Here is a 57,671-nt window from a genome sequence, read left to right on the forward strand (position 1 = left end):
AACATACGTTCACGATTAGCTCCTCGCCTTTACTGGCGGAGGAGCTTTGTTGTTATAGGGTTCTTTTTCCTGCTCGCAAATGTGACAGAAACTTGACTCACCACTTCAATACAGCACCGAAATGTAGTATGATGAAAAAAGTGTATTCATTCGAGCCACACTTTACGTATACCACGTTAGAGCAACGCTACAGAAGATGATTGCACCGTGGCAATGAGGCCGGCCGGAAATCGGCAGCGCGCGGCGCGATCTGGAGGAGGAACAGTATGTCGGAACAGACTGCAACGAGCCCGACAGCGAATAAGGCAAGCACGAACCATCTGCTTCGCCGGGACGTTCGCTTCTTGGGGAACATTTTGGGAGAAGTGCTCGTCCATCAAGGCGGCGAAGAGCTGCTGGAAATCGTAGAGAAAATACGCGAAATGAGTAAATCGCTTCGCGCGGAATATTCTCCGGAGCTGTATGAAGAATTTAAGTCGACGGTCGCGGGCTTGAACCCAGAAATTCGTCACCAAGTCATTCGTGCCTTCGCGCTCTACTTCCAGCTCGTTAACATCGCGGAGCAGAATCACCGGATTCGCCGCAAGCGCGACTACGAGCGCTCGGCTGGCGAGAGCGTACAACCAGGCTCGATCGAGAGTGCGGTGCAAGTACTGAAAGAACGCAATATCGCGATCGAAGATGTGAAGGAGATGCTCCGCGGCATTTCGCTTGAGCTCGTCATGACGGCACATCCGACGGAAGCAACGCGCCGTGTCGTATTGGATATTCATAAGCGGATCGCAGGCGACGTTATGGAGCTCGACAACCCGACGCTGACGCACCGCGAACGCGAGAAGCTTCGCGAGAAGCTGCTCAACGAAGTGTTCACGCTGTGGCAGACGGACGAGCTGCGCGGCCGCAAGCCGACGGTTATCGACGAAGTGCGTAACGGCCTGTTCTTCTTCGACGAGACGCTGTTCGAGGCGCTGCCGAACGTATATGATGAACTGGAACGCTGCCTGACGAAGTACTACCCGGATGAGAAATGGCATGTGCCTTCGTATCTCCGGTTCGGTTCTTGGATCGGCGGCGACCGTGACGGTAACCCGTCGGTCAAAGCGAAAGTAACCTGGGAGACGTTGACGCTCCACCGTGCGCTGGCGCTAGACAAGTACAGCGAAGTGCTTCACGATCTGATGGAACTGCTGAGCTTCAGCACGAACATCGTCGAGATTACGACGGAACTGGCGGATTCACTCCGTTCCGACCGTGAGAATATCGAACTGAAATGCGTAGATATTTGGCGCAATGAGCAGGAGCCTTATCGTATTAAGGTCGGTTACATTTTGCAAAAGCTGGCCAATACGCGCGAAGGCGCTGCTAACCGCTACAACAGCCCGCAAGAGCTGATTGATGACTTAAAAATTATCGACCGCAGTCTGCGTCACCATTATGCGGACTATGCGGCGGATACGCATATTAGCAAGCTGATTCGCCAAGTGGAGCTGTTCGGCTTCCACATGTCGACGCTCGACATTCGCCAGCACAGTCAAGAGCATGAGAATGCGATGGCGGAAGTGCTGCGCAAAATGCATATCGTCGAAGATTACGCTGCCCTCTCCGAGGACGAGAAAGTGGAGCTGCTGGCGAAACTGCTGAACGATCCGCGTCCGCTTACGAGCGGCCATCTGGAATATTCCGAATCGACTCGCGAATGCCTCGACGTCTATGCGACGGTATATCGCGCACAGAAGGAATTCGGCGAGAACTGCATCTCGAGCTACCTGATCAGTATGACGGAAGCAGCAAGCGATATGCTGGAAGTCATGGTGTTCGCGAAGGAAGTCGGCTTGTTCCGCAAGGAAGCTGACGGTTCGGTCATTTGTACGCTGCAATCTGTGCCTCTGTTCGAGACGATTGACGATCTGCATGCTGCGCCTGGCATCATGAAACGTCTGCTGGAGCTGCCGATTTACCGCGATGCGGTTGCGGCAATGAACGATGTGCACGAGATTATGCTCGGCTATTCGGACAGCAACAAAGACGGCGGCGTCGTAACAGCGAACTGGGAACTGCGCGTAGCGCTGAACGATATCACGGCTTCCGCGAAGCAATTCGGCGTGAAGCTGAAGTTCTTCCACGGACGCGGAGGTGCACTTGGACGCGGAGGTATGCCGCTGAACCGTAGTATTCTTGCTCAACCGCCTCATACGATTGGCGGCGGCATCAAGATTACGGAGCAGGGCGAAGTGTTGTCCTCCCGCTACGGACTGCACGATATTGCTTACCGCAGTCTGGAGCAAGCAACTTGGGCGCTCATTACGGCAGCACGTCTGGCGAAATATCCAGAGCAAATGCCGCAGGTTGAGTCTGATTGGGACGATATCGGACGCGGCATCTCCGAGACGGCGCTTCATAAATATCAGGATCTTATTTTCCGCGATCCAGACTTTATGACGTTCTTCAAGGAATCGACGCCTCTTGCGGAAGTCGGCGAGCTGAACATCGGCTCCCGTCCGTCGAAGCGTAAGAATAGCGACCGCTTTGAAGACCTTCGTGCAATTCCATGGGTATTCGCATGGACGCAAAGCCGTTACCTGCTGCCGGCATGGTACGCGGCGGGCTTCGCGCTGGAGCAGTACGTACAAGGCGACAGCGGACGTATGCAGAAGCTGCGTGATATGTACACGGGTTTCCCGTTCTTCCGTACGCTGATCGACAATCTGCAGATGGCGCTCGCGAAAGCGGACCTGCTGATCGCACGCGAATATGCGGGCATGATCAAGGACGCAACGATCCGCGACCGCATTTTTGGCCAGATCGAAGAGGAGTATGCACGTTCGCTGCGTCTCATTCTGGAGATTACGGGACAAAGCGAGATTCTCGACAACGTACCGGTTATCCAAGAATCGATTCGTCTGCGTAATCCGTACGTCGATCCGCTCAGCTACTTGCAAGTGCAGCTGCTGTCCGAGCTTCGTTCGATTCCGGACGATTCCGGCGACGCAGAGCTGCTGCGTGAAGTGCTGCTGACGATCAACGGCATCGCGGCGGGCCTTCGGAATACGGGCTGATACCGCGTCATACGATAATGAATGGATCCGGCGGTTCCTCCGCCGGAATAATAATTGAAAGGCTGGGCGAATAAGCGGCTGTTGGCTGCTTCGTCCGGCCTTTTGCACATCTTAATGCGAGGTTATGGAATGAAGAAGCCGGGTTATGGTTTATCTGTGTTATTCGTTCTGCTAGGCGCCTCCAGCTACGGATTTCTGTCGCCGCTTGTGAAACGGACCTATGCAGCCGGCTTCACCTTCGAGGAAATTACGGTACATCAAGTCGGCATGGGCGCCTTGCTGCTGTGGCTGATCGTCATGTTCAGAAGAAGTGCGAGACGCAATCCGTTCAAGGGACCTTGGCTTAAGATGGTTTCGATCGGGTTGTTCGGGATGGCGCTGACGACGATTTTTTATAATCTGGCGTTGGAACGAATCGATGCATCGCTTGCGATTATCTTGCTTTTTCAGTTTACGTGGATTACGATTTTGATAGACAGCATTTGGAATCGGCGGATTCCCGGATTGTGGAGCTGGGTGTCGATCGGATTCGTGCTGGCGGGTACGGTGTTTGCCGTAGGGCTGACCGGCGCTGGCATGGAGCGCATGGATGCGCTTGGGGCGATGTGGGGACTGTTATCTGCGGTATCTTACAGCTTGTTCTTATGGTTGACTGGCCGGATAAAGTATGACGGTGATCCGGCGCTGCAATCGGCGATCGTAGCGACAACCGCTTTCACGCTCATCGCATCTTTGTATGGATGGCATGCGGGAGCAGGCGAGGACGAGTTGACGATGGCGGGAATCGGCCTTGTACTCGGTTTGCTGGGGCAAGTGCTGCCCACATTGCTGTTCACGATAGGCATTCCGACAATCGGAAGCAGTCTGGCATCCACGCTGGGAGCAGCAGAGCTTCCCGTGGCGGTGGTCGCTGCCTGGCTTATTGCAGGCGAGAGCATCGGCACTATGCAGGTGCTAGGAATCGTACTTATTTTATGCGGAATCGTATTGGCTGAGCGGCGTTCCGGCGGTAAACCGCGGAAGGCGCCACGTCTGGGGGAATAACTTTGATATCTGTGGAAGCGAGGCTGGCCAAGCTGGTGCTGAAGGGCGACCAGCAAGCGTTCGCCGACATTGTGGATATGTATCAAGACAAGCTGTATCATATGGCCTACCGGATGCTGTACAACCGTCAAGAAGCGGAAGACGTTGTGCAGGATACGTTCCTGCGCGTATACCGGAACTTGGACCGGTACGATGATTCGATGAAATTCTCGACTTGGATATATCGGATTGCAACGAATCTGTGTATTGATCGGCTTAGAAGAAGAAAGGCGACTTATTCGCTGGATGCGGAATCGTCCGAGCATGAAGGGCTCGACGGATATTCGATGCTGCCTAGTGACAACCGGACGCCTGAGAGCGAGACGCTGCTGTCGGAGACACAGCGGATTATCCATCAAGCAATTGCAACGCTGCCGGCGAAGTATAAGTCAGTGATGGTTCTCCGTTATTTGCAGGACATGTCGCTGCAGGAGATAAGCGATGTTCTCGACATGCCGGTCACGACAATCAAGACGCGCGTACACCGGGGCAGGGAATTTCTCCGCAAACGGCTGGAACACAAATTGTAACCAAACAAGCCGATCGCCGTATAGGTAATGAAACGTAAGATGGCGGTCGCGCGTATGTTGATAGTAACAACCTGATGTTTAAGCATGAAGGGGAAAGGAATGGCTGCTATGAATTGCAACGTCGCCATCATTTGGATGCACGATTATTTGGACGGCGAACTGCCGCAACAAGATACGGTAGAGCTGAAGGCTCATATGCTGGCCTGTCCGGAATGCCGGGCAAGATTCGAGCAATTGGAACGGACGGAATCGCTCGTCTCGTCATCACTTCATACACATGCTCCGCTTGAACCGGGGCAATCGGAGCAGCTGCGCCAGCGCATAATGGCCGTCCTGCCGAAGGATCGGAAGCAGCTGTCATGGTTCAGATGGGTAAGGAATCATCCGGCGGTATCGGTGGCGGCGGTATTTTTCTTCGTTATGCTGTCGAGCTTCCTCTCGATGTGGCATCAGGATGGAGAATTAATCGTGAAGGGCAATGACCTGCAGCAAGTTATCATACAAGGCGATACTGTTATTGTGCCTGAAGGTGCCCATGTGAACGGCGATCTGACGATCGAGAACGGCACAGCGGAAGTGCAAGGAGACGTGAACGGCAACGTCACCGTCATCGATGGCAAGCTGCAGCTTGCATCGACTGCACACATCGCAGGCTCCAGCCGAACGATCGACCGGGCGCTGGATTGGTTCTGGTATAAAGTGACGGAGACGGTAACCGACATGACCAAATGAGCTTAAGTGCCTTCCGTTTTTGAATGGAAGGTACTTTTTTTGTATTATAAGAAGGATTTACATTGTACTTTCTAGAAAATAATAAGGTTGACTACTGAATCATCAGTCAGTTGTACGAGTTGCACATCGAGATCAGTCAGTTTGGCAATCGACCACTAGAGATAGAAATGGTCATCCGCGGTGCAATTGTGCCGTAGAAACGTGTCAAATGGCTGCCGAATGGGTAATTGTCGCTTGGGGGCCTGTAAATCCATGAACTATTTCAATGATTTGAGCTGGCAGAATGGGATTAAAGATGTTATCGACATCGTCATTGTCAGTTACATTATATATAAGTTAATATTGCTCGTTCGCGGAACGCGCGCCGTTCAGTTGCTCAAGGGCATCTTCGTACTTGTCGCTACTTGGGCGCTTAGTACGTGGCTGGATCTCGGGACGCTGAAGTGGCTGATGAATCAAATGTTCACGTTCGGTGTCGTCAGTGTGCTCATTATTTTTCAACCGGAGCTGCGCCGCGCACTGGAGCAATTGGGCCGGGGCAAGCTGTTCGCGCGGACGAACGGGCTGGAGCGGGATCAAATCAACGAGCGGATCACCGCAATCATTAAGGCCGTCAACTACATGGCGAAGCGGAAAATCGGCGCCTTAATCGTATTCGAACGGAGCACCGGCGTTAATGAGTTCATCGAGTCCGGAATTGCGATGGAGTCTAGGATCAGTTCGGAGCTGCTCGTGAACATTTTTACGCCGAACACGCCGCTCCATGACGGAGCCGTCATTATTCGGGGCAATCAGATTATGGCTGCCGCCTGTTATTTGCCGCTGTCCGAGAATCCGTTCATTAGCAAAGAGTTGGGGACGAGGCATAGGGCGGCGATCGGGGTCGGTGAAGTATGCGACGCGGTATCGGTTGTCGTCTCGGAGGAGACCGGACAAGTATCGCTTTGTATGAACGGCATGATCGTTAGGGATATCAAGGAAGAGTCGTTGATCTCGAAGCTGTTCGAAGAGTTGCTCCCGCCAAGTTCGCAGAGCGAGAAGGTCAAAACTTCGTTCTGGCGCCGTAAGGGGGATCAACAGAATGGATAAATGGCTTGTGCATCCGACTGCACTTAAAGTGTTGTCCGTCGTTGTGGCGCTTCTGCTCTGGGCTGTTGTTCACTTCGATCCGGAGACGAACAAGAATAAGAATATAACAACGACGATTACACATGTCATCGATACGGTTCAGATTAAGACGATCGGTCTGGACGAGAAGACGCGCGCGCTGCGTTCGATCGAGCCGGGAGCGGTTAAACTCGTCGTAAGCGGCTCGAGAACGCGTCTGGCTGCGGCGGCGCCCGACGATTATGTCGTATCGGCGAATCTGTCGGCCGTACCGAACGGCAGGAGCGAGGTTACGCTATCCGTCGAGCTGCCGAAGGGCGTGGAATTGATCGAGATGACGCCGAACCGGGCGACGGTACAGATCGAACCGATGCAGACGAAGGAATTCCAGGTTCAAGTCATAACAGCAGGCGAGCCAGCTAACGGTTACAAGGTCGGAGAGCCGATTGTGAAGCCTAACAACCGGGTGCATGTGACGATGCCTGAGGATGAGCTGGAGCTCATCGGGGCGGTTGCCGTAAATGTGAACGTGGCGAATGAAGAAGAGACGGTTAGCGAGAAGCGGGCTCGCGTTGTCGTATACGATAACGATGGCAATGAGCTTAAGAATGCGGTCGTCAGCCCAAGTGTAGTCGAGGTTGAGGTGCCGATTACTAAGCCGTACAAGCAGCTGCCGCTGCAGATCGGCTATACCGGCAAGCTACCGGACGGACTAAGCATTGCGAAGCTGACATTGTCGACGGAACAGGTGACGGTGTACGGGCCGCAGAACGTGTTGGACAAGCTGGAGTTCTACGATGGTCTGAGCGTTGACTTGTCCAAAGTAACCGGGTCGGGCACCTATACGTATGATATTAATCCGATCGAAGGCGTTGCAGCGGTGGATCCGGCGAAAGTATCAGTAACGATTGAGATCGAACCGACGGCCAGCCGCACAGTTGAGCAAGTGCCGATCGTGATGAACGGTTTGGCGGAAGGGATGAAAGCTGCTCTCGTAAGTCCGGCAGAAGGACGGATGGACATTACGGTGCGAGGAGCGCCTTCCCTGATTGATAAGATGGGGCCGGACGACATTCAAGCGGTAGCCCGGCTAGAGTCTCTTGGCGTCGGCCAACATGAAATCGTATTAAATATTCATGTGCCGAATTATATTGGCGTCAATCCGCTCCCTTATAAGGTGACGGTCGACATTACAGATAGCAAAGCGGAAGGCGAGGTGCCGGCTTCCGGTACCGACGCCGGCCATTCAGCGGCGAATGAGGCTGGCAGCGGAGGCGCTTCACAGGGAGATGGAGAAGCAGCCGCAGGCGGCACGGAAGCGGGAACTGGATCGGAACCTGGCTCCAGCTCGGAGACTCATTCGAACCATGATGCGGTTGAAACGCCTGCCGCCGGAAGCGAGCATACGGAACCGGCGGCAGTTCAATAAATGGTCGGCCTTGCGGCTGGCGAACTTATTTCTTATTTTCAGACACAGAAGGGGATCAGGACAGTTATGGGTAAATATTTCGGAACAGACGGCGTACGTGGGGTAGCGAATCAGGAGCTGACGCCGGAGCTTGCATATAAAATCGGACGCTGCGGCGGCTATGTGTTGGCAGGCCAAGCGGACAAACCAAAGGTCGTCATCGGCCTTGATACACGTATTTCCGGACCGATGCTGGAGGCAGCGCTCATCGCAGGCCTTCTGTCGATCGGTGCGAGCGTCATTCGTCTTGGCGTCGTCTCGACGCCAGCCGTTGCGTATTTGACGCGGGAGCTGAAGGCGGATGCCGGCGTTATGATATCTGCATCGCACAATCCTGTGGCGGATAACGGCATTAAGTTTTTCGGCGGGGACGGCTTCAAGCTGTCCGACGATACGGAGCTCGAAATCGAGCGTCTGATGGACGCTGAGGTTGATGAGCTGCCGCGCCCTGTAGGCGGAGATATTGGCACGGTTACATCTGACGATACGGCGAAGTATCGGTACTTGGAGTTCCTGAAAACGACGATCAGCGCTTCGTTCGAAGGCTTGAAGGTCGTACTCGACTGCGCTCACGGCTCCGCGTATGAGCTGGCGCCGCGCGTGTTCCGCGAACTGGGCGCAGAAGTCATTACCGTCGGCGCAGAGCCGGACGGACGCAACATTAACGAAGGCGTCGGATCGACGCATCCGGAGTATCTGCGCGAGCAAGTGCTGAAGCACGGCGCACAGCTCGGGTTGTCGTTCGACGGTGATGCCGACCGTCTCATCGCAATCGATGAGAACGGCGATGAAGTAGACGGCGATTATATTTTATGCATTTGCGGCGATGCCATGCGCCGTGATGGACGTCTGAGCGGCGATACGATCGTGACGACGGTTATGGCGAACATCGGATTTTTCAAGGCAACGGATAAGCTGGGTCTGAAGACGGCACAGACGGCGGTCGGCGACCGTTATGTAATGGAAGAAATGCGCCGCGGCGGCTTCAATCTGGGCGGCGAGCAATCGGGCCATGTTATTTTCCTCGATTACAATACGACAGGCGACGGCATTCTAACCGCTATGCAGCTCGTGGATACGCTCGTCAAATCGGGCAAGAAGCTTAGCGAGCTTAAAGGTCTGATGCGCAAATATCCGCAGGTGCTCGTGAACGTTCGCGTTGCGGACAAAACGATGTACAAAGACAATGCAGCAATCGCTGCTGCAGTCAGCGAAGTTGAAGCGGAGCTCGGCGATAACGGCCGCGTCCTCGTACGCCCATCGGGCACGGAGTCTCTTATCCGCGTTATGGCGGAAGGTCCGGAGAAGGATCTGGTTGAAGCGTACGTACAGCGTATCGTTGACGTCGTGAAGACAGAGCTGGGTTAATACTCGGTTCGGTTCGGAGTTAAGAATCGATGATATAGAGGTGAGCAGGCGCATTGCATTGCGTTTGTTCACTTTTTTTGCTTGATAAGGGCATCTGCTTAGTTGAGACGGATGCCTATACAGTTGTTGAAGCATATAGTGTTATGTAGGGGCAAGACGGATGGCGCTGCGGTGGACGTAGAAGGATGTGTGTTGCGGTCCGGGGCTGGCTGAGATGGATGCCATAGGACGGTTGTTGAGTTATGTTGCTCTATGAGTAACTACTCAATTGCGTATAGGGTAACGTAATGTTAATGCACGCCACGGCCTAATCTGACCTGCTTAAAGGTGAATCGGCTGTTACGATTTAGAAACGAGCTTTGCGGGTAAGGAAATGGTAATGCAGCAACCTATTATGCCGTAACGAATCGAGAATGCCTTATTTCTTCGATATGTTCTGCTTTGGAAATTATAACGAACTCATCGAACGTTATTGGCGAGAATTAGACCGTAATGATGGTTATTGCACGAGATAGCGCCTCTGGAGTTTGTTAGCTTTTAGAAAGGCTCAAAACACAAGGAATAGCGCTTCTACGCTTCATTAGCGAACCGATTCTGACGCCAGTATGGATTTGGTGCAAGCTTGGGAAGAAAAATTGGTTGCGTAATTTATGAAAACTGAATATGATAGACTGTATGATTCCGGAATTGAAAGCGAGGGTTGAGGTTTTCATAAGCAACACAAGCGCCAGAGCTTGCGGATGGAAGGCTGCTGCAATGACCATTCCCACGGAGGGGAAGGGCGGCCATGCAAGCTGACGAGGTGGAGGCGTTCGGATTTTTCGGCGGGGACCTCCCGGTACACATTCATACCGAAAGCCGTTACTCAAAACGATGCGGGCAACCGGTCGGCCAAATGTACGGCGGAATGAAAGCAAGGGCTTTACAAGGAGCAGTCGACTCGAAGGGTGGACGGATGAAGGAGCATCCGGCTGCGGCTTTGGAGGAAGACTGACAGGCATTATTTGTGATGAAGATAAGCAAGCCAAGAAAGCCCTAGGGTCCACGATGCGGCTGTGCATCGGTGCGGGCAGGAGGGTAATAGCAACTGCATACCGCTTGCCGCGCAGCAGGCATTCGTGGATTCGAGGACAAAAATCGAATTTGACGGAGGTCTATATAATTATGTGTGGTATTGTGGGATATATCGGTAATCGCGATTCGCAGGAGATTCTTATCGAAGGTTTGAAAAAGTTGGAGTACCGTGGTTATGACTCGGCAGGCATTGCCGTGTTCACGACGAACGGACTCGAAGTTCGCAAGGCGAAAGGCCGCCTCGCCGTTCTGGAAGGCCAACTTCAAGAAGTGCCGCTCGCTGGCTCTGTAGGCATTGGCCATACGCGCTGGGCGACGCACGGCAAACCTTCGGATGTGAATTCGCATCCCCATACGGACAACTCGGCTAAGTTTTCGGTCGTACACAACGGCATTGTCGAAAACTACTTGGACTTGAAAGATGAACTGATCGCGAAAGGGCACAACTTCCTGTCGGAAACGGATACGGAAGTCATTGCACACCTTGTCGCAGATGAATATGACGGCGATATCGTGAAGGCGGTACAGCGCGCTGTGAAGCGGATGCGCGGCGCTTTTGCACTCGGCGTTCTGACGGAATACGAGCCTGAGAAGCTCGTTGCGGTACGTTTTGCGAGCCCGCTCGTCATTGGTGTCGGAGAAGGCGAGAACTTTATCGGTTCCGACATTCCGGCGATCTTGGAGCATACGCGGAATGTGTATATTCTCAACGACGGCGAGATGGCGGTTCTGACGCGCGGCGGTGTCGAACTGATGACGACGGAAGGCGAATTTATTTCCAAGGAAATATTTCATGTCGACTGGGATCTCGTCACGGCAGAGAAAGCCGGATTCGATCATTTTATGCTGAAAGAGATTTATGAGCAGCCGAAAGCTTACCGTGACACGATGCGCGGACGCGTGTCGGATGACGGCAAGTCGGTGTCGCTGACGGAAATCGGCATGACGGCAGAGCAAGTGAAGGGCATCCGTAAGGTGCATATCGTCGCTTGCGGTACGGCTTATCATGCGGGCTTGGTTGGCAAAACGGTTATCGAGCGACTGGCGCGCATTCCGGTTGAGACGGACGTTGCATCGGAATACCGTTACCGTTCCCCGATCATTACGCCGGATACGCTTGTTATCGTCGTCAGCCAATCGGGCGAAACGGCAGATACGCTTGCAGCACTGCGCGAAGCGAAGCGTAACGGTGCGCGTGTACTTGCGATTACGAACGTCGTAGGCAGCTCTGTCGCACGCGAAGCGGACGACGTGCTCATTACGTGGGCAGGTCCGGAAATCGCCGTAGCATCGACAAAAGCGTACACGTCGCAGTTGATCGCGTTCTACCTGTTCGGTATCTACCTGGCACAGACGCTTGGTACCGTTGAGCAAGCTGCGATCAGCGAGATTCTGGCTGCTATGCAGCAACTGCCGGAGCAAGTCGAAGCAGTACTGGATCAAGCTGCTGTGCTGAAGCAAGTGGCAGAGTCGATCGCTGTACACAAGAACCTGTTCTTCATCGGCCGCGGCGTCGACTATGCAGTCGCGCAAGAAGGCTCGCTGAAGCTGAAAGAAATTTCGTACATCCACTCCGAGGCTTATGCCGCAGGCGAACTGAAGCATGGCACGCTGGCGCTGATCGAGGACGGCATTCCAGTTATCGCGCTCGTGACGCAGGAAGAGCTGTATGAGAAAACGCTGAGCAACATCAAGGAAGTGAAAGCGCGCGGCGCGCATGTACTTGGTATTGCGAACGCAGGAAGCGAAAAGGAAGTCGGCAAATCGGTCGACGAACTGTTCGCGATTCCGAAGACGCTGCCGCTGCTGTCGCCAGCCGTATCGGTTATCCCGCTGCAGCTGATCTCGTACTACGCATCGCTCGCAGTAGGCAACGACGTGGATAAGCCGCGGAACTTGGCGAAGAGCGTTACGGTGGAGTAAGTTGTAGTAGGTAATGTCAGATATGTCTGATGATAAAAATCTATGGAACCAGTAATAAATGTATGGAACCAGTAATAAATCTGTGGAACTAGTAAAGAAATTGTGGCACCACATATATAACAAACATCATGGGCCGTCCTACAGGTGAGGACGGCCCAATTTTCGTTTCGAATGGTCAGTCATAAATTAGCATTTTTAATTAAGTAAGTAATTGCAAAAACCAAAATAATTCAACTTGCGAAGTCCCGATGATTTAATTTCGGGACTTTTTCATTTCTGAGCATATATATAAAATATGGATTGCGGAGGTATGTCAAGTGGAGTATGTATTGCGTGAGACTGATATTCTTGATCCAACACTCGCTGATAAATTCGATTCAGTCATTTTGAATGATCTACAATAAATCGATTTAAGAAAAGTATATTCGTTCACTGTTAGCTTTAATGTTGATCTGATAAATGATCTATCTATTCTTAATGGATTTGTACTACCGTCATTAGAAAAGACACCTATTAGAAAAAAGAGTGACGAGAAGGATAAGATGTGCGAAGTACTAGGGTATCAGCTAAAACAACTCGAAAGCATATTGTTAAAGAACAACATTGAATACTATTCATCAACAATTCAAGGAGTACCTTTAGAGTTTACACATATTATAAAGATAGATTTTGTAGAGGATAATTTAGACCGTAATTTTAACAAACGGGAAGAAGGGGAAATTAGGAAAGGTCATTTCAGTTTTTCCAAAATAAAAGGGTTATGGCAGAGATTTTAGAAATTGAAAAGACTGATGATGATAATTTATTATATCAAGCATTTGTCAAAGAGTATGGTGAATTATGGCTAACTACGACCAAAAGAGAGAAAGAGTTGTTTGATAAACTTATAAACAGGGCGACAGAAGTTCTGGAAAAATACAAGGATAATTAACCAGTCGTTACATTCCAATAACATGCGAGCAAAATGGTAGTAACCCTTGATGGCGATAAAGTACGATTAAAGATCCCTGCTAATTTAGAAGATTATGAACGTCAGGCAGATGAGCTAGATGATGATGATGTTTTATAAGCTAGTACCTTACACTGCTTTTAATAGAACAAAGTTAGCCCATTTCCTATAAAATTTGGTAATAAACAACATCAAAATTAGGGTGATGGGCTCATTTGAATTTTACTAAGCACTACACTACATTAGACTGCTGGGCGTGACAGCATTTACTCCGAATAACAGACATCATGATCTTGAATCCAGTAATTGTAACTAATTACGGGGTATTTTTGTTTTCTGGAGCTGATACAGATGAATCTAGGTGAGAAAGTCAGATTTATCCGAAAATCAGATGAGTTAAATCAGAAGGAATTGGCACAGACAGAGATAGAAGAATTTATATACTAACAGACATCAGGCGTAGCTTAGTATTCCTCACCCAGTTGGGCGTAACTTTTGATCCAACTTCTCCTGAATCATTGTGTAACATCATGCTTCTTCCAGCCGGAGACGTTCCTCTGTAAAAAAATACTTTTTGTTTCATAACATCGGAAATTTGACCAAAAAACCCCTATAATAGAATTGAAATAAATTGGATGAAGAGGTACAATTAATAAAGCTTGTATTGAGAAATTCGAATGTTTTTAGTCTATAGGAATTTGGAGAAATAAATCGAACACTACTTCATAAGTGAGGGTGATTCTTTAGTGTTTTCATTAACAGACCAACAGGTAGAGATATTTTTTGATAAAGGTTGGATCAAGATCGAATCGGCTATTCCTAAAGAACTAACTGAGAAAGCTGTAGAGTTGATATGGGAAGAGTTATATAAAAATTGGGGTCTTCTGCAGGATGACAAATCTACTTGGCAAAATGACTTCTATTTGTTGAAGGAAAACTACAGTGAGGGGATATTTCGTGAGTGTTCAACGACCCGATTGATTGATTCCATTCATTGTTTGCTAGGTAAAGATCGCTTAGAACTCGACTACAACAAGCTAGGAATACCATTTGGTTGGTGGCCGATCAATCTGGGTTTGGGTAGAGATCGAGAATGGACAGTACCTGCCGGTGGATGGCATTGGGATGGGATGCATTTTATAAACAGGGTGGACAGTAAGGAGCAAGGGTTGATTTTGATTGCTTATTTTACCAACGTTGAGACCAAAGGGGGGGCAACACTTGTTGCCGAAGGATCTCATAAACTTGTAACTAACTTTCTGTCTCAATATCCGGAAGGGCTTGAATACAAAGATGCAATACCATTATTCAACCGGAGTCATCCGTGGATTAGAGAGCTCACAAACAGTCAGACGGATATATCAGAATCAGATAAAAAGATTATCGTTACAACGGATCAGATCCTCTCTGAGAATGACCATACCCTAAGTAATGATCGTGTGAAGAGGTTTATGGAGGAAGAATATATAGATTCTAACGGGATCAACCTGAGAGTGGTCGAAGTGCTTGGCCAAGCGGGAGACGTGTTCTTATGCCACCCCTTTTTATACCATTGCGGTTCGCCAAACCATTCCGGAAATCCCCGAATCATGTGTAACTTAAATACACCACTTAAAGCTCCAATCAGTTTATCTCGTGACTCTACAACCAAACATACACTTCTAGAAATAAGCATCTTAAAAGCTTTAGAACAATTCCAAGTCCAATCGGGCAACTAAATAACCTAATTCTTGAAAAAAACATGTCGCATAAAATCCTCTAGGCCCTGCTCGAAAGTAAGCGTCAAGATTGGTCTGATCGCCATTGCAATTACATGCTATTCACAAAACCTCACTATTCGATTTTTTGCGGGACATAAATCTACCTGCGTAAATCGAAATATCAAATCACGCAACAGGTTATTCCAAATCAAGATTAATTGAGTGAAACTGCAACACTCAAATAACTAGTAACGCTAACCGCCGAGTAGTGAAATTTGCAGGAGTGAAGATTCTTGAGGATTAAACTGGAACACCCTAAAATAATTTCCTATTTGCATCATGCTTATCCGCTTTCGGTGATGGCAACCCATGAAAGTTTTCAACCTTGGTTTTACAGCAATTACATCCAGCTATTTTGTTATAAAAACATGGAAGGAGACGCTTGCCCGGTTAATTTTTACCGTTACCATGATTGGAGTTACTATCCACTTTTGGATCATCAACTGATTAGCAGGGATCTTGTCTCTAATAATGAAGTCAAAGAATGGATAAAGCTTGCCATTGATCTGGGAAACTGTATTTATACATACGTTAACGAATTCTATGTTCCCGGCCGGAACTCTTATCAAAAGTATGATAATGATCACGACCTTTTGCTGTCGGGATATGATGAAGAACGATCGGTCTATCATGCCGCAAGCTTCATAAAGGCGAACTATGTCGAATTCGAATTAAAGATGGAGGATTTTAATCAAGCTTATTCACATGTCAATATGACCTATGATTATATCCGGAATATTCGAATACTAAAGCCGGCCCACTCCTTTCAGTATCGTTTTAATGTAATATTGGTCGTTGAAATGTTGACTGAGTATCTGAACTCTACCAATAACTCAGATAAATTCTCATCCTTTTTTTATGACGAGAGATTGGTCTATGGGATAAACGTCTATCAAGAGATGATACGTTTTATTGAAAGAATAAAGAAAACCGGCATTCAGTGTGATGTGCGCCCTTTTCATGTTATATGGGAGCATAAAAAAATTATGATCGAGCGAATCCGATATATTCAAGGTTTGTATGAGAATCGAAAGAGGGGTAGCAATACAAGACTTGAAAAAGTTGCTGGAGATTATAAGTCGGTTGAACAAATGGCAGATAGTCTGCGTTTTCTGGTGCTGATGCATAAAAAAACAAACAAGGATAGCTATTTAGATTTGATCGAGGCCTCTCTTCATGAAATAAAGGAAAAAGATGCCGATGCCCTTTCTGATCTACGAGATATATTGTTGGAAATGAGCAGCGATTAAGTACGAGGTTCGATATATCGAACGCAAAGGAATACATAAAACACAAAATTCTACAGAATGTATATTTAATATATATCCTTATAAGTAAATATATAGTATATTTAACGGGGGAAACATTCTTCTGTTCTCACTAGAGGTGTTTTATGTCGGTGAAAATTACTTGTATAAGCGAAATAAATATTTTTCCAAATGGAAGAAAGAAAATAAACGAAGAAGATGGGTACTATTTGGTCCATCCAATAACGGATATCAAATTATTGTCGGATGGAAACGAGATTTTCAAAAGTAGAGGACAAACCATGGTGTGCAAGAGTCTCAGTATAGTAAATGACTGTAATGATACTTGGAAGATCAAACTGATTACGTTTTCTCTAATAGGAACTGGAGTGGAAATTCCAACCTTATTGTCCCTAGTGGAATTAAAGGAAATCCGTGAACTACTGGAGGAGGAGACGAGTCCTTCATTAGCTCCAAATGAAGGGTATGAAAAGCTTGAACGTCTAATCGAAAAAGTGGTTGCGCACCTTCCAATTAAAACGAACGAAAAAGGATCGAGCCAATCAGCTCGTATCTTATCCGGGTTCATTGACTCAAGGCTATTAATAGTTAACAGGTATATTCGAAAAGGTTACAAAGAGGCTATTACGCTCGATATACTAGGGAAGTTGATTCACTGTAATCCAGTTTATTTAAGCAATACCTACTCAAAAGTGTTTGGAATTCCTCCAATAAAATATCTCCAACTGGTGAGAATAGAAGCCACCAAAAACCTTCTTGTGCAAACTACGGATTCAATTAAAGAAATTTCTACTCAGGTCGGATATTTATCAACATGGCAGCTTAATCATTACTTTAAACGAACTGTAGGCATTACTCCTATTGAGTATCGCTTGAAACATAGTGCATACGCACGGAAGAACTTAGATTCCAATATTGAACCGATCCACTTTCATACCGGAAAGTGAGGCGAACATTCGCGTGAATATTATCTCCAACCTCAAGATTGAAGTTGCCGATGTAATTAGACAAATTCTCGGCAATCAAATCAGTTATACCACAATTTATCAAGAGAATTTGGTGGACATTGGCCTGGATTCATTATTCGTCGTGAGGTTAATTGCCGCTCTGGAGGAGAAATTCAACATCGTCTATTCCGATGAGGAACTGATATATGAACGTTTTTCTTCCTTCCGCTCGCTTTTAACAGAGTTGACAGAAAAACTGCGAGAGCATTGATATTGAGAGGTAACATTGGGAATTTACTTGAATTGGAGAAGTGAAATGTTATGTTGAAGAAAGAATATGATCTCATTTTGACAGCCTGTTTGAGAAATCGGACAGACTCCGAGGAAGAAAAGCTAAATGGACTGGTTAGCGAGGAAATGGATTGGGGGCTCGTGGGAGGCGAACTTGTTCATCATCGCCTTGGTGGTTATTTTTATTCTGGACTGTCCCAAGACCAGCGGCAATATCTTTTTCCTGAGTTTTTGAAAGCGCTAGATCTACTTGTAAGAGCCCAAAGACAGCAAACGCTGGAGGTTAATCAGGCACTCCTGCCGATATTGAACAGGCTGGAAGAAGAAGGAATTCGTTACGCTGCCTTGAAAGGGGCGGTATTCAATGCTTCCATATATGCTCTGGGGGAAAGACGGTCCAATGATAGCGACATTCTCGTTCTCGAGGACGACTTGGACAAGCTGGATATCATTCTGCGTGAAGCTGGCTATATTCAAAGTATGATGCATAATGGTCAATTAGTGGAAGCTACCCGGAGGGAAAAGATGATTCAGCGGATGAATCACCACGATCTGGTTCCCTATGTCCGCGCTTTGGACGGAGCCTTCCTAGATAAGCATGAGATCGATATCAATTTCCATTTTGACAATAAAGAGAACGACATTACAAGGAAAGTGTTTGACCAAGGAACATTTGTTTATGAAGGAGTTCACTACACAATTAGAGGTCTGCCTTGGGAGACGCATCTTGCGCACCTTTGTGTACACTTCCACCGTGAGGGATCAAGCAGTATTTGGAGCAGCGGGAGGAGGGATGTTGTTCTTTATAAGATCATCGATATCGCCAATACAATCCGCTTAAGTTACACAGATCCTGCTAAAAATATGGACGAGTGGGCAGATACGATGATCCAGTTGAATTTGACCAAAGAAGCTTATTATACGCTCCATCATATCCAAAGCTTCTATAAGGATTTAGTTCCGGCTGATCTTGTTGCTACGTTGATGCCGGAAGATACACGATATGTGCAGGAGATCGAGATTTCAGGTGAAAGACGATATGAGCAAAGGAAAACTTCTTTTTATGATGACGCATTCAATTTATTCTTCCAAACAAAACCCAATAAAGGATAGACAATATGCTCACGATCCATGTTGAACACTCTTCATAAAAGATTTGGTTCCAACACTGAAGAGGAACACCTTTCATTCTTAGCTCCACCTGGAAGAGTATTGTCTCCTGCACTGTTATAACGAGTTAGAATACTCTGTTTTATCATCCCAAACGACTATCACACACTTACAAAATGTATTTCGGCATGAAGGTAGTGTCCACTGGATTAATTTGTCCAAGAAACAATAACTTTAATGAGGGAAATGATTAGGAAAAGAAGGAAACAGTTGTTAGCACAGTTTAAATATTATAATCTTTAAGGGTGGGGTCTCGTGAAAACGATTGAAAACGAGTTAACAGAAAAGTTTGAATATTTCAAAAAAGGAGATGGACGTGTTCGGATCTCCTTGACCAGTAATTGTAATGCCAGGTGTTGGTTTTGTCACAATGAAGGCGCTACGCCTCCAGTCAAGTTTAACGGGAAGGACATGGTTCCGAAAAAACAATTGTTCAATACTCAAGATTATATAAACTTGGTAGACAATTTAATTCAATTAGGTGTCAAGGTCATTTATTTTACTGGCGGAGAGGCCTTGTTGTCACCACATCTGGAGCCAATCCTGGACTCTATTCCTCCTCACAGTACAGACGATTATAACATCGTCCTAGCAACGAATGGAGTTTTTTTTGAAGAAAAGTACGAGATGCTCTCCAGAATGCATATCGATAAACTGAAAGTTTCTTTACACGCCTTCACAAATGAAACACTTTATAAAATCGAAAAACTGAAATGTATCGATAAAATAAAGAATGCCATTAAGTTGGCCAAAAGCATCATCCCGCATGTCGAAATCAATACATTGCTGATGCCAGAGAACCAGCACGAAATTTTCGATATTATCGGGTTTGCGGAAGAAGTCGGTGTACCCATAAAAATACTCGAACTGGTTTGGACGGATCACAACAACAGTGAATCCCGGAAGATGTTGAGCACAAAGGATGTAGCTGATGCGCTTATTGCACGGGGGGGCAAAGCTAGAATAGAGTCCAGGGGCATTGGGGTCAATTTACGCGTAATCGATATGAATGAGCATACATCCATTCGTATGATGGATGAAACGATCGGTCGTACGCATGTCGGCAAATGCGAGACATGTGATGTAAGGCCATTTTGCGTAGAAGGCTTCTACGCAATTAGAGTGGATCCGGAAGGATTTGCGCTTCCGTGTCTACTTAGGAACGACCTCAAGCTCGATCTTAAAGAATTAGAGAAGGAATCGCTAAAGGAGGTACTCCCTAGGTGGATTGGTTCTTTCATGAATGGCACGGACATGCCAGAGACGAATATAAAGATTCTGAAGTAGGGAATTATCCCATCATTGTCATAGAGGGACCAGACGGAGCAGGTAAATCTACGGTCGGAGAAATGCTTGCAGAACATCTTGGAGGTGAGTATCTGACTGTTATACCTGACGTTATGAAATTTGATAGCAAATTTATTCAAGAAGAGTTGTCTCCTCTTCCTCAATTACTATTTCATATTGTCGGGCTTCTGCATGTCTCTGACCAAGCCAGAAGAATCAGTCGGGGGAAGCCCGTCGTAATCCACCGGTACTTGAGTTCATTGTTAATAAAGCACCACTTGCGCCACCAGATTTCCGTTAAACAGGCCTTTTCCATTATTAAACCTTTAATCCAACATGTTGTATTTCCAACTGTGAGCATTTATTTATATGCGGATACGAAGGAATTGAGCAGAAGGTTGAGCTCTCGGCCAACATTAACCTATGATGATGCGCGCGTAAAGCTGGAAGAAAAATATGCTGATCAGATGACGCAGTTGTTCTTGCAGTTCTCCGAATTTGACCCTCGTGGTAGGTCTATTAATAATACGTCAATGACGTCAGATAGCTGTGTAGTCGAAATCATTCATTATCTGAACGAACGTTTCACAAAGTGTGGTCTTCCATGGAGACTTTGATTCTACTGAAACCTGATGCTATTTACAGGCGACTGGTATCCCCTATCATGAACCGTTTTCTCGGCGGCGGCTTTTCTATAGTGTATATTGACTGCCGTAAGGCTTCAGCAGAAGTCATCCTTGCACATTACGAATCATTTGTACAGGAAGCGGACTATGTGAAAAATGCACTACTTGATCAATATGAAGGTCAGTATGTGATGCCAATAATTCTTAGAAGAAACGATGCGGTAATTCACGCGAGGAAAATGATTGGATTTGCTGATCCTCCCAGGGCGGGAGTAGGTACAATACGTGGTGACTTCGGTAATGATACCTTCGCAGCAGCTAAAGAGGAAAAGAGATTATGTCGCAATTTAATACACGGCTCCGATAATGATAAGGAATACAGGAGGGAGGCGGCCATTTGGTTCCCCGATTATGTACCACTTCGATAATTTAAGAGATTCGTAAAGAGATACTGACTTGGAGAAAGTCAAACCTGTATTACTAAACTTGTAAGTTGTGCTAAGTATGTTTGAATATGTTCTAAGTGACCTCATTTTGGTGTATACTACGTAATAATGAATTAACCAGTGAGGTGAGTTATCAATGAAACTAAAAGAGTTACTAGACAACGTTACATATAAGTTAATTCAAGGTTCAATGGAAACAGAAGTCCAGTCGATAGCCTATGATTCGAGAAAAGTTGTAAGAGATTCGCTTTTCGTATGTATCAAAGGCTTCAAAATAGACGGTCACCGGTTCATCGAGGATGCCGTCAGCCAAGGCGCGGTTGCAATTCTGGTGGAGAACGAGGATATATCTGTGCCATCAAACGTTGTGGTAATACAGGTTACAAGCACCAGAGAGGCCCTTTCCAAGGTAGCCAGCGCATTTTATGGGCACCCGGCGGAGCGCATGAATGTCGTTGGTATAACAGGAACGAATGGGAAAACGTCCACGAATATGATCATATCCTCTATTCTTGAGACGCTAGGATTCCGTACGGGCGTCGTGACTACAATTGAAATTAAACGCGGTAACCAAGTTATTGCCACGGACCGTACAACTCATACCACCCCTGAATCCTTGGATCTTCAGGCCATCTTTAGTGATATGAAACAAGAGGGCGTATCCCACTTAATTATGGAAGCAACTTCGATGGGATTGGAATTACACCGCGTAGACGATTGTAATTTTCATATAGGGGTCTTTACCAATCTTACGCAAGATCACCTTGACGACCATGGCACAATGGAGAACTATTTGAAGGCAAAAATGAAGCTTTTTAAAATGTGCAAGCACGGCGTTATTAATATGGATGACCCTGTTTCTGAGATGATCAAAGAGGAAGCCACCTGCAGCATTATGACTTACGGGATTAATTCCGAGGCGGATGTTCGGGCACTTAATATCCGTATGATGCCGGAAGGTTCCAATTTCGCGTTGTCAATTTACGGGGAAGAGCGCGAAGTTCGGTATAGGATCCCCGGGACGTTTAGCGTATATAATGCAATGGCTGCCGCTGGCGTCTGCAGTCTACTGGGGCTCACCATTGATGAGATCGTGAGGGGATTAGAATCTGTTGAAGGCGTAAAGGGCCGAATTGAAAGAATTCCGTCACCAAAAGGGTATTCTGTATTCATCGATTTTGCACATTCGCCCGATGCTCTTCAGAATATCCTTCAAACCATAAGGCAGATTGCCACGGGTAAAATGATAACGGTCTTCGGTTGCGGCGGTGACCGGGACAAAACAAAGAGACCGATTATGGGTGAAATCGCAGGGAAGATTTCGGATTATTGTATCATAACCTCCGATAATCCTCGTTCAGAAGTTCCGTTGCTGATTATAGAGGATATTGAAGCAGGGCTGACGACAACCGGTTGTGATTATATAAAGATCGAAGATCGGACTTCGGCAATTGAATATGCTTTACAAATAGCGGGTACGGACGATGTTGTTGTGATTTGCGGACGAGGACATGAAAACGTACAGGAGCTTAAAGATAGAGTGATTCACTTAGACGATGCCGAGATCGTACATCGCTATATAATAAACACTTAAATTCAAAGTGATGTTCTAAGCTAGGGTCGATTAAATCGATTCTAGCTTTTTTCGTCAACTTTCTTTACTCAATGGAATGTACAAGGAGGATCATAGCAATGTTGGATCTTGTAATTGTAGGTGCGGGCCCGTATGGTATCTCGCTAGCCGCGAATGCGTCGGCTCAGCAATTATCCTACAGGATGTTTGGACAGCCGATGAGTTTCTGGAAAGAAGATATGCCCCAAAATATGTACATCCGTACGCCATGCCAGTTCGTCAGCTTCTCGGATTATGAATCGAGGTACACCATGGAGCGATTTGCAGAAGAAACAGATGCCGTACTTGACTATCCGTTGCCGCGCTCCAGTTTTATTCAATACGCCTCATGGTTTATGAAAAAAAACGAAGTTACTTATATACCGGAGAAGGTAAAAAAGATCAGAGGCTCAGAGTACTGTTTTGAAGTGGAACTAATGACAGGTGAAACATATATGACCAGAAACGTTGTAATTGCAACGGGCATAAGTGACTTTAAATACATACCAGAAGTACTTCGTGGACAGTTTGGGACGTATGTCTCACATAGCTCGGGCTATACTTCATTCTCCGCATTTATCAACAAGAGCGTCATTGTATTAGGAAGCGGGCAAAGCGCCTGGGAGGCGGCTGTATTACTTAGGGAAGCGGAGGTGGATGTCGAAATAATCTACCGGCGTATGTTGCCCAACTACTCCGTTAATAGGATGGATGATTTTAGACTGCAAACTCTGGGGAACCAATTTTATGGTCTTTCACCTTTAGTCAAACAACGGATAAGAGATTCTGAAATGTCCAGTGCACCGGTAGCCGCCTTTTTACAGCCCTTGGTTGAAGGGAAGGTAAGACAGACGGGGAACGTAACGATCGAGAAAACGGAAACTTCTTCAGATAAAATTATCTTAACACTTTCCGACGGGACGCGCAGAATCGCCGATCATGTCATAGCGGCTACTGGCTTTATGATGAATGTAAATAATCTACCAATGTTATCAATTCAACTAAAAAGAGAGATACAAAGAGAGCAAGGAGACGTCAGATATCCAAGGCTTAATGGCAGCTTTGAGACAAGTGTGCGAGGATTGTATTTCGCCGGGCCTCTTACAGCATATAGCCATGGCCCGACTTTTTTGTTCCTGCTCGGCCTTCGCAAGACAGCCCGCTCGATTACGCAGGCGATCGTTGCACACAAAGGGACAGGCGGTCGTTATACTAACTTCAAAGACATTACAGAATAAAACCAAATTATACAGATATTATAGTGTAATCGTTTTATTTTATATGGGATTAATTTATAGTTAAAGAGGGATTTCTCTCGTGTTTATTGACTGTAAAGGAGAATGTGCTGTGGAATACACCCTGTTGTCAACGTGGGAGCTTTTAAGAGGGGAGAACGATCTTCTCAACGTACTAGATCAATATGTAGGGTGGGAAAAGATTCCGCCATTTTATCGTCCCGGTCGTACGGGGTGGCTACAATTGGATAAGCCTATTGAAGTTTTCAATGCCGGCAACTCTGTTAAGATTCACTCGATAAAGCTGAAAGGAATCGGCTACTGTGATGACCAATTCAACATTACAAAACCGACGTCCCTCTATTTTAACAGAATTTTCCCCCACCTTGGCTTTTCGAGAGAAGGGAAGTTTAGGCTCGTCGAAAGTGAACAGGCTCCACTTGGCGGCCTAGAATATTCCCGAGCTCGTACTGAATATGACATTTCACTTCGCCTTTGGGAAAGCGGTTGTCCGGCAGTCGTGCCCATACGTTTATACCGATATCATCAAAGTTTTAATGGCTCCCACGGCGAATCCAGTTTGGCAGTAGTAATTACAGGTATCCCCAAATCGAATCCCTTCCGAGCCGATTGCGCTTATCGTTACGATAACGAGAAAGACTTTGCAAACCCAATGAACAATCATTGGCCTTTCAGCAGTCCCCAAACACAAGAAGAGCGAGATTTTGTGATCGAGCTGGGTAAAAAGTTGAATCTTGATGATTCAGATAACTTAAGTTTGTCTTTAATTTCATTTTTTTCTGAAAAGTATGGCAGGACCTTGAGGAAGTTTCATGAGGCAGGCTTTTATCGCTATTCCGGATCACTGGATAACTACGATTATTGCTTGGAGACGGACGAGGTATACCTAATTGATCTTGATTCATCAAGACCGCTCGACGAATGCACTGACATTGAAAAGTCCTTGCAAGTTATAAGAGATTTGGCCAGTGCATTTTTTAACTTGTCCGCGGGGCTGATGCACCCGTGGTACGTAAAAAAATTCCCGTTGCACCACGTTATTGAAACTGCACCTTTCGAATCCATTTTAAGAGGGTACTTTCACGACGTACCAGCCATATGGATCGAACGCGTTAATCGAGTTTTCATGCGATATTACAATGCTCTGCATCAACAAGTTTACGACGTTGCCGACAAGATTGTAGCGGAAACGGATCGGGACAAACAGGTGGAAAAATGGAAGCCGTTTTGGATGGACCGGAAAGAAGTTTATAGTTTGTTGATGGTCATCAATTGGTTTCTCTATGTTAAATCCGCCATAAATGAACGCTATCCTTGTGAAATGGATTGGGAGGACTTGATGGACCAAATCGCCGAATTTGCCGGTCCCCAAATTGCCGGTAGTATTGACGAGGAAATTCGGGATTTGGTCGCTTCATTTACATTGATGGGAGCATAGGGATGAATTTACTGTTTAGTAAAATGCAATCGCTTGGGAATGATTACATATTAATCGATCTCCTACATCAATCCTTTGATCAGTCGGCCCTGATTGACTTGGCGCCGGTCCTATGCGACAGAAGAATGGGGATTGGCGCTGATGACCTTATTTTGCTTTCCTCAGGTGTGGATACGGATTATTCTGTCCAAATTGTTAACCCTGACGGTTGCGAAGCTCCTATGTGTGGTAATGCGATGTTTTGCGTTTCAAGGTTTTTGCATGACCGTGGAGCTTTCGTTAACGACTCTATTAATCTTTCAACTAAGGTCGGCATCCAGTCTGTCAGGCGATCAGAAAGTCGTTTCATTTTAAATATCGGTCAGCCTGTTTTTGCATACCCCCCTGGCACTACTATTGTAGAAACACTCTCTTTCGAAGAGGAGAGGATTGATCTCACCTATCTCCAAATGGGAACATTCCATGCGATAGTCTTCGTTCAAGATCTTGACAACTATCCGGTCACGCACATCGGTCCGATCTTGGAACATCATCCACGCTTCCCGACTACAACAAATGTCATGTTCGTTAAATGGCAGGGCGGGTCTTCAGCTAGAGTCCGTCCCTGGGAAAGAGGGGGTACCGGGGAGACGCTTTCTTGTGGAACGGGAGCTTGCGCCGTGGCTGTGGTTCTGAAAGAGCGGTTCGGAATCGAAGGAATGATCGATATTCATTTCCAGAAGGGGACTTTAAAGGTGAATGTTGATCTGCAGCATGGGGTGGAGGTTTTAGGCGATGCCACTTTCGTATTTCAAGGTGAGTGGCCAAATAAATAGCAGAAAGAAGGGGAATGGATTGTTGAAGACGCAGCTAAAGGCGTTAAAGCGCTATCAAAATGATTTGGGTAATCTGCGTTCACACCATTGGAAATACCATATTGATCTTTATGAAAACTGTTATTTTGACTGCAAATACTGTGTATACCGTAGCGGCGATAAAATGGGGAAGGTTACAGCCTTCGAAGATATATTTGATTATCTAAGAGAAGATCTGCTCAATCTCCGAGAGAAAGGAATTGTATATGTAGGTCCGAAGGCAGACATCTATCAGCCTTTAGAGAAAAAGAAGCAGTTAATGCGAAAAGCGCTTCCTATCTTTTTGGAAACCGAAACCCCCATCTTTATCATAACAAGATCGCCTCTAATCCTGAGGGACATCGATCTTCTGTCGAGGATGGCCGAAAAGGGGCTTGTTGAGGTCTCGATTACGATTGCTTCGCCTAACAGATTGGCGGAACTGGAGCCTTTTACATGCAGTGTAGAGGAGCGAATTAACATTGCTAAGGAGCTTCATGATCATGGAATTCCAGTATCAATCCACCTGTCACCGATCGTTCCATATTTGGATGACATTAACGAATTGAAGGCGCTGCTCGAATTGATCAATAGATCCACTGGATCGATGTGCACATATGCCTGCATGCTAGGTATGAGAGAAGCTTACAAGAGCAATGTGTTTAATATTGTGGAGCGAATGGATAGAGACAAGGCCAGTCAATTAATGAGTATTTATGGGGAAGAAGAGATTAAAGATGTGCAATCGGCTGATGACGCGGCCCTGAAATCGATTATGGAGCAACTACATGATCATGCCAAAGTGAAAGGAATTCCGTTTGCATGCGTACACATTCCTCCATTGGATACGGTCGAAAGAGAGGGGCATATTTTTAAATATAAACTGCCTACAATCGGTGACATATACAGGCACTTCAGCCGTAAACAATTGAAGGAAATCAGATGGGAAGACATGGAACATTATTTGAAAAGTTTCGCCGCGGTTGACGAGGAGTTCCTTGAAATGGTTAAAAATTACTGGGGCGAAGGCGTCATCCTCAAAAATACGTATTACCACACATTCCGTCATGAAGACGGTCACGTTACGTATACACTGTCCGATAAAATTGATTACCAGATCGAGAACATGGCCGTCAAGTAAGCGAGTGACATACATTATACATCGATTATAAGATTCGTCATAACCTGCAAGCCGAACTAAGAGTCCGGGATCTGAAAGTATCTTGAAAAATATTTGAAAAGGAGTGAAAATTAATGAATAATGAAATGCTGTTTGAAAGTGCCAAACAAGAAATGAACCATGCATTTTCAAAATTACCTATCGATTATTTCGACCATAAAGACGCTTCGACGCATTTATTCAACAATATCGTCAGGCTGTATGATCGTAAAGAGGCGTATTCGCTTGAAACTTCGGGACATACCTCAATTCTCTCCAACAGTATAGACAAAGCGAGCAGTATCGGCTTTTACGCAGGAGTTCCTTGGTGCGCTATGCTGTGTAGTTTCTGCGATTTGGCCTATAGCGTATCCACGGATACAAATGTCAGGAGAAAATACATCGAACAGCTTCTGTGCGAGATTGATTTGCTTATGGACCTGGGAGCAGCGCGTAAGAATGTAACATCTGTGTATTTCGGTGGAGGGACACCCACCGTGCTGGATGAAGAGATGTTCGATCAGTACTTATCAAGTGTAATTGGCAAGTTCCGATTGGCAGATAAGAGCAGCATATCATGCGAAGCTTCTGTCGGTACCCTGACACATAATAAAATGGATATTATGAAACGAAACGGCGTTACCCGATTGAGCATGGGCGTGCAATCTTTGGATAATGCAATCCGAAAAGCGGCCAATATGCCCCTTAGCGGTGACGAGGCTCTGGCTGTCGTTAAATCTTCTCTGGGAGAGTTCGAGATGATAAACGTCGATCTCCTTTATGGATACCCGGAACAGTCGAATGAATCTTGGTTGGATACGGTTAGTCGAGTAGCTTCTTCCGGCGTGCCTTCAATAACCTTGTATCGACTTGAGGTCAGGGAAAGAACTGTAAACAAGAAGGCCTTTATAAAAAATCGCGAGCTTTTCGGGGATGAGATGAATGCAAGGTGGAAGTATTTTATTGGGAAGAAAGTGCTTACCGAATATGGGTATACCGAAACACCGCTGGGATGGTGGATCAAATCGCAAGGAAATAGGAGTGTTCCATCATGGGAGCAGCATATGCGCAATTGGACGACCGTAACCCCTTACATAGGGGTGGGTCAAGGTGCTTTCAGTCAGAGCCTAGATTTTTACTACCAGAACAGCAAGGATCTTAAAAAATGGAGCGGCAGTATCGAGGACGGGCAGCTCCCCATTACTACTTTTAAGGCGCTTGACGAAAAGGACGCATTCATCTTTCGGTTTTGCCGGGTTCTTCGCACGATGCAGCAATTCAATCGCAAATTAATCGAAACAGAGATACAAGCAAGTGGTTTGGAACGTCCGTTCAATACGTTTTTATCAAACAATATACAGTGGGGGATGTTGGAGCAGTCGGATGAGGCCTCGGATGTCTTTGCTTTGACCGATGGGGGAAAGGCTCTGATTCACTGGATCATTGATGATTTTATTGTATCCATGTCCGACTCGGAAAGAGTGCCTCAAACTGTATAAAAGAATATAGAATTGCAACCGCCGTATGACTTGGTCAGACGGCGGTATGTACGTTGTTAGACCATCCCAGTTCATAATGACGTAAGGGGAAATGCATGCAATGAAACAATGGAAGGATATATATCTGACAGATCATGCTGAATGTCTATGGGAAAGAATGTACGCTGATGCGACCTCTCTCCTGAATCTCCCTTATGACAAAACCGTCCAGCCGGACACTGTCCGTTACAGGGCGACGGTAACTATTGATCTTGCGTGTATGCAAAAGGTCGTACAAACTGCCGAGGCGATCGATTGTGCGGTGGAAGCTGTACTGCTGGCTGCCTACTTCCTTTTACTATCTCGATATACTTCTCAGCACGATCTTCTGGTAGGGGTACTAACCGAGGGCCAGGGGGACACTTCTGAAGATGTGGAAGCAGAAAACATCGTATCTTTAAGGAGTTTCCCGGAATCAGGAAAAACATTCTCTGATCTCGCGTTAGAGGTAAATTCTTCGCTGAATATTGCACGGACAAATCTGTCAGGACACAGGCGGCTCATGGAAAAATGGCTGGCGAATGAAGCGGCAAGTGTCGGGGAAAAGACGCTATTTGAGACAGCCTTCTGTTACTCCGGGGCGAATGAGGGAGGTACCTGGTCCGACCGGTTAAGACATCTACCGAAAACTTGTCCGCTCTCTATTGACATCGGTTATGCCGCGGAGGCTTGGTACGCAGAATTCGAGCATGGTTCCACGCTGAATCCGTTATTTATTGAGCGGATGCTGAAAAATTATATTCATATATTGGAGGAAGTGCCGCAAAAAACGGAAAGCAGACTCGCTTTATTTGAAGCAATCAATCCTCTGGAAAAGCAAACATTAATCTTCGGCTTTAACGACACAAGTAAGAGCCATTCTGACTCTAGGCCGATCTTCCACCGGATACAAGAACAAGCTGCTCGAGACGGGAGTCTAACTGCCGTATATTATGAAGGGAAAGCAATTACCTACGCGGAGATAAACAACTCCGCGAATTATTATGCGGATCTCTTGATCGCACAGGGAATAGGAAAGGGATGCTTTGTTCCAATCCTTATGAGAAGAAGTGTTGACGTCGTCATAGCTGAACTTGCCATTATGAAGTCCGGGGCCGCTTTTGTGCCGTTGGACGTTTCTTGGCCACTGGATAGGATTGGAATGATTTTGGAGGAAGTCGGATGTGATTTGATTTTGGTGCATGAAGAATGCCGGGAAACAGCTTCGCACTTCAATCAAAAGCAGATCTGTGTATCGTTGCGCTCCGATGAACGAACGACTAATCCCGATGTGGTAATCGATCTGAACGATCCGATTTATGTGATATATACTTCAGGATCGACTGGTAAGCCCAAAGGGGCCATTAATCTTCACAAGGGAATCTTGAATTCGTTCAATTGGCGCAATCACTACCTTGGATGGGAAAGCTCGAGAAGAACATACCAAATCATTCAGCCTACCGTTGACGGATCGGTATGGCAGATGTTTTGGCCACTGACGACAGGCGGCGCGGTTGTCATTCCGAAGCATAATCTAACGTTGAAGGCTGAGCGCATATGCGAAGATATAGAGAAATATCAAATAGCGATTATGACGTTTGTTCCTTCGATATTTGATGTCATCGTAAGTCAATTGGAGACCAATCCTGAGCTGTATAAGAAACTCTCTTCTTTGACAATCATTTTAATTGGCGGCGAGGAAATTGTTCCTGAGACGGTTTATCGTTTTCAAAAGAGAATGTCGGCCATTCGAATCATCAATTTCTACGGACCGACAGAGGCAACCATCGCGTGCATCTACCATAAAGTGACGGGAGCGGAGGCTAAGGGAGTTATTCCGATCGGCAAACCGATCAGCAATGTGAAGGCATTGTTGTTAAGTGCCGATCGAAATCTAGTACCGATCGGTGCCATTGGGGAGGTTTATATAACGGGAGACTGCCTTGGCGCGGGGTATTTGCATAATATTAAACGAACCCAAGAGGCTTTTGTTCCGAATCCTTATCCGGAGATGGAAACGGACGTTCTATATAAAACCGGAGATCTAGGCCGACTTGCAGAGGACGGAACGCTGTACTATCTTGGCAGAATTGATTACCAAGTCAAAATACGAGGCTTCCGTGTCGAGCTTGAAGAGATCGAAAGTGTTCTCCGGCAGTACCAGGGCGTTAACAAAGCGGTTGTCGTACTAAAGAAAGACCGCTATGACAAACAACATTTATGTGCTTATTACGAATCGGAGGTTCCTTTTGACGAGGAGTTGAAGCAGCATCTACCCAAAAAATTGCCGAGTTACATGGTTCCTTCATTATTGATTTGGATTGACCAGATCCCTCTTACGAGCAACGGCAAGGTCGATCGGAAGAGTCTTCGGGACCCATTTTTGAATACTGACCGGTATATGGAAGAAGCGACCAGCCCGCTTCAAACCGCATTGTTGAAGCTATGGTCAAGGGTTCTTGGCATTGACGGCAGGACATTCGGGATTGACGACGATTTCTTTAGCCTTGGGGGAACATCCCTTCTGTCTGTAATGATCGACATTGGTATTGAAGAAATTGCAAAACGCCCAGTCGATCTTGCCGTCTACCGGCACCGTACAATCAGGGAACTCTCTTCATTTATTGAAGCCCTTCACTAAATAATTTAAGCTTCACTGGAGGTGTACGGCCTGTTTATTGACGCCCATTGCGACGTGTTGTCTGTTCAAGCTATACGAAAACCGACTGCATTACAGTGAGCCTCATGGCATACTTGAAATGGAAGATGGACAAGCGCAAGATAACAGTTGTAAAAAGAGGGTGAACTACTTGGAACAAGCAGTTGTTTCAATTGATCAGAACTGCACGCCGTTCTGGGATACATGGGCCAAGCTTGATGTATGGCGACACCAACAAAAGTCAATCGTCCATCTCATCCATGATACCGACACGGTATTCCACGATGAAGAACTTTCCTTGGAAGATCCGTCAACGTTGAAATGGTTTTACAACCGAAGCGACGGCTTTCGTAACTATTCGCCGAACCTTTTCTACTACAGATATCTTGGACGTCATGAATCCTTCCCCGTCAAACTATTGGAACGTTGGCAAGGGATGAAATTATCCGGTATTTCCGCGGCGATGGAACTGCCCACGGATCAGTTGATGGATCAATGGGGGGTCTACGACAAACTGGCGGTTGTAGGGAGTGGCCGTGTCGGTAACGGATTCCGAATTGCAGCCGGCGTTGATACCAGGGAAATCGTTCAGCCTATGAGGGAATTGTTCGATGCCGTCAAATTGGATATGCGCCAATTCATCGTAACGGATCAGCAGATGAACAACTTAAATCGACTTATTGACCGCTGGAAGAGCGATTTTGAAGAGGCGGTAGAGTCTGACTCCACCCGCACGCTTTCCGGTAGTATTGTTGCCTGGATGCGAAAACGTTACGGATCCGCTGTTGAATTCTCCTCTACCTTTGAATATTTTCGGGTTTCTCCAAAGAACCGGGATCGATTTTCATTTTTTATCGATTACTTGGCCGATTATGGCCGCTACTCGACTGCTTACAATGCCGCTCTACAATCATGTGGAAGCTCTATCACGCCTATCGATACGAAATCGGGGGGGCTTCCGTTTTATGGCGTTAAACGGGTTAATGGTCAATTGTGTAGATACCCTTTCGTCTATCGGGAGGGGAAATTACATTTCAATGATGCTGAAATTACTTTATCCTCGGATCCCTGGCTGGATGTGCTTGATCTAAGTACAAAATGTCAAATTGAAAGCATTGTCGGAAAAGCAATTCCTCTCATGATGCAAATTCGCAATCAATCGAGCGGCAACGCCGTTACGATGCCAATGATGGGATCCCCTTACATGCGCGTAGTAGATCAATACGCTGATTTGCTTTATAGGCAAGATGCCCGCAAGAACAACCCGAATGGCATCAACAAAGTGATCATGGTCGATTTTGATGTATACGGGGCAATGGAACAGGCAGACTTTTTGTTTAGGCTTCCCCCTTTTCTGCAAAAAGAGTTTGGCTGCGAAATCATTCATGCACGCGATTTTCCAAGGCTGGCCCGAGCGAAATCCGCGGAAGCCAAACGAGTTTTGGAACGCTGCCTGATCGGAGCGGATGAACGCACCCAAGTATATATCGAAAAATTTCCGACGCTCGCAGGAACGATGGACGAGTTGGAAGAGAAGAGGAAGAAGATTGGTAAAGAATTAAGTGGAACGTCTAGGGGGACGGAAGCTTACCATCAATTAATGGAGAGATTTCTCTCCGTGAAAGTCGAACATAAAAGGAAACAAAAAGAATTTATCACTGAAAAAAGTAAATTTCTTTTCCAACAATGGCATGTTAGCGGAATCGACTACTGGAATCATAGAGGTTCTATTGAACTGTGGGCCACTGCATTGGGCGGTGAAGAGTTTTATCAACAAATCATTGAAAAATCAAGCCTGAGAAGGTCCACTTAAAGCATCGAGTTGAGGGGATGACTATGGACGCATTAAATTTGAATGAAAGAGTCGAACTGGTATCCAGCCGAATAAAGCAAGCGTTGATGCGTTGCGGTAGAACGGAAGAGGAAGTCAATGTCATTGCAGTCACCAAATACGGTTCGATTGAGAACATGAAGGAAGTTCTCGAGCATATCCGTCATGTCGGCGAGAGTCGCTGGCAGGATGCACAAGAGAAGTGGGAACGGCTCGGCAATAACGGCACCTGGCACTTCATCGGCCATTTGCAAACCAATAAAGTTAAGGATGTTTTAGGGAAATTTGAGTATATTCATTCGATGGATCGCATTTCGCTTGCTCAGGAAATCGAGAAGAAGGCGGCTCAACTCGGCATTACGGTGAAATGCTTCTTGCAGGTCAATGTATCTGGAGAAGCGACCAAACAAGGGATGGCCCCAGACCAAGTTATGGCATTCGCTGAAACGCTACGGAAGTTTAAGCAAATTCAAGTAATGGGTTTAATGACTATGGCCCCTCATGAAACCCGGCCAGAAGATGCCAGGCCGGTATTCAAAGCTCTTCGGCAACTTCGGGATGAAATTAACGCTAGAGGCATCTTTGATTATGCAGTGCCTCACCTGTCCATGGGAATGTCCAACGACTTTGAAATTGCGATCGAAGAAGGATCAACCTGGATTCGTCTTGGGTCGGCTATAGTAGGCAAATAACTATGGCAATGGGAGTGGGTATGCCATGAGCGGAAAGCAAACAATTCTGGTACTTGAGCAACTTCCGTACGAAAAAGGAAATCTTCATCAGTACTATAATCCCGAGCAGTATCGCTTTGTATTTATGCTGGACGAACGGTACTACGCTAAATTTCCAAAATCGTATCTAAAATTGTTCGATCGTATAGTAGTGGTCAAATCTTACACTTATGAAGAGGCTGACCGGCTGGTGAGGGAAGAGCTATCGCTGGCAAAGAGCCCCAAAAATCTGCGTCTCGTATGCATTGACGAATCTAATCTTCTCATGGTTGCCGCTCTGCGGGAAAAGTATGCAATTGAGGGGCCGGTTCCTGATCAAATTAGACCGTTTCGAGACAAACTGATTATGAAGGAGAGGCTAGCCCGGTCAAATGTCCGGTTGCCAAAGTTTATCCCGTGGGATTCGTCCGAGCCTGCAGATGTCACCGTGAAGCGTGTAAAGGATATACTCGGATTTCCCATTATCGTGAAGCCGACTGATGGCATGGGGAGCAAGAACACTTATGAATTGCCTTCTGAACAATCACTGATTGAATTTATACGTTCGAATACGGACGAATCGCACTATGAATTTGAGGAGCGGATAACTGGGACGCTCTATCATTGTGACTCCGTCATTGTCGATGGCGAAATAAAGTTTGCGGAAGTAAGCCGATATACTGCACCTTGTCTGGGTTTTGTTAATGGGCAGGCTCTGGGCAGTATTTTACTCGAAGAAGAAGACCATCTCCGTAATGAAATCTTGTACGTTAATGCAGAGGTACTTCGTACGCTCACAACGATGGATTGCGTCACACATCTGGAAGTTTTCGTAGATGAAAGTGGGGGCGTCGTTTTTATTGAAGTTGCGGCCCGGCCACCAGGAGGCAAAATTCCAGTAGCTTTAAAACAGGGTTTAGGAGTCGATCTAAATGAGATTGCTTACCGAATTGAATTGGGACTTCCATTGACGGTTTCAATCCAACGAAGGCACGGAGCGGCATGGATTTATTTCCCTAAAACGAAAGAAGGAATTATTCGTGAGCGGATGGAGCCGGATTTGAAAAGCCAGTACCTTCTCGAATGGAAAGTGCAAGTTGGCGAGCAAGTATCGAAATCGGTGACAAGCTTTGATTCCGCTGCGGAAATCGTCCTGACCCATGAAGATTGTGCTGTCGTTAGGGACGACTTGCGGTACTTGGAGTCATTCCGGCCAATAGTTATATCTTAGCGACAATGACGTCCGAGATAGGAGAGATCGAGCGAGTGTTTACCGTTCTGAAGAAACTCGGCTGGTTTTTTAAAGCGAATTGGAAGATGTACACGCTGTCCATCTTTCTTCTGACAGTAGTCGGAGTAATTGACGTCGTACCTCCCAAGCTCATCGGTTATACCATAGATGGTATTAACCAAGGGACGCTTGGTGGGGCTCGTTTCTATGGAACCATCGCTGCCTGGTTTGGCGTTACCATTCTAGGATATTTGGCAACAGCAGTATGGTGGTACAAATTGTTCGGTAGCGCCTACCTATTAGAGCGGGTCTTTCGGACCCGATTGATAGGGCATTTTATGCGAATGAATCCGTCTTTCTACCAGAAAAAAAACAGCGGTGATTTGATGGCTTTGGCAACTAACGATGTACAATCCATCTCGACAACGGTTGGTTATGGGATTGTTACGTTGTTTGATGCAAGCGTCTTTATGCTCACTATTCTTATTATGATGCTGGTTACTGTCAGTGCTAAATTGACATTGGTATCGTTGTTGCCTCTTCCTGTGATGGCCATTTTACTAAAGGCCTATGGAAGTCGGCTGCATCAAAGATTTAAAGCCGTTCAAACGGCATTTGGACAAATGAACAGCTATGTTTTGGAGGCGGTGAGCGGGGCTCGTGTCGTTAGGGCATTCGTTCAAGAAGAGGCGTCCGCATCAATATTCAGCAGCATTACAAAAAAAGTTAGGGATTGCAATATTGCTGTAGCGAGAGTCGACTCATTAATCGAGCCGACTACAAAGGGGTTTATCGGCCTGAGTTACGTTATTGGACTGGCCTATGGGGGGTATCTTGTTTTTAACAGTGAAATAACGTTGGGAGATCTGGTATCCTTTAATGTTTTTCTTGGCATGCTCATCTGGCCAATGTTCGCGGTTGGCGAAGTGGTGAATATTATGCAAAGAGGGAAGGCTTCTCTTGAACGTCTAGAAGAAACTATGGGATTCGAGCCAGATGTGCAAGATTTGGCTGTAACGAGTAGCGTGGAGACACCGCAGGATATCGCATTTGACCGCGTCACTTTTCGATACCCTTCCACCCCCTTTGATAATCTTAAGGACGTAACGTTTAAGGTGGTTCACGGAAAGACTATCGGCATAGTTGGACGCACAGGGAGCGGGAAGACAACCCTGCTTAGACAACTTCTCAGGGAATTTACGTTAAGAAGTGGTTCGATCTCAATTTCTGGAGTTCCAATCGAAGGAATACCTATATCCCAATTAAGGTCATGGATCGGCTATGTGCCGCAGCAGTCCTATATATTTTCGTCCACGATAAGGGACAATATATGGTTTGGTCGCGACCAGGGGACGGAGGAAGAATTGCAACTCGTCCTTGAACAAACCGCTTTAGTCAGGGATGTGCAATCCTTTCCACTCGGCCTCGATACAACAGTAGGAGAGAATGGGATTGGTTTGTCGGGGGGACAAAAGCAGCGCATCTCCATTGCAAGGGCGCTCATTACAAACCCTGAAATATTACTCTTGGACGATGCACTGTCTGCTGTAGATGCACATACCGAATCCGAGATTGTTCATGCGATTCGCATGGACAGAAAAGGAAAAACCACATTTATCGTAACCCATCGAATGTCTGTAACCCAGCATGCGGACCGAATTCTTGTACTGGAAGACGGACGGATTACGGAGGAAGGGACCCACGATGAGTTGATGGCGTTGAAAGGCTGGTACAGCGCGCAGTATATCCGGCAGCAATATGAAGAAAAGTTATTCGTTTGACTCATGACCATTTAAAGCGAATCGGAGGTGTAACGGTGGAAAAGCGGAAGGCAGCAAAACGTCTACTGCATTATGCCTTAATATTCTGGAAACCGATTGCATTAGCCATTCTGCTGCTGTCAGCTGCAATTTATGCGGAACTGATGGGGCCTTTTATCGCAAAAAAAATGATTGATACCCATGTGCTGGGCATTCAGAAAGCCTGGTATGAGACCCATTCAACCGGCTCTGAGGTGGTCAATTTTAGAGGTGCCTCTTACAAAAGGGAGGATCACTTTAAGGAAGGGGAGGCCAAGGGTCACGAGGTACATATACTTCAGGTAGGTGGACAATTTGTGTTCATCAACGAGCCAGTAGTGTTGGAAGGGAAGCGGACTAGAGTTGGCCAAACCGTCATCGTGACGCTCGAAGACCGGAGTACCCGCTATCCAGCCGAGCTGTTGTCGGCCAGTGAGGTGTATTCGTTTTTTAAGCCGGAGATTTCAAGTTTACTCAACCTTGCACTTTATTACTTTGGTTTGTTGATTTTGTCGAGTGTGTTGATATTCGGACAGCGGTTCTATCTACAAAGTGCAGCAAACTGCATCATTCAAAAAATGAGGGAAGATCTGTTCCAGCGCCTCCAGCGACTATCCATTCGTTACTTTGATAATCAACTTGCAGGTGTAACCGTATCCCGAATCACCAACGATACGGAGGCTGTGCGGGAGTTGTATGTTTCAGTACTGGCTAATTTTTTTACCGTTGTCATGCACATGGCTGCCATTGTAGCAGCACTGTTCATTTTGAACTACAGACTGGCTCTTATCGTTCTGCCCTTGATCCCGCTGCTTTACGTATGGGTAATAGTGTACCGGCGGTTTGCGGAGAACTACAATCATGTCATCCGGGACCGATTAGGCAAAATACATGCCAAATTAAATGAGACTATTCAAGGGATGCCGATCATTCAGGCATATCGACGCGAACAGGTTATTCAAAAACAATTTGACAGTGTAAATCAACAGCACTGGGTCTATCAAAATAAACTCCTGCATTTAAACGCCATTACATCGCATAATCTCGTAAAGGTTGTCCGTAATCTTTTATTTGTTATAGTAATATGGTTTTACTTTGGTGACTGGTTAGGATCGGTAGTCACGGTGGGCGTGTTGTATGCCTTTGTTGATTATGTTAACCGCTTGACATCCCCTATCATGGGCATGATCAACCAGTTGTCCAATATGGAAACGGCACTTGTGTCCGCCTACCGGGTATTCGAGCTCTTCGAGGAGCCGGCACAACAGGAAGTCGCCCCGGAGCTGCAAACTCGCTATCGTGGCAATATAAGATTCGAGGACGTATGGTTTGCCTACAAGGATGACGAATATGTACTGAAAGGCATTTCTTTCGAGGTTAAGGAGGGGCAAACCATTGCACTCATAGGACATACCGGATCGGGAAAGAGTTCAGTCGCCAACCTTCTACTCCGGTACTATGATGCAAACAAGGGTTCAATTTGCATCGACGGTCGAGATATATGCGATATACCGGTAAAAAACCTGCGCACGCAAATGGGCATCGTCCTTCAAGATCCCTTTTTGTTTACGGGAACGATTTACTCTAATATATCCCTGATGGAACATCGGATTACAGTGGAAAAAGCTGAAAAGGCCCTGAGGGATGTCGGTGCAGCGGAGATGATCAATCAGCTTCCGAATGGATTGTTGGAACCTGTCACGGAAAACGGTACTACACTATCGTCGGGCCAACGCCAGCTCATTTCGTTCGCACGAGCCCTAGCGTTCGACCCGTCTATACTGATTTTGGATGAGGCAACGTCCAACGTCGATTCTGAAACGGAGTCAATCATTCAGCATGCACTTCAGGTTCTTAAAGAGGGAAGAACAACCATTCTAATCGCACATCGCATGTCGACGATCAAATCGGCAGATTTGATCCTTGTTCTGGATCAAGGTGAAATTAAGGAGAGCGGGAATCACCAAGATCTTATGGACTTGAAGGGAAGATACTATAGTATGTATATGGTGCAAACGGGTATGGGCGAGGCAGTCGTCTCTAACTATGCATTAGAAGCAAAGCTGGGGGAGGAAGAGAAAAGTACGGCGTAGGGATGGAGGGACCGCTATCGTGAGTATTGAAACAGACCGTGTGGGTTGAGCGAATTGCTTACTTGATCAACCCTCTTAATTTCTTCAATATGAAAACTGCTAGGCGGCAAGCTGGCATCGAATGCTTGTCGATGTCAGCTTACCCTAAACATGCATAAAATATACCCCTATGCTTTTACCTAGGAGAACTAACGTCCATCATAAAGGTGCTAATATAGGGACAGAGATTGGTGTTCTCAAGTGAAAACGGCTGGATCTAGGCCTGATAGTCATCTATTAGTCTAACAACTCGAGAAAGACATTTGATTTCTAGGTCTTTAATCATCTCGAGCTTTATACGGATATTTGCGATTAACTCTTGATTTCCGGTAAATTGAAATTTCAGCAGCCAGTTTCTTAATATGAATGCGTCGCTTTCGATAGTTTTGTAAGTTTGAATCTCCGTTTGAAGATTGAGGGCGTACTGTTTCTCGAGTTCTTCCAGACAAAGGGCCACACATTTTTTATGCTCCCAAAAGATGTGGAATGCTCTGCTATCTATTTTGTTCTCCAACATTTCAAACAAGATGGAGTAAGTGCTCGTCCCGAAGGAAAATTGTGTTTGGTTTCCCATCATGATATGACGTCGAGAAGTGTTCCTGCCGTGGAGGTAGTCAGAAAGCAGCATATATACTAATTCAATATCGAATCGGTAATTATAATGCTCATTTTCTTTAAACAAATTGATCTCATCAAAAAAACTGAATTTTTCTTCCTCAGGTATAGTCAGCGTCGCGTTGTAGGCGGTTACAAATTCGTGATAGGGAACATTGAAGGTTTTAAATATCTTGCTATTATCAAATGCCGAAACAGTTAATTGTTCATACTCTTCATCATATCCATTAATAAAAATATCATGAACATAATTTTCTCTCTCATAGTTGCTGGAGTAACTCAGGTAGTATTCATCTACAAAGGTGTATACATAAAATTCTTGCTCGATTGCAGCACGAATAAAATTTAATATGCTACCTTCCACAAGTTGCTTGGTTATTCTGTTAACAGTGAAAAGCGGATGAGTAGTGTACTGAGAAATACAATTATAAGGAAGATAAAAATTGAGTTTTGGGTCACGTTCCGTCGGATCATTATTAAAATAGAGCTGTAGATAATTCGAAAAGGCCCAATTTTTAAGCCTTTGATCATCGGCGGAGAAGAGTGAAAGTGGATAAGCATGATGAAGGTAACCGTGTACCAAGGGCTGATGAACCGGTAGGATTTTTAACAAGCGGGAATCACCTCAGGACGAATTTTGTAAACAATTTGATGATAACTGATAATTGGTTAATTGTCTATAATATGGATAACAATACAGATGAATACTCTTGTAGAAAAGGGATGGGTTGCACAAAACTCAGCATATTGCAATATCGTAACAGAGTGGAAAAAGAACGATAAGAAAGAGGTAGGTGTTCAAGGAAGCCACTAGAGCTATAGCTCATACCATAGATGTCCTCCATTTTTAGCAGGTGTAATTTCAAGAGAAAACGCCTCCCACGAGTTTATCGACATCAGAAACAAGCTGTTGCATCGAGGGGACTACTTTTTAAAGTAAAATAACTACATAACGAAGTGGTGCTGGCTGAATGTCGGGTGACAAGAACATATATGCTTAAAAGTCGCGTAGTTGCGGCTTTTTTTATTTTTAACGAAAGCGTAATAGAAGGCCGTTCTTATAATAATCGGGTTGGCTGGTGGAGATACTCATCATTATGTGGGCTGGTTTATTATAACGGGATTGGAAATATGTGCCGATCCACCTATGGCTTAGGTCTGGCTCCTTCATGGAGACAATGGTGACCTATCGAAACTACATCAAAGACGAGGGGGAACAGATCATGTCGTTATTTCAATGGTATATCCGAAAGCAAAATGGAGCTTTAAAAAGCCAGCATAATAAGGGTGCATCCCCCAACAATCAAGATCAAGCTGACGCTGACATTTCCATAATAAACGCTGGACCGTTAGAGAAACGTCTTGACTGGATTCGTCAACAGTTGGTCAACTGTTCCGATGTGGTTTATCACACATTCGTTGCAGGTCCTAATCAGAAGTGTGCATTGATCTATATGAGTGGCATGATTGACCTGAATACGATTCAAGAAGAAGTTCTGAATCGTATCTTATCTTTAAAAGTACAGGACGCGAATCAATTCCGGTTTCAAATCTTTGAACAGAAGCAGTTGTCTGTTATTCATCAGACAGAGATAACGACCTTGCAGCAAGGGGTGTCGACTGTTCTAAACGGACATGCCCTGCTACTTGTCGAGGACGAACAGAGAATGATTGATTTCTCAATCACTTCCTACGAGACTAGATCAATCGTAGATCCACCGAATGAGGCCGTATTACGGGGACCACGAGAAGCTTTTATAGAAAACCTGGACATTAATCTGACCCTGATCCGAAGACGACTAAAAACTCCTGAATTAAAGATGGAAACAATGCTGATCGGATCCATGACACAAACCCGAGTTGTAGTCGCGTATGTTCATGGCATTTGCAAACAAGAGCTAGTAGATGAAGTGAAAAAGCGATTGGCGGATATTGAAGTTGACAGTATTCTCGGAAGCAGCTATATAGAAGATTTTATTGAGGACTGTCCATTTTCGCCTTTCCCTCAGTTGCAAAATACCGAGCGTCCGGATACAGTTACGGCTTCCTTACTGGAGGGGCGAGTAGCCATTTTGGTGGATGGCACGCCACTCACATTGCTTGCACCGACTACTTTTTTTATGATGATGCAGTCCGCAGAGGACTACTATCAAAGGTATATTGCAGCGACATGGATCCGTTGGATCCGTTACTTCTTTGTCATGATTTCTTTGTTCTTACCCTCATTTTATATCGCAGTCACGACGTTTCATCCAGAGATGATCCCGGCAAAGCTGCTTGTCACGGTCACGTCATCACGGGAGGTTGTGCCCTTTCCTGCTTTGGTAGAAGCATTAATTATGGAGGTATCCTTCGAAGCATTGCGGGAAGCGGCGGTGCGAATCCCCAAAGCGATCGGTCAAGCGGTGTCAATTATCGGGGCACTCATAATAGGCACTGCTGCCGTTCAAGCTGGAATTGTATCGGCATCGATGGTCATTATTGTTTCGTTGACAGGCATTTCCTCCTTTATTAATCCACACTATGATCTAGGCTTGGCCTTGCGGTTTTTACGGTTTCCGATCATGATTTTGGCTGGTGCTTTTGGCTTATTCGGCGTATCCTGCGGGATCCTACTTATCTACATTCATCTAGTCAATTTGCGTTCCTTTGGTACGCCATATCTGTATCCAATCGTGCCTATGGTAATGAGCGATCTTAAGGACACCTTATCTAGAGTTCCCTGGTGGCTGATGAAGAAACGTCCTTTCATTACGGGGACAAATCCTTCGAGACAGCGGGTGAATCCCCGTAAATGGGCGTTGGAAAGGGAGGATGAAGGAGATTGAAATGTGTATTTGGTTTACTGTCCCTGTTGTTCCTTACCGGTTGTTGGTCATCCATCGAATTAAATGACCGTGCTTTTGTGCGAATGGCGGTTTTGGATAAAACCCAATCAGGTCTCGAGCTTTCCCTCGATTTTACGTTGCCCAGCCGATTGATTCCTGGATCGGCAGGAGGAGGAGGGGGAGAGCAAGCCGGTAAACCATACACGTACATTTCTAATACGGGAAAGGACTTTGGCGAAGCTTATCGTAAAATACAATCAGATTTGTCACGGAAAATCAGCTTCGGTCAAACACGTGCAATTATAATCGGCAGGCAATTAGCCGAAGAAGGAATCGAGCCGATCCTGGATTTCTTGGCGCGTGAACCGACGATTCATATGAACGCCTACCTGTTTGTAACGCCCGGAAAGGCCAAAGAAATCGAAAAGATTTCTGCTATAATGGAAAGATTTCCAACAGATATCTTGGTGGGATATGCCAATTCACGTGTAACTGTGGATACCACAATTAAGGATTTTCTAATGCTCAACTACACCGGAGGTGATATTATTTTGCCGATTCTTAAATTTGGAAGAACAAGAATTGAAAGCGAAAAGGAAAAGGAACAAACGTGGATGGGAACCAGTGGTGCTGCTATTTTTAAGCAAGGAAAGATGGTGGGCACATTAAATACAAGTGAAATGCGGGGGGGATTGTGGATTCTTGGAAAGCTGAAGGATGCGGAAATTTCGGTTCCTTCTCCGACCGATGGCAAAGATATAAGCTTCATGATCAAAAACCTGCACACTCACATCATCCCCAAAGTCAGAGAAGATCAAGTCGAAATATTCATTAAATGTAAGGCTGAAGCAGAAGTACTTTCGTCGAATTCGAATATTAACTTGTTGGATAGTAAACAGTTGAATAAACTCGGAAAAAGTCTCGACATGAAAGTAAACGAGCGAATGATTAGAACCATAGACAAGACTAAAAAAGTACAATCAGATCCCTTCCGAATTGGAGAATACATAGATTGGAATTATCCCGGGAAGTGGAAGAATATGAAGCCACGTTGGCGGGCTCTATACAGCAGTATCAAAGTAGAGATGCAAACGAGCATCAAGGTCAAGCAGGTAGGTACATATCGTCATGATGTACACGTAACAACAGATCCGCTAAACGAGGTGGAGTAATGATCGTCATTGGCATCCTGTACGTCTGCATTGTTTGTTATGAGTGGCGCTATATGAAACATAAAAAACGCAAAAAGCGCACTTTTCAATATGTGCTTGGTACTGCTGCCTTGTTATTTCTATGCTTTGAAGCCTTATATTATTTCAGGGAGCAATGGACAATAGCTGAGGGGATTCAAACCGTATTCGGACCCATTGAAAAAATCATTCGAATGGAAAAATGAAAGGGAGAATATACGATGGATCGAGTAACCCAGTCGCAGATTTATATGCTGTTCTCCCATTTTCTTTTTACAACCACACTGGGGTTCTTCATTAGTACACTAGCCAGGAACGCCCATTTTATGTCATGGCTATCCTTAATTGTGGGCGCTGCTGCGGGGCTAATGATTACTTACTTGTCCTATAGACTGGCAATCCGGAGACCGACTCAATTTTTGGGGAATTACGGCAAAGATATTTTAGGGTGGCTGCACTATCCTCTAATGGGCACGATGATTATCTCTTTCTTAATATCAGCAGGTACTGTGTTGAGACAATTACAGGATTTTATTGTCATTGTTTACTTGCCTGGTACACCAGAATGGGCCATATCCGGCCTGTTCGGAATATGTCTTGCCTATTCGGTTCGTTCCGGAGTTGGATCGATTTTTCGCAGCTCGCAAGGAATATTTTTCTTGAGCGTTATTGGGGTGCTGTTTGTCCCCTTTTTCGTGCATCAGGAAATCAAGTATCCAATGGCAATAGCATTGGTGAATCATTTTGATTTTAAAGGGATATGGAATGGCGCCTATCTGATCACAGCGCTGTATGCGGAAATGGCGTTTATTCCTCTCATATTTCCCTTTTTTGACAATTATACAAAGACGATGAAATCGTTGAGATGGGCAACGATTACATCCGTAATTATTGTGTTGTCCAATCTGATTCCTGCTATTCTTGTTTTCGGTCCCTATTTAGCTGCTAACCTGCCTTACCCCCAGCTAGAACTGATACGCAATATCCGTGCCGGATCCACGCTCGAAAATTTAGATCCTGTGCTTTTTGCAGTCTGGTTATCCAGTTTGTTTATCAAAGTAAGTTTATTTATATATTTAGCTGTTATCGGCTTAACGCATACCTTCTCGTTAAAGGATCATAAGCCATTTTCCTTTTCCATGACGGCTATGGTGGTAGGCTTAGCGATCTATATGATCAGGTCGAAGCCTGAATTAGATGAATTATTCAAAAACGGGGAATTCGTCTTCCTCTTGATTACTGCTTTGATTCCAAATGTTTATTTAATTGTGGATTGGATCCGTTCTTCACGTTTGAAGCAGGGAAAAGCCTCTTAAACGCCATGGCGCTACCGCTTCCGGTATTACCCAGTCCTGCAGGATTGACAAACCAACTGCATTAGCATATATTTATACCCATAGGGGTACCCGTATAAAGCATAAATAAACAATGATATAGAAATGTTATAAGTGGTCATGAACTCGATTCATCATTCATCACTTAAGGAGGTTTAATGTTTGCCGGACATTAAAGTGAATCAAACGCTGGATTGCAAAGGTCTTGCTTGTCCAATGCCGATTGTGAAAACGAAGAAAGCGATGGATCAGCTTCAACCTGGTCAAGTTATAGAAGTGCAAGCGACAGATAAAGGCTCGCTTGCAGACATACAAGGATGGGCCAAGAATACGGGACATCAGTACTTGGGGACTACGGAAGAAGGAGATGTTCTTAAGCATTTTATTCGTAAATCAAGTCCTAACGAGGTCAAGGAGGAGAAGAAGCATCCTCATGTTGTGTCCAATGAAGAGCTTCATCAAATAATGGCCAGTAACAGTAAAACGACGGTTCTGGATGTTCGCGAGCCTGCTGAATATGCATTTAATCGCATTCCAGGCGCTATATCGATTCCTCTAGGTGATTTGGAAAGCCGTCTTGACGAGCTAAATCGGGAGGATGACATCCATGTTATCTGCCGCACTGGCGCCCGCAGCGATCTTGCCTGCCAGTGGCTGGCTGAGCAGGGCTTCAAGAAAGTAAAAAATGTAGAGCCGGGAATGTCCGAATGGACGGGAACAACAGAAGGAAATCACTAAGACATAATAAACCCAACGGAGGTAATTAAACATGAGTACAAAAGTAGCCATTATCGCAAGCAACGGTGGATTATTCGATGCCTATAAAGTGTTCAATATCGCAACGGCTTCAGCGGCAACGGAAGCGGAGGTAGCTATTTTCTTCACCTTTGAAGGGCTGAACCTGATTCATAAGCAGGCGCATCACCAACTGCCGCTGCCGGCAGGCGCAGAGCATATTGCCGAAGGATTCAAGAATGCCAATATTCCAGGCATTCCTCAGCTCGTTCAAATGGCTCAAGAGTTAGGCGTCAAAATCATCGCATGCCAAATGACGATGGATGTCATGAATTTGACGAAGGAAGATTTTATCGATGGCATTGAGGTTGGAGGCGCTGTTACTTTCCTTGATTTCGCCAAAGATGCAAATGTTACGTTAACGTTCTAATTACCTTAAGGGGGAACTGACAGATGGCTTCTTCGACAGAGCTAGAACTGAGCGTCATGACGGCTAAGGAACTTACTCGAATCGTTCTGGCCAAGGAACAGCTGTTCATTCTCGACGTACGTAACGAAAGTGACTTTAACGATTGGAAAATCGAAGGGGATAGCATCGAGATTATCAATATTCCCTACTTCGATCTGCTGGATGGCGTTGACGATTCATTGGATCAAATTCCTGACGGCAAAAAGGTGCTTGTTGTTTGCGCGAAAGAAGGGTCTTCGAAGTTCGTAGCGGAGCAAATTATCAAAGCGGGCAGAAGCAACGTGTACTACCTCGAAGGCGGCATGAAGTCATGGAGCGAGCACTTGGAGCCGGTAAAGATTGGTGAACTGAATCGCGGCGGGTCACTGTATCAGTTCGTTCGAATCGGCAAAGGCTGCTTGTCTTACATGGTAATTTCTAACGGCGAGGCAGCCGTCATTGATACGCTGCGGATGACGGATGTGTTTGAGCAAATCGCCAAAGAACAAGGTGCGCAAATCAAACACGCGCTTGACACCCATCTTCATGCCGACCATATTTCCGGAGGACGGAAGCTTGCTGAGCGAACGGGCGCCGCCTATTGGCTGCCGCCCAAGGATGCTGAGGAAGTAACGTTCGATTACAAGAAGTTAGAGGAAGGCCATGACATTACGGTTGGAAGCACGACGATTCGCATTCAGCCGGTTTATTCACCGGGCCATACGATCGGCAGTACATCGTTTATTGTGGACGACCAGTATTTGCTGACCGGAGATATCCTGTTTATTGAATCGATCGGCCGTCCCGACCTTGCAGGCAAAGCGGGGGACTGGGTTGGTGATCTGCGCGAAACGCTTTACAGCCGTTACAAAAAGCTGTCGAAGGATTTGATCGTGCTTCCGGCTCATTTTGGCAAAGTGACCGAATTGGGCGAAGGCGGCAAAGTGATGGCTAGACTGTCTGATCTTTATAAGAATAATCCGGGACTAAACATTCAGGAAGAGGAGCGGTTTCGCCGCACGGTTACGGAGAATTTGCCTCCGCAGCCGAATTCGTATCAAGAGATACGGCAGACCAATATGGGGAAATTGACGCCAAGCGAAGAAGAACAACGCGAGATGGAAATCGGGCCAAACCGATGTGCTGTGCATGATAAATAAAAAGGAGGAGTAAACGGGATGAAAACAGATCTTGTTGTGGATACGAAAGGAATGGCATGTCCGATGCCGATTGTGAAAGCGAAGAAAGCGTTGGACGGGCTTGCTAGCGGTCAGGTGATGGAGGTGTTGTCGACGGATAAAGGCTCCGTAAACGACTTCCAAGCATGGGTTAAGCAAACCAATCACGAGCTCCTCGGTCATGAGGAAGACAATGGAATCCATAAGTTTTATGTAAAAAAAGTATAGATGGAATAAGCGAACATGACCCTCGTCGTGTTCGCTTATTTCAAACTATCAAAAACAATGGTTACGCCCAGTGAGCAGTAGGTCTCTTCTCTGTAATGGCCTTGCGGGCAAAACTTGGTCGTGCAAACCGCGTCGCGTTCCGCGTGAAGCTTGTGATTGCAGACCGGGCATTTGTTTTCGAAAAGAGATAATAATTTGGTCAGCACACTTCACACCCCATTCCTATTTACTTACTTGGTTTTATTATAATAGGGATCGGATTATTCGTACACTGTTATTTAATTGAATGTCATCTTAGAACTAGAATGGGGGCGACCAATGGACGTTTTGCTGTTTATCGTCACCTTTTTACTCGGATTAGTCGGTTCCTTCTTTTCGGGACTGCTGGGAATTGGCGGCGCCATTATTAACTATCCGCTATTGTTATATGTGCCTTCTCTATTCGGTGTTGCACATTTCTCCGAGCATCAGGTCTCGTCCATTAGCATGTTCCAGGTTTTTTTCTCATCGCTAGCGGGACTACTGGCATTCCGAAAAAGCAATAAAACGAGAACTGGATCGGCAGTCATACACAGAGGGCTTGTACTGTATATGGGCAGCAGCATTCTGGCCGGAAGTCTGGCTGGCGGATTTATATCTGCTGAATTGCATGGTAATGCGATTAACATTATGTACGGTATTCTTGCCGTTGTTGCCGTTATACTTATGCTAATCCCAGGAAAAGGGACGGAGGAAACCTATGCGGTTGATCTTCGTTTTAATAAATATATTGCGGTAGGAGCTGCTTTTGGAGTTGGAATTGTGTCAGGCATCGTAGGTGCCGGAGGGGCATTCATTCTTATTCCGATCATGCTGACGGTTCTGAAGATTCCAACTCGAACGACTATAGCATCTTCGCTTGCGATCGTCTTTATATCTGCAATCGGCGGAGTCATCGGGAAAATAGCGGGGGGAGATATTCCGTTCTGGCCAACTGTCTATATCGTTATCGGTAGCTTAATCGGTGCGTCGCTTGGCTCTAAGGTAAGCTCCAGAGTCAATGTTAAAGTGCTGCGATACGGTTTGATTGTGCTGATTATGTTCACGGCTATAAAGATTTGGGCGTCTATCCTTTAATGTTTTTGTCTGCTTCCGAGATGATGGTCAGAAAGGAGCTCATAGAATGATATTTGTTTATATCTTGGCCAGTGCAGTGGTATTGCGGGTTCTGTATGGGCTCTTGCCGGTACCTTCTCTTCGTTATATTCAAGGCAAGGAAGAGGGGGAGACGGCGAATAACGATCTCAATGTGAAAATGCTCGATGTCCGGGATGCCTCCGATTATTGGAAGAGGAATATTCCCGGCTCGATTAACATATCGCTCGGGCGTCTGCCGTACGTTTGGCGCAAACAGCTTTCTATAGATGACGTTGTTGTCATTTTGTCACCAAGCCGTTCTCACAGCAGAAAGGCAGCCCGCATTCTGCGAAGAAGGGGATTTAGGCGGTTATATGCGACGCGCTGCGGCATCTGTTCTCCTTGGATGAAATAGCGGTCGTTCCTATTGATTGGTTGAGGCTAATTAAGGAAACGATAAAGCAATGAAAATCGAAGGGAGCTGAACGATAACGATGTTCCACTATACGGTTGAAACGACCAAAACACCCGATCAAGCAATCGAAGCGCTGACGGAAAATTTGAAGACCGAGAGCTTCGGCGTTTTATGGCAGTTGGATTTGAAGGGTAAGCTCAATGAGAAGGGCGTCGAGTTCGACATGCCATATTACATCCTTGAGGTATGCAATCCGGTGGAAGCGAAGCGCGTTCTGTCGGAAAATCCGCTGGTCGGCTATTTCCTCCCTTGCAAGCTGGCCGTGTATGCGGAGAACGGCAAGACGAAGATCGGCATGCCGAAGCCGACGTCGTTCATGGGAATGATCGAGAGCGAGGCTCTGATGAGCATTGCTGCTGATATTGAGCAGCGGCTGACCGCATGTATCGATAAGAGTATTTAAAAGCAGCTTTAAGGCCAGAACTCTAATCTGAACTCTAATCTGAATCGGATTAGAGTTCTTTCTCTTTTTGAACAGCGAGAACCTGACATGCTATCATGACATCAATGGTATTTATAGCTTAGAGGCAGGAAAGGTCGGAGCGGGAAATGATGAAGCATTTGCTTCTTGTCGATGACGATGCACAAATTAGGGAGCTTCTTCGGTATGTGCTGTCGAAGGAAGGGTATCGAGTGTACGAGGCGCCGGACGGGTTGGAAGCGGTCAAGAAGATGCAGGAGGCTGCGATCGATCTAGCCATAATCGATGTGATGATGCCGGGAATGGACGGGTACGAGCTATGCGACCACATTAGACAAAATTACGATATTCCGGTCATCATGCTTACGGCACGCGATCAACTGTCGGATAAGAAGCTCGGGTATGAGAACGGAACGGACGAGTATGTAACAAAGCCGTTCGAACCCGAGGAGATCGTCTTCCGAGTCAAAGCGTTGTTTCGACGGTATCACCGTGTGTCCAGCGATCTTATCCGGATGAACCGAATTGTAATCGACCGGCAGAACATCGAAGTGTCCGATGGGGAGAGCGTGCTGCTGTTGCCGATGAAGGAATTCGAGCTGCTCTCTCAGCTGGCACAGTACCCGGGAAGGCTGTTCTCTCGCGACGAGCTGATCCGGCTCGTATGGGGAGCGGATTACGAGGGCGATGACCGGACGGTGGATGTCCATATTAAACGGCTGCGGCAGCGGTTCGCCGATTATGCGGACGATTTCGCGATTCAGACCGTGCGCGGCGTAGGCTATAAGGTAGAGGTGAAGACGCATTGAAGTCGTTATATTTTCGAGTCCTCCTCACGACGATAGCGGTAATCCTCGCGAGCAGCATGCTGGGCTTTCTCTTCTCGAATATGTACTATCATGCGAAGCTGAAGCCGTTCAACGACGAGAAGCTGATGAACATAGCGGTGCAAATGAAGCAGTTCGCGGAGAAGGAGACTGAGACGGATGATGCGGAAGCGTATTTGCGTAATGCGGCAGCGCTCGGTTATCAAATTTACATCACGGACGGGCAAGGGGATGACCGGTACTACGGGCACGAATTCCGCGCACGGGATTTGGCAGATTCGACGGTTGCCTCGGTCATTAGCGGAGAGCTCTATCACGGCGTTGCCCGATTTCCGAACAAACCGTTCATCTCAGGCTTCTTCGAAAACTCGCTAAGCAATACCGTCGGTATGCCCATTCAACTGAATAACCGGAATTATGCTTTGTTCATACGGCCGGATGTCATTTTGCAGTTCGGCGAGCTGCGTATTTTCTTTGCGTTAATCGGTCTGCTTGCCGTCGTCATTAGCGTACTTATTTTTCTGCTGAGCACGAGGTATTTGGTCAAGCCGATCGTACGTCTGTCCGAAGCGACGCAGCGAGTTGCCCAAGGGAATTATAATCTCGAATTGCCGATCCGAAGAAGGGATGAAATCGGGCAACTGGCGGAGCATTTTACGAGCATGAGCCGTGAATTGGAGCGGGTTGATCAGGCGCGGCAGCAATTCGTATCGAATGTGTCGCATGAGATTCAATCTCCGCTCACATCGATCCAAGGTTTTGCCAAGGTGCTGTCAGAGCGTGATCTGCCAACCGAAGAGAGGGAGCACTACGCCTCGGTTATCGAGCAAGAAAGCCGCCATCTCTCGCTGCTCAGCAAACAATTGCTGCTGCTGTCGTCGCTGGAGCAAGGGAACGAAGCTTTGAACAAGCAGACCTTTTCCTTGCGGGATCATATCCGTCAAACCGTGCAGGTGCTCCAATGGAAGATCGAGGAGAAGGAGCTGCTGCTGAAAATATCCGTGCCCGATTCGATTATGCTGAATGGGGATGAGGTGCTGCTCATGCAGGTGTGGATGAATTTGCTTAGCAATGCCGTCCATCATATCCCAAGCGGAAGCAGCATTGAAATACGGGCGGAGCAGACGAATTCGCAATGCGTCATCTCGATTCGGGATACAGGTCCGGGCATTGCGTCTGAGCATTTGCCATTCCTATTCGACCGGTTCTATCGGGCGGACCGCGCACGCGAGCGTTCATCCGGCCGGACGGGACTAGGGCTTGCGATTGTAAGAAAAATTGTACAAATTCACGACGGTAGCATCGAGGTCGCCAGCTCACCCAGCGGGACGGTCTTTACGGTGACATTACCGCAGTTGTAACACGTTATTCATTCGCCGTTCATTTTCGCTTCCTATACTTTAACCATGAAGAAGGAGGGAAGCAGAATGTATCTGGCTCTGCGCGAAATGCGGTTTGCTAAAGCTCGGTATTCATTAATTGCAACAATCATGGTGCTTATCGCTTTTCTGGTTCTGTTCATCACGGGTCTTGCGCAAGGACTTGCCTATGATAATGCCTCTTCCGTTCAAAATATGGCGGCAACTCATTTTGTTCTGGAACAGGGTTCGAATCACCGGTTCACCCGGTCCCAGGTTGATCACGCCAAGCTTGAAGCCGCTGAACGGATCGTCGGCAAGAACAACGCCGAACTGCTTGGCTTGCGAATGACGACGGTCGTTCCGTTCGGCGGAACGAAGAAAGTGGACGTTACGATTCTCGCCGTTGAGCCGGACGGCTGGCTGTCGCCAGCGGTCATAACGGGCTCGTCCCTATCGGCTGATGCAGCGGGACAAGTCATGGTCGATCAGAAGCTTTCGGAAGAAGGAGTGTCGATCGGCACGATTCTCGTCGATCAACCATCGGGAACGAAGTTCACCGTCAGCGGCTTTGTCAGGAACGAGTCGTTCAGCCATGCGCCGGTCGTATTTGTGAATCAGCGGGATTGGCTCGCCATTCAATCGCAAGCAGACCAACCCGTATATAATGCCATCGCCATTAAAGGCGCAACGGCACAAGGGAGCGAGCTTCAAGCCGCGTTGCCCGGCATGGAGGTGATTAAGAAGTCTGCCGCCGTGTCGGCAATTCCGGGATACAAGGAAGAGCAGGGCACCTTAACGATGATGATCGTGTTCTTGTTTATCATTTCCGCTTTTGTGCTGGCCGTATTTTTCTATGTCATTACGATTCAGAAAACAAGCCAGTTCGGCATCTTAAAAGCAATAGGAGCCCGCACCGCTTACTTGGCGAGGAGCGTAACGCTGCAAGTGTTGGTGTTGTCGGTCGGCAGCCTGGTACTGAGCGGTATATTGGTCCGATTATTTGAAATCGCATTGCCCGAATCGATGCCGTTCCGGCTAGGTTCCTCCACCTTCGTATGGACGTCCGCGGTCTTCATTGCGATGTCTGTGTCAGGTTCATTATTCTCGGTGTGGAAGGTTGCGCGAATCGACGCATTGGATGCGATAGGGAGGGCGGCTGCATGAAGAACCGGTTGGAATTACGGGCGATCACTCGCTCTTTCGAAGACGGCGGCACGGCGAGGGTCATTCTTGATAAGTTGGATTTTAAAGCGGCCGAAGGGGAGCTCGTTGCCGTCATCGGTCCGTCGGGATCAGGCAAAAGTACGTTTCTGTCCGTGGCGGGAGCGCTGCTTGAACCGTCAAGCGGCGAAGTGCTGCTCGATGGCGAACCGATCAACCGTATGGGCAAGCAGGAGCTTGCCGATGTCAGGCTCCGGAAGCTCGGATTTATTTTTCAGAGCGCCAATCTGATTCCTTACTTGAAAGTGGAAGAGCAATTGAGACTGGTCGCGAATCTTGCGGGAGTCAGCAAGACGAAGGCGGCCGAACGGGCTCGGGAGCTTCTCGATCAGATGGGACTGTCCCATCGCCGGACGGCTTACCCGGAGAAGCTCTCCGGAGGGGAGCGGCAGCGGGTCGCGATCGCAAGAGCCTTGATGAACGATCCGTCTGTACTGTTCGCGGACGAACCGACTGCAAGCTTGGATGCGGCGCGGGGGCTTGATATCGTCCAGATGCTCGCACGGCAAGTGAAGGAGCGGAACAAGAGCGCGGTGATGGTGACGCATGACGAGCGGGTGTTGGCTTGGTGCGATAGAGTGTACGTTCTCGAGAACGGGAAATTAATTGAGCAATAGCAAGGATTAAACTACTGTGCGAGTTAATAAATACGATATGGCCGGGGCAAGGGCAACCTTTGCTTCGGCTTATTTTTGCTTTCTGGACGAGCACCGGAGGGTTATCCCTTATGCGAATACCGCATTATAACAAGTGATTGCTTAATAGCGTTGACTTCCCTGGATACATCGTGTACGATTAATCGCATCCGATGCATCTGGTACGATGTATCGACAGTCAGTCCGGTACGGTCTAATTGGAAGGGAGGATGAACAGATTGGACAGAGACGATTTGCTGCGTGAATCGATCGATTTTTTGCACCGTTATATGATGAAGAGTCTGCAGAAGCATGCCGAGGAGTACGGCGTCACGGTTCCTCAAGCAAGGGTGATTGCCGATGTGCTGCAGCATGAACCGACTAGTGTCAAGCAGCTCACACAGAACCTCAAAATGACCCAGAGCACGGTGTCCGATATCGTGGAACGATTGACATCCAAGGGCATTCTCATGAAAACTCCGGATCCAGATGACAAACGGGCCGTGAAGATTACACTGACGGAAGCGACGCGGCAAGGAATTCGTGGAGGAACGCCAGAACCTCTTAACCGTTCCGTAAGAGAGGCGCTCAACCTTCTGGAACCGGGCGAACAGGAGACCGTAGAACAAGGCATGCGGCTGTTCGTATCGGCAGTGAAACAGAAGATGGAGTCCGAAGGAACGGAGCACTCGGAGTATTTCGATATTCTGTTCTTTCCGCAGGACAAGACTAGAGAGAAGTAAGTTTGGATATGGGATAGGAGGAGATTAACTTGGCAAAATATTTGTATCGGTTAGGCCAGTGGTCAGTGAACAAAAGGAAGGGCGTACTGTTCAGCACGCTGGCGATCCTGATCGTTCTGGGCATCGCGACGCTTAGTCTCGGTTCCGCATTCAGCAAAGAGCTGACGATACCGAATACACCGGCGGACCGCGCGGGCAAGGTCATTAGCGAGGAGTTTGCCGGAGCGGCGAATCTAAGCTCGAAGATTCAAATCGTGTTCAAAGCGCCGGATGATAAGACAATGGAGTCAGCCGACGTCGAGCAGGCGATAACGGCCATGCTGAATGACATCGGTACAGATGCGGGTGTCGCGGGCGTGGCAACGCCAGTGCAGCTTCAGAACATAAGCCCAAGCAAACAGTTCGGCTATGCAGAGGTTACGTTCAAAGTCGCGGCCGAAGAGGTTGCGGAAGAGACGAAGGAACATATCCTCAGCCAAATGGAGCATACGAGAGAAGCTGGTATTCAGACGGAAGCGAGAGGCGACGTCGTTCTCTCAGAGTCGGAGACACCGCTGGTCGAGGTCATCGGTATCATTGTTGCTTTCTTCATTCTGGCGATTACTTTCGCGTCGTTCGTGGCAGCTGGTCTGCCGATCTTAACGGCGGGGGCCGGATTAGGCGTCGGCATGCTGCTGATCGTCATCGGTTCTAATTTTATCGAAATTCAGAACGTGTCGTTGTCCTTGGCAGCGATGATCGGACTTGCCGTCGGCATCGACTATGCCTTGTTCATTATGACGCGGTTCAAGCAGCAACTTGCCCAAGGCTATTCCGTACCGGAATCGGTTGCGATCGCGAACGGAACAGCCGGCAGCGCTGTCGTATTCGCAGGCGTTACGGTTGTCATCGGTCTCTTGGGATTGTCCGTGGCGAATATTCCGTTCTTATCGATGATGGGCTACTCCGCAGCGCTGTGCGTCGTGACGACCGTTATTATTTCCGTTGTCGTATTGCCGGCTGTATTAGGCATGATTGGTCATAAGCTTACGCCAGCCAAGGAAAATAAATGGCTGGGAAGCTTAACGGGAACGAACAAGAACAAGAAGAAGAAGGCTTCTTCGAACCGGTGGGGCGAATTCGTCACGAAGCGTCCGCTCGTTGTCTCCCTTGTATCGATCGCGCTGCTCGCTGTCATTGCCGTTCCATTCTTCCACATCAACCTCGGGCTTCCATCCGATGGCACAGCTAAGTCGACGGATACGACGGAGCGGAGAGCTTATGATTTGCTGACGGAAGGGTATGGCGAAGGCTTCAACGCTTCGCTCATCGTCGCGGCGAAGGCGGACAAGCCGACGGAGGGCACTCCGCAAGCCGTAGCCGAGATTGCGAAGGAAATATCGGCGCTTCCAGGTGTTCTGAATGTGACGCCAGCTTTCCCGGGACCATCCGGACAGTTATATGTAATGACGGTTATTCCGCAGACCGGACCTGACGATACGCAGACGAAGTCGCTTGTGAAGGCGATTCGGGCATTGTCTGATGAGACGGTGGAGGCGAATCAAATCGAGTTAATGGTTACGGGCACGACGGCTATGAATATCGATATCGCGCAAAAGCTGAACGATGCGCTGCCGATTTTTGCTGCTCTGATCGTCGTCATGGCGTACTTGCTGCTGGTGCTCGTATTCCGGTCCCTATTGATTCCATTGAAAGCCGTGCTTGGATTCCTGCTGTCGCTCGGCGCTACGCTCGGATTCGTCGTATTCGTCGTACAGGACGGCAATCTGCTCGGCCTGTTCGGCTTCCCGGCTTCCAGTCCGATTCTGGCGTTCCTGCCGGTTATTCTGATCGGGATTTTATTCGGACTGGCGATGGACTATGAGATCTTCCTCGTGAGCAAAATGCGGGAGGTTTACGCGCATACCGGCGATCCGCGCCGCGCAATCTTGGATGGTGTGCGGGACAGCGGCAGAGTCGTCATTGCGGCGGGACTTATCATGATCTCCGTATTCGTCGGCTTCATGCTTGCGCCGGATGCGATGATCAAATCGATCGGCATGGCGCTCGCCGTCGGCGTACTATTCGATGCTTTCATCGTTCGGCTCACGATCGTTCCTGCCGTCATGTCGTTGATGGGCAAGGCGGCTTGGTATATGCCGAAATGGCTGGATAAGCTGCTGCCGAACATCGATGTCGAGGGAGAATCGATTATGAAAGAAGTAGAGAAGAAAACGAAAGTGGCTTAATGATCCAGCCATACTGCCAATCATGAACCACCCCGAAAGGGGTGGTTTTTTGCTTTGCGGGACAACTTTCCCAATCATACGCAAGAAAGCGTGTACGTTGAGGAGTGTATGAAAGAATTAGGCCGGGGCTATCTTAACCTTGATGGACACGGTTGCTGCAGCAAGGAAATTGATATCGGATGAGGTTAAAGGACGAACGCTGCAGGGCTGGAGGAAGAAGAATGGCAATCTTATTGAAGAAGCGCGGAGCCGTGCTTATTCTGATGTTGAACTTGTTTCTCGTCTTTACAGGAATCGGACTCGCCATTCCGATTATGCCGAAGTTCATGGAGGAGCTTGGCATTACGGGATGGGTGGTGGGACTGCTTGTGGCAGCCTTCTCCCTGACCCAGCTGATGTTCTCTCCCTTAGCGGGCCGGTTGTCCGATACTTACGGCAGGAAGAAAATGATCGTCATCGGCATGTTGAACTTCGCGGTGACCGAGTGGCTGTTCGGAGTTGCAGAAACATCCACGCTGCTGTTTGTCTCGCGGATGCTTGGCGGCATTAGTGCTGCACTCGTTATGCCGGCCGTAATGGCTTACGCTGCTGACGTCACGTCAGAAGAAGACCGGGCAGCGGGAATGGGTTACATTACAGCAGCGATTACGACGGGTTTTATTATCGGACCGGGGATAGGCGGGTATATTGCCGAATTCGGTATCCGAGTTCCATTCTATAGCGCGGCGGTTGCGGGTATCGCGGCTGCGTGCGTGACGATTCTGTTCCTGCAGGAGTCACGGCCTGCGAAGGCGGCAGTTATTGATGACGCAGCATCAACTGCACA

At 46.9% G+C, this 57,671-nt stretch carries 49 protein-coding genes (1 of these 49 running past the window's edge); 48 read left to right on the forward strand and 1 reads right to left on the reverse strand.

The annotated features are described in order from the left end of the window. Positions 1-266 precede the first annotated feature (266 nt). From ppc to PKO01S_RS12215, 30 genes are all read left to right on the forward strand, one after another. Complete coding sequence (gene ppc, locus PKO01S_RS12070) at positions 267-3,056, forward strand: phosphoenolpyruvate carboxylase (protein ID WP_127531601.1); 2,790 nt, start codon at positions 267-269, stop codon at positions 3,054-3,056. A gap of 129 nt (positions 3,057-3,185) precedes the next feature. Continuing rightward, the gene (locus PKO01S_RS12075) at positions 3,186-4,100 is read left to right on the forward strand and encodes an EamA family transporter (RefSeq protein WP_127531602.1); all 915 of its coding nucleotides are present in this window, start codon (positions 3,186-3,188) and stop codon (positions 4,098-4,100) included. Between the two features lie 2 nt (positions 4,101-4,102). After that, a complete protein-coding gene (sigW, locus tag PKO01S_RS12080; RefSeq protein WP_127531603.1) occupies positions 4,103-4,669 on the forward strand; it encodes an RNA polymerase sigma factor SigW in 567 nt (188 codons plus the stop codon). Positions 4,670-4,768: 99 nt separating this feature from the next. Next, positions 4,769-5,401 carry a zf-HC2 domain-containing protein gene (locus tag PKO01S_RS12085; protein WP_307719830.1) on the forward strand — a complete coding sequence of 211 codons (633 nt, stop codon included), beginning with the start codon at positions 4,769-4,771 and terminating at the stop codon, positions 5,399-5,401. A 252-nt stretch (positions 5,402-5,653) separates the two neighbouring features. Continuing rightward, the gene (cdaA, locus tag PKO01S_RS12090) at positions 5,654-6,490 is read left to right on the forward strand and encodes a diadenylate cyclase CdaA (protein ID WP_127531604.1); all 837 of its coding nucleotides are present in this window, start codon (positions 5,654-5,656) and stop codon (positions 6,488-6,490) included. Continuing rightward, entirely contained in the window at positions 6,483-7,937 is a 1,455-nt protein-coding gene (locus PKO01S_RS12095; protein WP_127531605.1) for a CdaR family protein, read from the forward strand. The genes cdaA and PKO01S_RS12095 overlap by 8 nt, the downstream gene beginning before the upstream one ends. Before the next feature lie 66 nt (positions 7,938-8,003). Continuing rightward, positions 8,004-9,344, forward strand: a complete 1,341-nt coding sequence (gene glmM / locus PKO01S_RS12100; protein ID WP_127531606.1) for a phosphoglucosamine mutase — start codon at positions 8,004-8,006, stop codon at positions 9,342-9,344. Positions 9,345-10,131: 787 nt separating this feature from the next. Next, complete coding sequence (locus PKO01S_RS12105; protein ID WP_127531607.1) at positions 10,132-10,338, forward strand: hypothetical protein; 207 nt, start codon at positions 10,132-10,134, stop codon at positions 10,336-10,338. Positions 10,339-10,508: 170 nt separating this feature from the next. Next, positions 10,509-12,341 carry a glutamine--fructose-6-phosphate transaminase (isomerizing) gene (gene glmS / locus PKO01S_RS12110; RefSeq protein ID WP_127531608.1) on the forward strand — a complete coding sequence of 611 codons (1,833 nt, stop codon included), beginning with the start codon at positions 10,509-10,511 and terminating at the stop codon, positions 12,339-12,341. A 760-nt stretch (positions 12,342-13,101) separates the two neighbouring features. Next, positions 13,102-13,272, forward strand: coding sequence for a hypothetical protein (locus PKO01S_RS28780; protein ID WP_164779581.1), 171 nt, complete (start codon positions 13,102-13,104; stop codon positions 13,270-13,272). A gap of 764 nt (positions 13,273-14,036) precedes the next feature. Beyond that, positions 14,037-15,008, forward strand: coding sequence for a phytanoyl-CoA dioxygenase family protein (locus PKO01S_RS12120; RefSeq protein WP_127531609.1), 972 nt, complete (start codon positions 14,037-14,039; stop codon positions 15,006-15,008). A gap of 275 nt (positions 15,009-15,283) precedes the next feature. Further along, positions 15,284-16,300, forward strand: a complete 1,017-nt coding sequence (locus PKO01S_RS12125) for a hypothetical protein (RefSeq protein ID WP_127531610.1) — start codon at positions 15,284-15,286, stop codon at positions 16,298-16,300. A gap of 149 nt (positions 16,301-16,449) precedes the next feature. Continuing rightward, on the forward strand, positions 16,450-17,265 hold the full coding sequence (locus tag PKO01S_RS12130) for an AraC family transcriptional regulator (RefSeq protein WP_164779582.1): 816 nt from the start codon (positions 16,450-16,452) through the stop codon (positions 17,263-17,265). Positions 17,266-17,278: 13 nt separating this feature from the next. Then, complete coding sequence (locus tag PKO01S_RS12135; RefSeq protein ID WP_218031478.1) at positions 17,279-17,536, forward strand: acyl carrier protein; 258 nt, start codon at positions 17,279-17,281, stop codon at positions 17,534-17,536. A 50-nt stretch (positions 17,537-17,586) separates the two neighbouring features. Beyond that, positions 17,587-18,669: a nucleotidyltransferase family protein gene (locus PKO01S_RS12140; protein ID WP_127531613.1), complete on the forward strand. Its 1,083-nt coding sequence runs from the start codon at positions 17,587-17,589 to the stop codon at positions 18,667-18,669. A gap of 312 nt (positions 18,670-18,981) precedes the next feature. Beyond that, complete coding sequence (locus tag PKO01S_RS12145; RefSeq protein ID WP_127531614.1) at positions 18,982-20,013, forward strand: radical SAM protein; 1,032 nt, start codon at positions 18,982-18,984, stop codon at positions 20,011-20,013. After that, positions 19,950-20,630, forward strand: coding sequence for an AAA family ATPase (locus tag PKO01S_RS12150; RefSeq protein ID WP_127531615.1), 681 nt, complete (start codon positions 19,950-19,952; stop codon positions 20,628-20,630). The genes PKO01S_RS12145 and PKO01S_RS12150 overlap by 64 nt, the downstream gene beginning before the upstream one ends. Further along, positions 20,618-21,067 (forward strand): nucleoside-diphosphate kinase, encoded by a 450-nt coding sequence (locus PKO01S_RS12155; RefSeq protein ID WP_127531616.1) that lies wholly within the window; start codon positions 20,618-20,620, stop codon positions 21,065-21,067. Before PKO01S_RS12150 ends, PKO01S_RS12155 begins: the two co-directional genes overlap by 13 nt. Before the next feature lie 154 nt (positions 21,068-21,221). Then, positions 21,222-22,679, forward strand: a complete 1,458-nt coding sequence (locus PKO01S_RS12160; protein ID WP_127531617.1) for a UDP-N-acetylmuramoyl-L-alanyl-D-glutamate--2,6-diaminopimelate ligase — start codon at positions 21,222-21,224, stop codon at positions 22,677-22,679. A gap of 98 nt (positions 22,680-22,777) precedes the next feature. Then, positions 22,778-23,935 carry an NAD(P)-binding domain-containing protein gene (locus PKO01S_RS12165; protein WP_164779583.1) on the forward strand — a complete coding sequence of 386 codons (1,158 nt, stop codon included), beginning with the start codon at positions 22,778-22,780 and terminating at the stop codon, positions 23,933-23,935. 109 nt (positions 23,936-24,044) lie between these two features. After that, positions 24,045-25,391 (forward strand): hypothetical protein, encoded by a 1,347-nt coding sequence (locus PKO01S_RS12170; RefSeq protein WP_127531619.1) that lies wholly within the window; start codon positions 24,045-24,047, stop codon positions 25,389-25,391. 2 nt (positions 25,392-25,393) lie between these two features. Further along, on the forward strand, positions 25,394-26,206 hold the full coding sequence (dapF, locus tag PKO01S_RS12175; protein ID WP_127531620.1) for a diaminopimelate epimerase: 813 nt from the start codon (positions 25,394-25,396) through the stop codon (positions 26,204-26,206). A 22-nt stretch (positions 26,207-26,228) separates the two neighbouring features. Further along, complete coding sequence (locus PKO01S_RS12180; RefSeq protein ID WP_164779584.1) at positions 26,229-27,365, forward strand: SPL family radical SAM protein; 1,137 nt, start codon at positions 26,229-26,231, stop codon at positions 27,363-27,365. 113 nt (positions 27,366-27,478) lie between these two features. Then, complete coding sequence (locus PKO01S_RS12185; RefSeq protein ID WP_127531622.1) at positions 27,479-28,882, forward strand: coproporphyrinogen-III oxidase family protein; 1,404 nt, start codon at positions 27,479-27,481, stop codon at positions 28,880-28,882. Between the two features lie 100 nt (positions 28,883-28,982). Continuing rightward, complete coding sequence (locus PKO01S_RS12190; RefSeq protein ID WP_164779585.1) at positions 28,983-31,541, forward strand: non-ribosomal peptide synthetase; 2,559 nt, start codon at positions 28,983-28,985, stop codon at positions 31,539-31,541. Positions 31,542-31,710: 169 nt separating this feature from the next. Then, positions 31,711-33,372: a hypothetical protein gene (locus tag PKO01S_RS12195; RefSeq protein ID WP_127531624.1), complete on the forward strand. Its 1,662-nt coding sequence runs from the start codon at positions 31,711-31,713 to the stop codon at positions 33,370-33,372. Between the two features lie 23 nt (positions 33,373-33,395). Then, positions 33,396-34,082, forward strand: a complete 687-nt coding sequence (locus PKO01S_RS12200; protein WP_127531625.1) for a YggS family pyridoxal phosphate-dependent enzyme — start codon at positions 33,396-33,398, stop codon at positions 34,080-34,082. Positions 34,083-34,107: 25 nt separating this feature from the next. Continuing rightward, positions 34,108-35,331 (forward strand): ATP-grasp domain-containing protein, encoded by a 1,224-nt coding sequence (locus tag PKO01S_RS12205; RefSeq protein ID WP_127531626.1) that lies wholly within the window; start codon positions 34,108-34,110, stop codon positions 35,329-35,331. Between the two features lie 35 nt (positions 35,332-35,366). Further along, positions 35,367-37,112, forward strand: coding sequence for an ABC transporter ATP-binding protein (locus tag PKO01S_RS12210; RefSeq protein ID WP_127531627.1), 1,746 nt, complete (start codon positions 35,367-35,369; stop codon positions 37,110-37,112). A 35-nt stretch (positions 37,113-37,147) separates the two neighbouring features. Beyond that, positions 37,148-39,223, forward strand: coding sequence for an ABC transporter ATP-binding protein (locus PKO01S_RS12215; RefSeq protein ID WP_246070547.1), 2,076 nt, complete (start codon positions 37,148-37,150; stop codon positions 39,221-39,223). A 256-nt stretch (positions 39,224-39,479) separates the two neighbouring features. Here the strand turns inward: PKO01S_RS12215 and PKO01S_RS12220 are convergent, their stop codons facing one another. After that, the gene (locus tag PKO01S_RS12220; RefSeq protein ID WP_127531628.1) at positions 39,480-40,490 is read right to left on the reverse strand and encodes a hypothetical protein; all 1,011 of its coding nucleotides are present in this window, start codon (positions 40,488-40,490) and stop codon (positions 39,480-39,482) included. A 610-nt stretch (positions 40,491-41,100) separates the two neighbouring features. On the opposite strand from PKO01S_RS12220, the gene PKO01S_RS12225 reads away from it, so the two are divergent. The 18 genes from PKO01S_RS12225 to PKO01S_RS12310 form a co-directional block, all read left to right on the forward strand. Further along, a complete protein-coding gene (locus PKO01S_RS12225; protein WP_127531629.1) occupies positions 41,101-42,705 on the forward strand; it encodes a spore germination protein in 1,605 nt (534 codons plus the stop codon). Next, a complete protein-coding gene (locus PKO01S_RS12230) occupies positions 42,702-43,877 on the forward strand; it encodes a Ger(x)C family spore germination protein (RefSeq protein WP_127531630.1) in 1,176 nt (391 codons plus the stop codon). Before PKO01S_RS12225 ends, PKO01S_RS12230 begins: the two co-directional genes overlap by 4 nt. Next, a complete protein-coding gene (locus tag PKO01S_RS12235) occupies positions 43,877-44,101 on the forward strand; it encodes a hypothetical protein (RefSeq protein WP_127531631.1) in 225 nt (74 codons plus the stop codon). The genes PKO01S_RS12230 and PKO01S_RS12235 overlap by 1 nt, the downstream gene beginning before the upstream one ends. A 15-nt stretch (positions 44,102-44,116) precedes the next feature. Next, a complete protein-coding gene (locus tag PKO01S_RS12240) occupies positions 44,117-45,211 on the forward strand; it encodes a GerAB/ArcD/ProY family transporter (protein WP_127531632.1) in 1,095 nt (364 codons plus the stop codon). 180 nt (positions 45,212-45,391) lie between these two features. Next, positions 45,392-45,967, forward strand: coding sequence for a sulfurtransferase TusA family protein (locus PKO01S_RS12245; RefSeq protein ID WP_322789956.1), 576 nt, complete (start codon positions 45,392-45,394; stop codon positions 45,965-45,967). Positions 45,968-45,998: 31 nt separating this feature from the next. Then, complete coding sequence (locus PKO01S_RS12250; protein ID WP_127531633.1) at positions 45,999-46,394, forward strand: DsrE/DsrF/DrsH-like family protein; 396 nt, start codon at positions 45,999-46,001, stop codon at positions 46,392-46,394. 23 nt (positions 46,395-46,417) lie between these two features. Then, positions 46,418-47,572 (forward strand): MBL fold metallo-hydrolase, encoded by a 1,155-nt coding sequence (locus tag PKO01S_RS12255; protein ID WP_127531634.1) that lies wholly within the window; start codon positions 46,418-46,420, stop codon positions 47,570-47,572. Between the two features lie 18 nt (positions 47,573-47,590). Further along, complete coding sequence (locus tag PKO01S_RS12260) at positions 47,591-47,818, forward strand: sulfurtransferase TusA family protein (RefSeq protein WP_127531635.1); 228 nt, start codon at positions 47,591-47,593, stop codon at positions 47,816-47,818. Between the two features lie 318 nt (positions 47,819-48,136). After that, positions 48,137-48,934, forward strand: coding sequence for a sulfite exporter TauE/SafE family protein (locus PKO01S_RS12265; RefSeq protein ID WP_127531636.1), 798 nt, complete (start codon positions 48,137-48,139; stop codon positions 48,932-48,934). Positions 48,935-48,980: 46 nt separating this feature from the next. Further along, entirely contained in the window at positions 48,981-49,349 is a 369-nt protein-coding gene (locus PKO01S_RS12270; protein WP_127531637.1) for a rhodanese-like domain-containing protein, read from the forward strand. Between the two features lie 79 nt (positions 49,350-49,428). After that, a complete protein-coding gene (locus PKO01S_RS12275; protein WP_127531638.1) occupies positions 49,429-49,812 on the forward strand; it encodes a DUF302 domain-containing protein in 384 nt (127 codons plus the stop codon). Between the two features lie 149 nt (positions 49,813-49,961). Then, a complete protein-coding gene (locus PKO01S_RS12280) occupies positions 49,962-50,639 on the forward strand; it encodes a response regulator transcription factor (RefSeq protein ID WP_127531677.1) in 678 nt (225 codons plus the stop codon). After that, positions 50,636-52,018: a sensor histidine kinase gene (locus PKO01S_RS12285; RefSeq protein WP_127531639.1), complete on the forward strand. Its 1,383-nt coding sequence runs from the start codon at positions 50,636-50,638 to the stop codon at positions 52,016-52,018. Before PKO01S_RS12280 ends, PKO01S_RS12285 begins: the two co-directional genes overlap by 4 nt. Positions 52,019-52,084: 66 nt before the next feature. Further along, the gene (locus PKO01S_RS12290) at positions 52,085-53,182 is read left to right on the forward strand and encodes an ABC transporter permease (RefSeq protein WP_127531640.1); all 1,098 of its coding nucleotides are present in this window, start codon (positions 52,085-52,087) and stop codon (positions 53,180-53,182) included. After that, positions 53,179-53,856, forward strand: a complete 678-nt coding sequence (locus PKO01S_RS12295; RefSeq protein WP_127531641.1) for an ABC transporter ATP-binding protein — start codon at positions 53,179-53,181, stop codon at positions 53,854-53,856. Before PKO01S_RS12290 ends, PKO01S_RS12295 begins: the two co-directional genes overlap by 4 nt. 248 nt (positions 53,857-54,104) lie before the next feature. After that, the gene (locus PKO01S_RS12300; RefSeq protein WP_127531642.1) at positions 54,105-54,617 is read left to right on the forward strand and encodes a MarR family winged helix-turn-helix transcriptional regulator; all 513 of its coding nucleotides are present in this window, start codon (positions 54,105-54,107) and stop codon (positions 54,615-54,617) included. 29 nt (positions 54,618-54,646) lie between these two features. Then, positions 54,647-56,845: an MMPL family transporter gene (locus PKO01S_RS12305; protein WP_127531643.1), complete on the forward strand. Its 2,199-nt coding sequence runs from the start codon at positions 54,647-54,649 to the stop codon at positions 56,843-56,845. 221 nt (positions 56,846-57,066) lie between these two features. Next, a protein-coding gene (locus PKO01S_RS12310) for an MFS transporter (protein ID WP_127531644.1) crosses the window boundary here: on the forward strand, positions 57,067-57,671 show its 5' portion. It continues 601 nt past the right edge of the window; 605 of the gene's 1,206 nt are visible here — the first part of the coding sequence; its start codon is at positions 57,067-57,069; its stop codon lies off the right edge, out of view.

This window comes from Paenibacillus kobensis NBRC 15729 (assembly GCF_004000825.1).
GTDB classification, from domain to species: Bacteria; Bacillota; Bacilli; order Paenibacillales; family Paenibacillaceae; genus Paenibacillus_T; species Paenibacillus_T kobensis.

Excerpts from the sequence above, each read along its gene's own strand:
- ppc (WP_127531601.1), top strand. The coding sequence starts at position 267 with ATGTCGGAACAGACTGCAACGAGCCCGACAGCGAATAAGGCAAGCACG.
- PKO01S_RS12075 (WP_127531602.1), top strand. The coding sequence starts at position 3,186 with ATGAAGAAGCCGGGTTATGGTTTATCTGTGTTATTCGTTCTGCTAGGC.
- PKO01S_RS12085 (WP_307719830.1), top strand. The coding sequence starts at position 4,769 with ATGGCTGCTATGAATTGCAACGTCGCCATCATTTGGATGCACGATTAT.
- cdaA (WP_127531604.1), top strand. The coding sequence starts at position 5,654 with ATGAACTATTTCAATGATTTGAGCTGGCAGAATGGGATTAAAGATGTT.
- PKO01S_RS12095 (WP_127531605.1), top strand. The coding sequence starts at position 6,483 with ATGGATAAATGGCTTGTGCATCCGACTGCACTTAAAGTGTTGTCCGTC.
- glmM (WP_127531606.1), top strand. The coding sequence starts at position 8,004 with ATGGGTAAATATTTCGGAACAGACGGCGTACGTGGGGTAGCGAATCAG.
- PKO01S_RS12105 (WP_127531607.1), top strand. The coding sequence starts at position 10,132 with ATGCAAGCTGACGAGGTGGAGGCGTTCGGATTTTTCGGCGGGGACCTC.
- glmS (WP_127531608.1), top strand. The coding sequence starts at position 10,509 with ATGTGTGGTATTGTGGGATATATCGGTAATCGCGATTCGCAGGAGATT.
- PKO01S_RS28780 (WP_164779581.1), top strand. The coding sequence starts at position 13,102 with ATGGCAGAGATTTTAGAAATTGAAAAGACTGATGATGATAATTTATTA.
- PKO01S_RS12140 (WP_127531613.1), top strand. The coding sequence starts at position 17,587 with ATGTTGAAGAAAGAATATGATCTCATTTTGACAGCCTGTTTGAGAAAT.
- PKO01S_RS12155 (WP_127531616.1), top strand. The coding sequence starts at position 20,618 with ATGGAGACTTTGATTCTACTGAAACCTGATGCTATTTACAGGCGACTG.
- PKO01S_RS12160 (WP_127531617.1), top strand. The coding sequence starts at position 21,222 with ATGAAACTAAAAGAGTTACTAGACAACGTTACATATAAGTTAATTCAA.
- PKO01S_RS12165 (WP_164779583.1), top strand. The coding sequence starts at position 22,778 with ATGTTGGATCTTGTAATTGTAGGTGCGGGCCCGTATGGTATCTCGCTA.
- dapF (WP_127531620.1), top strand. The coding sequence starts at position 25,394 with ATGAATTTACTGTTTAGTAAAATGCAATCGCTTGGGAATGATTACATA.
- PKO01S_RS12185 (WP_127531622.1), top strand. The coding sequence starts at position 27,479 with ATGAATAATGAAATGCTGTTTGAAAGTGCCAAACAAGAAATGAACCAT.
- PKO01S_RS12190 (WP_164779585.1), top strand. The coding sequence starts at position 28,983 with ATGAAACAATGGAAGGATATATATCTGACAGATCATGCTGAATGTCTA.
- PKO01S_RS12200 (WP_127531625.1), top strand. The coding sequence starts at position 33,396 with ATGGACGCATTAAATTTGAATGAAAGAGTCGAACTGGTATCCAGCCGA.
- PKO01S_RS12205 (WP_127531626.1), top strand. The coding sequence starts at position 34,108 with ATGAGCGGAAAGCAAACAATTCTGGTACTTGAGCAACTTCCGTACGAA.
- PKO01S_RS12225 (WP_127531629.1), top strand. The coding sequence starts at position 41,101 with ATGTCGTTATTTCAATGGTATATCCGAAAGCAAAATGGAGCTTTAAAA.
- PKO01S_RS12235 (WP_127531631.1), top strand. The coding sequence starts at position 43,877 with ATGATCGTCATTGGCATCCTGTACGTCTGCATTGTTTGTTATGAGTGG.
- PKO01S_RS12240 (WP_127531632.1), top strand. The coding sequence starts at position 44,117 with ATGGATCGAGTAACCCAGTCGCAGATTTATATGCTGTTCTCCCATTTT.
- PKO01S_RS12250 (WP_127531633.1), top strand. The coding sequence starts at position 45,999 with ATGAGTACAAAAGTAGCCATTATCGCAAGCAACGGTGGATTATTCGAT.
- PKO01S_RS12255 (WP_127531634.1), top strand. The coding sequence starts at position 46,418 with ATGGCTTCTTCGACAGAGCTAGAACTGAGCGTCATGACGGCTAAGGAA.
- PKO01S_RS12260 (WP_127531635.1), top strand. The coding sequence starts at position 47,591 with ATGAAAACAGATCTTGTTGTGGATACGAAAGGAATGGCATGTCCGATG.
- PKO01S_RS12265 (WP_127531636.1), top strand. The coding sequence starts at position 48,137 with ATGGACGTTTTGCTGTTTATCGTCACCTTTTTACTCGGATTAGTCGGT.
- PKO01S_RS12270 (WP_127531637.1), top strand. The coding sequence starts at position 48,981 with ATGATATTTGTTTATATCTTGGCCAGTGCAGTGGTATTGCGGGTTCTG.
- PKO01S_RS12275 (WP_127531638.1), top strand. The coding sequence starts at position 49,429 with ATGTTCCACTATACGGTTGAAACGACCAAAACACCCGATCAAGCAATC.
- PKO01S_RS12280 (WP_127531677.1), top strand. The coding sequence starts at position 49,962 with ATGAAGCATTTGCTTCTTGTCGATGACGATGCACAAATTAGGGAGCTT.
- PKO01S_RS12290 (WP_127531640.1), top strand. The coding sequence starts at position 52,085 with ATGTATCTGGCTCTGCGCGAAATGCGGTTTGCTAAAGCTCGGTATTCA.
- PKO01S_RS12295 (WP_127531641.1), top strand. The coding sequence starts at position 53,179 with ATGAAGAACCGGTTGGAATTACGGGCGATCACTCGCTCTTTCGAAGAC.
- PKO01S_RS12300 (WP_127531642.1), top strand. The coding sequence starts at position 54,105 with ATGAACAGATTGGACAGAGACGATTTGCTGCGTGAATCGATCGATTTT.